The sequence below is a fragment of the Streptomyces colonosanans genome (genome assembly GCF_001866645.1).
In the GTDB taxonomy this organism is placed as follows: Bacteria; Actinomycetota; Actinomycetes; order Streptomycetales; family Streptomycetaceae; genus Streptomyces; species Streptomyces colonosanans.
This window is the reverse complement of record NZ_MLYP01000071.1, coordinates 1-57,002: the sequence shown is the minus strand read 5'-3', so window position 1 is coordinate 57,002 and position 57,002 is coordinate 1. Positions and strand designations below refer to the sequence as shown.

The 57,002-nt window shown below is 69.2% G+C and carries 51 protein-coding genes and 1 riboswitch (1 of these 52 running past the window's edge); of the genes, 27 read left to right on the top strand and 24 right to left on the bottom strand.

All coding sequences use genetic code 11. The annotated features are described in order from the left end of the window. The 4 genes in view from BIV24_RS25780 to BIV24_RS25765 are tightly spaced (at most 34 nt apart) and all read right to left on the bottom strand, a layout consistent with a single transcriptional unit that may run on beyond the window. Positions 1-758 carry the 5' portion of an ABC transporter ATP-binding protein gene (locus BIV24_RS25780; protein ID WP_071368836.1) on the bottom strand. It extends 223 nt beyond the left edge of the window, so the window shows 758 of its 981 coding nt (coding positions 1-758); its start codon is at positions 756-758; its stop codon lies beyond the left edge, outside the window. A gap of 5 nt (positions 759-763) precedes the next feature. After that, the gene (locus BIV24_RS25775; RefSeq protein WP_071368835.1) at positions 764-1,747 is read right to left on the bottom strand and encodes an ABC transporter permease; all 984 of its coding nucleotides are present in this window, start codon (positions 1,745-1,747) and stop codon (positions 764-766) included. Beyond that, a complete protein-coding gene (locus tag BIV24_RS25770) occupies positions 1,740-2,663 on the bottom strand; it encodes an ABC transporter permease (RefSeq protein ID WP_071368834.1) in 924 nt (307 codons plus the stop codon). Before BIV24_RS25770 ends, BIV24_RS25775 begins: the two co-directional genes overlap by 8 nt. A gap of 34 nt (positions 2,664-2,697) precedes the next feature. After that, positions 2,698-4,317, bottom strand: coding sequence for a peptide ABC transporter substrate-binding protein (locus tag BIV24_RS25765; protein WP_071368833.1), 1,620 nt, complete (start codon positions 4,315-4,317; stop codon positions 2,698-2,700). 564 nt (positions 4,318-4,881) lie between these two features. On the opposite strand from BIV24_RS25765, the gene BIV24_RS25760 reads away from it, so the two are divergent. From BIV24_RS25760 to BIV24_RS25740, 5 genes are all read left to right on the top strand, one after another. Continuing rightward, positions 4,882-5,871 carry an ABC transporter permease gene (locus BIV24_RS25760; RefSeq protein WP_071368832.1) on the top strand — a complete coding sequence of 330 codons (990 nt, stop codon included), beginning with the start codon at positions 4,882-4,884 and terminating at the stop codon, positions 5,869-5,871. A 79-nt stretch (positions 5,872-5,950) separates the two neighbouring features. Then, positions 5,951-7,717 carry an ABC transporter substrate-binding protein gene (locus tag BIV24_RS25755; RefSeq protein ID WP_071368831.1) on the top strand — a complete coding sequence of 589 codons (1,767 nt, stop codon included), beginning with the start codon at positions 5,951-5,953 and terminating at the stop codon, positions 7,715-7,717. 119 nt (positions 7,718-7,836) lie between these two features. Beyond that, positions 7,837-8,817 carry an ABC transporter permease gene (locus BIV24_RS25750; protein ID WP_071368830.1) on the top strand — a complete coding sequence of 327 codons (981 nt, stop codon included), beginning with the start codon at positions 7,837-7,839 and terminating at the stop codon, positions 8,815-8,817. Positions 8,818-8,869: 52 nt separating this feature from the next. Further along, positions 8,870-9,907 (top strand): ABC transporter ATP-binding protein, encoded by a 1,038-nt coding sequence (locus BIV24_RS25745; protein ID WP_071368829.1) that lies wholly within the window; start codon positions 8,870-8,872, stop codon positions 9,905-9,907. A gap of 26 nt (positions 9,908-9,933) precedes the next feature. Next, entirely contained in the window at positions 9,934-10,977 is a 1,044-nt protein-coding gene (locus BIV24_RS25740) for an ABC transporter ATP-binding protein (RefSeq protein ID WP_071368828.1), read from the top strand. Positions 10,978-11,222: 245 nt separating this feature from the next. Here BIV24_RS25740 and BIV24_RS25735 read toward each other — a convergent pair whose 3' ends face one another. Beyond that, positions 11,223-11,624, bottom strand: a complete 402-nt coding sequence (locus BIV24_RS25735; RefSeq protein WP_071368827.1) for an ATP-binding protein — start codon at positions 11,622-11,624, stop codon at positions 11,223-11,225. Between the two features lie 201 nt (positions 11,625-11,825). Between BIV24_RS25735 and BIV24_RS25730 the strand changes: the two genes are divergently transcribed. Then, a complete protein-coding gene (locus tag BIV24_RS25730; RefSeq protein WP_071368826.1) occupies positions 11,826-12,677 on the top strand; it encodes a helix-turn-helix domain-containing protein in 852 nt (283 codons plus the stop codon). 8 nt (positions 12,678-12,685) lie between these two features. Beyond that, positions 12,686-12,886 carry a DUF397 domain-containing protein gene (locus tag BIV24_RS25725; RefSeq protein ID WP_071368845.1) on the top strand — a complete coding sequence of 67 codons (201 nt, stop codon included), beginning with the start codon at positions 12,686-12,688 and terminating at the stop codon, positions 12,884-12,886. Between the two features lie 311 nt (positions 12,887-13,197). On the opposite strand, the gene BIV24_RS25715 is transcribed toward BIV24_RS25725, so the two are convergent. From BIV24_RS25715 to BIV24_RS25680, 8 genes are all read right to left on the bottom strand, one after another. Further along, complete coding sequence (locus BIV24_RS25715; protein WP_071368825.1) at positions 13,198-13,701, bottom strand: DinB family protein; 504 nt, start codon at positions 13,699-13,701, stop codon at positions 13,198-13,200. Positions 13,702-13,799: 98 nt separating this feature from the next. Beyond that, positions 13,800-14,936 carry an ABC transporter ATP-binding protein gene (locus tag BIV24_RS25710; RefSeq protein ID WP_071368824.1) on the bottom strand — a complete coding sequence of 379 codons (1,137 nt, stop codon included), beginning with the start codon at positions 14,934-14,936 and terminating at the stop codon, positions 13,800-13,802. 13 nt (positions 14,937-14,949) lie between these two features. Then, the gene (locus BIV24_RS25705; protein ID WP_071368823.1) at positions 14,950-16,011 is read right to left on the bottom strand and encodes an ABC transporter ATP-binding protein; all 1,062 of its coding nucleotides are present in this window, start codon (positions 16,009-16,011) and stop codon (positions 14,950-14,952) included. Between the two features lie 9 nt (positions 16,012-16,020). Then, entirely contained in the window at positions 16,021-17,001 is a 981-nt protein-coding gene (locus BIV24_RS25700; protein WP_071368822.1) for an ABC transporter permease, read from the bottom strand. 91 nt (positions 17,002-17,092) lie between these two features. Then, positions 17,093-18,904: an ABC transporter substrate-binding protein gene (locus tag BIV24_RS25695; RefSeq protein ID WP_071368821.1), complete on the bottom strand. Its 1,812-nt coding sequence runs from the start codon at positions 18,902-18,904 to the stop codon at positions 17,093-17,095. Between the two features lie 135 nt (positions 18,905-19,039). Next, positions 19,040-20,074, bottom strand: a complete 1,035-nt coding sequence (locus tag BIV24_RS25690) for an ABC transporter permease (protein WP_071368820.1) — start codon at positions 20,072-20,074, stop codon at positions 19,040-19,042. Between the two features lie 593 nt (positions 20,075-20,667). After that, on the bottom strand, positions 20,668-22,584 hold the full coding sequence (typA, locus tag BIV24_RS25685; RefSeq protein ID WP_071368819.1) for a translational GTPase TypA: 1,917 nt from the start codon (positions 22,582-22,584) through the stop codon (positions 20,668-20,670). Between the two features lie 193 nt (positions 22,585-22,777). After that, positions 22,778-24,946 (bottom strand): ABC transporter family substrate-binding protein, encoded by a 2,169-nt coding sequence (locus BIV24_RS25680; RefSeq protein WP_071368818.1) that lies wholly within the window; start codon positions 24,944-24,946, stop codon positions 22,778-22,780. Between the two features lie 358 nt (positions 24,947-25,304). Here BIV24_RS25680 and BIV24_RS25675 point away from each other — a divergent pair, with 358 nt between their 5' ends. The 4 genes from BIV24_RS25675 to BIV24_RS25660 all read left to right on the top strand — a co-directional run bounded on the left by BIV24_RS25675 (position 25,305) and on the right by BIV24_RS25660 (position 29,257). Further along, positions 25,305-25,595, top strand: coding sequence for a hypothetical protein (locus tag BIV24_RS25675; RefSeq protein WP_071368817.1), 291 nt, complete (start codon positions 25,305-25,307; stop codon positions 25,593-25,595). Positions 25,596-25,705: 110 nt separating this feature from the next. Beyond that, entirely contained in the window at positions 25,706-26,527 is an 822-nt protein-coding gene (locus BIV24_RS25670) for a hypothetical protein (RefSeq protein WP_071368816.1), read from the top strand. Positions 26,528-26,543: 16 nt separating this feature from the next. After that, positions 26,544-28,484, top strand: a complete 1,941-nt coding sequence (locus BIV24_RS25665; protein ID WP_071368815.1) for a fumarate reductase/succinate dehydrogenase flavoprotein subunit — start codon at positions 26,544-26,546, stop codon at positions 28,482-28,484. Then, positions 28,481-29,257 carry a succinate dehydrogenase/fumarate reductase iron-sulfur subunit gene (locus BIV24_RS25660; protein WP_071368814.1) on the top strand — a complete coding sequence of 259 codons (777 nt, stop codon included), beginning with the start codon at positions 28,481-28,483 and terminating at the stop codon, positions 29,255-29,257. The genes BIV24_RS25665 and BIV24_RS25660 overlap by 4 nt, the downstream gene beginning before the upstream one ends. Here the strand turns inward: BIV24_RS25660 and BIV24_RS32510 are convergent. Beyond that, positions 29,246-29,728 carry a phosphotransferase gene (locus BIV24_RS32510; RefSeq protein WP_425442593.1) on the bottom strand — a complete coding sequence of 161 codons (483 nt, stop codon included), beginning with the start codon at positions 29,726-29,728 and terminating at the stop codon, positions 29,246-29,248. The two genes, BIV24_RS25660 and BIV24_RS32510, sit on opposite strands and share 12 nt — an antisense overlap. A gap of 19 nt (positions 29,729-29,747) precedes the next feature. Here BIV24_RS32510 and BIV24_RS25650 point away from each other — a divergent pair, with 19 nt between their 5' ends. Further along, complete coding sequence (locus tag BIV24_RS25650) at positions 29,748-31,352, top strand: TPM domain-containing protein (protein ID WP_177198817.1); 1,605 nt, start codon at positions 29,748-29,750, stop codon at positions 31,350-31,352. On the opposite strand, the gene BIV24_RS25645 is transcribed toward BIV24_RS25650, so the two are convergent. From BIV24_RS25645 to BIV24_RS25620, 6 genes are all read right to left on the bottom strand, one after another. Continuing rightward, complete coding sequence (locus BIV24_RS25645) at positions 31,315-33,942, bottom strand: SpoIIE family protein phosphatase (RefSeq protein ID WP_071368811.1); 2,628 nt, start codon at positions 33,940-33,942, stop codon at positions 31,315-31,317. The genes BIV24_RS25650 and BIV24_RS25645 overlap by 38 nt on opposite strands. Before the next feature lie 281 nt (positions 33,943-34,223). Beyond that, complete coding sequence (locus BIV24_RS25640; protein WP_071368810.1) at positions 34,224-34,655, bottom strand: ATP-binding protein; 432 nt, start codon at positions 34,653-34,655, stop codon at positions 34,224-34,226. A gap of 188 nt (positions 34,656-34,843) precedes the next feature. Then, positions 34,844-35,269 carry a (deoxy)nucleoside triphosphate pyrophosphohydrolase gene (locus BIV24_RS25635; RefSeq protein WP_071368809.1) on the bottom strand — a complete coding sequence of 142 codons (426 nt, stop codon included), beginning with the start codon at positions 35,267-35,269 and terminating at the stop codon, positions 34,844-34,846. A 53-nt stretch (positions 35,270-35,322) separates the two neighbouring features. Further along, positions 35,323-35,505, bottom strand: coding sequence for a hypothetical protein (locus BIV24_RS25630; RefSeq protein WP_071368808.1), 183 nt, complete (start codon positions 35,503-35,505; stop codon positions 35,323-35,325). A 458-nt stretch (positions 35,506-35,963) separates the two neighbouring features. Then, the gene (locus BIV24_RS25625; RefSeq protein WP_071368807.1) at positions 35,964-36,716 is read right to left on the bottom strand and encodes a GntR family transcriptional regulator; all 753 of its coding nucleotides are present in this window, start codon (positions 36,714-36,716) and stop codon (positions 35,964-35,966) included. A gap of 147 nt (positions 36,717-36,863) precedes the next feature. Further along, positions 36,864-38,039 carry a DUF4190 domain-containing protein gene (locus tag BIV24_RS25620; RefSeq protein ID WP_071368806.1) on the bottom strand — a complete coding sequence of 392 codons (1,176 nt, stop codon included), beginning with the start codon at positions 38,037-38,039 and terminating at the stop codon, positions 36,864-36,866. Between the two features lie 236 nt (positions 38,040-38,275). Here BIV24_RS25620 and BIV24_RS25615 point away from each other — a divergent pair, with 236 nt between their 5' ends. The 12 genes from BIV24_RS25615 to BIV24_RS25560 all read left to right on the top strand — a co-directional run bounded on the left by BIV24_RS25615 (position 38,276) and on the right by BIV24_RS25560 (position 50,125). Further along, on the top strand, positions 38,276-39,433 hold the full coding sequence (locus BIV24_RS25615) for a threonine synthase (RefSeq protein ID WP_071368805.1): 1,158 nt from the start codon (positions 38,276-38,278) through the stop codon (positions 39,431-39,433). Between the two features lie 439 nt (positions 39,434-39,872). After that, positions 39,873-40,163 carry a hypothetical protein gene (locus BIV24_RS25610; protein ID WP_071368804.1) on the top strand — a complete coding sequence of 97 codons (291 nt, stop codon included), beginning with the start codon at positions 39,873-39,875 and terminating at the stop codon, positions 40,161-40,163. 162 nt (positions 40,164-40,325) lie between these two features. After that, entirely contained in the window at positions 40,326-41,615 is a 1,290-nt protein-coding gene (locus BIV24_RS25605; RefSeq protein ID WP_071368844.1) for an esterase/lipase family protein, read from the top strand. Positions 41,616-41,627: 12 nt separating this feature from the next. Next, positions 41,628-42,659: an alpha/beta fold hydrolase gene (locus tag BIV24_RS25600; RefSeq protein WP_071368803.1), complete on the top strand. Its 1,032-nt coding sequence runs from the start codon at positions 41,628-41,630 to the stop codon at positions 42,657-42,659. A 433-nt stretch (positions 42,660-43,092) separates the two neighbouring features. Continuing rightward, positions 43,093-43,704, top strand: coding sequence for a phosphatase PAP2 family protein (locus BIV24_RS25595; protein ID WP_071368802.1), 612 nt, complete (start codon positions 43,093-43,095; stop codon positions 43,702-43,704). Positions 43,705-44,007: 303 nt separating this feature from the next. Further along, positions 44,008-44,193 carry a hypothetical protein gene (locus BIV24_RS25590; protein WP_071368801.1) on the top strand — a complete coding sequence of 62 codons (186 nt, stop codon included), beginning with the start codon at positions 44,008-44,010 and terminating at the stop codon, positions 44,191-44,193. Between the two features lie 32 nt (positions 44,194-44,225). Next, entirely contained in the window at positions 44,226-44,486 is a 261-nt protein-coding gene (locus tag BIV24_RS25585) for a hypothetical protein (RefSeq protein WP_071368800.1), read from the top strand. Between the two features lie 69 nt (positions 44,487-44,555). Next, a riboswitch (M-box (ykoK) riboswitch) is annotated at positions 44,556-44,729 on the top strand. 309 nt (positions 44,730-45,038) lie between these two features. After that, on the top strand, positions 45,039-46,682 hold the full coding sequence (locus BIV24_RS25580) for an NRAMP family divalent metal transporter (RefSeq protein WP_071368799.1): 1,644 nt from the start codon (positions 45,039-45,041) through the stop codon (positions 46,680-46,682). Positions 46,683-46,795: 113 nt separating this feature from the next. Continuing rightward, positions 46,796-47,224, top strand: coding sequence for a GntR family transcriptional regulator (locus tag BIV24_RS25575; RefSeq protein WP_071368843.1), 429 nt, complete (start codon positions 46,796-46,798; stop codon positions 47,222-47,224). Further along, positions 47,221-48,162, top strand: coding sequence for an ABC transporter ATP-binding protein (locus BIV24_RS25570; RefSeq protein WP_071368798.1), 942 nt, complete (start codon positions 47,221-47,223; stop codon positions 48,160-48,162). The genes BIV24_RS25575 and BIV24_RS25570 overlap by 4 nt, the downstream gene beginning before the upstream one ends. Then, positions 48,159-49,112 carry an ABC transporter permease gene (locus tag BIV24_RS25565; protein WP_071368797.1) on the top strand — a complete coding sequence of 318 codons (954 nt, stop codon included), beginning with the start codon at positions 48,159-48,161 and terminating at the stop codon, positions 49,110-49,112. Before BIV24_RS25570 ends, BIV24_RS25565 begins: the two co-directional genes overlap by 4 nt. A gap of 224 nt (positions 49,113-49,336) precedes the next feature. Beyond that, the gene (locus BIV24_RS25560) at positions 49,337-50,125 is read left to right on the top strand and encodes a class I SAM-dependent DNA methyltransferase (RefSeq protein ID WP_071368796.1); all 789 of its coding nucleotides are present in this window, start codon (positions 49,337-49,339) and stop codon (positions 50,123-50,125) included. 276 nt (positions 50,126-50,401) lie between these two features. Here BIV24_RS25560 and BIV24_RS25555 read toward each other — a convergent pair whose 3' ends face one another. Continuing rightward, positions 50,402-50,767, bottom strand: coding sequence for a winged helix-turn-helix transcriptional regulator (locus BIV24_RS25555; protein WP_071368795.1), 366 nt, complete (start codon positions 50,765-50,767; stop codon positions 50,402-50,404). A gap of 73 nt (positions 50,768-50,840) precedes the next feature. On the opposite strand from BIV24_RS25555, the gene BIV24_RS25550 reads away from it, so the two are divergent. Next, the gene (locus BIV24_RS25550) at positions 50,841-51,602 is read left to right on the top strand and encodes a group II truncated hemoglobin (RefSeq protein ID WP_071368794.1); all 762 of its coding nucleotides are present in this window, start codon (positions 50,841-50,843) and stop codon (positions 51,600-51,602) included. Between the two features lie 150 nt (positions 51,603-51,752). Here the strand turns inward: BIV24_RS25550 and ychF are convergent, their stop codons facing one another. Then, the gene (ychF, locus tag BIV24_RS25545) at positions 51,753-52,841 is read right to left on the bottom strand and encodes a redox-regulated ATPase YchF (protein WP_071368793.1); all 1,089 of its coding nucleotides are present in this window, start codon (positions 52,839-52,841) and stop codon (positions 51,753-51,755) included. A gap of 298 nt (positions 52,842-53,139) precedes the next feature. Between ychF and BIV24_RS32500 the strand changes: the two genes are divergently transcribed. Further along, on the top strand, positions 53,140-53,709 hold the full coding sequence (locus tag BIV24_RS32500; protein WP_425442592.1) for a DUF6542 domain-containing protein: 570 nt from the start codon (positions 53,140-53,142) through the stop codon (positions 53,707-53,709). Positions 53,710-53,748: 39 nt separating this feature from the next. On the opposite strand, the gene ppgK is transcribed toward BIV24_RS32500, so the two are convergent. Beyond that, a complete protein-coding gene (ppgK, locus tag BIV24_RS25535; protein ID WP_071368792.1) occupies positions 53,749-54,495 on the bottom strand; it encodes a polyphosphate--glucose phosphotransferase in 747 nt (248 codons plus the stop codon). An 82-nt stretch (positions 54,496-54,577) separates the two neighbouring features. Further along, positions 54,578-55,582 (bottom strand): 4-hydroxy-3-methylbut-2-enyl diphosphate reductase, encoded by a 1,005-nt coding sequence (locus tag BIV24_RS25530; protein ID WP_071368791.1) that lies wholly within the window; start codon positions 55,580-55,582, stop codon positions 54,578-54,580. A 140-nt stretch (positions 55,583-55,722) separates the two neighbouring features. On the opposite strand from BIV24_RS25530, the gene xseA reads away from it, so the two are divergent. Beyond that, entirely contained in the window at positions 55,723-56,931 is a 1,209-nt protein-coding gene (xseA, locus tag BIV24_RS25525) for an exodeoxyribonuclease VII large subunit (protein ID WP_071368790.1), read from the top strand. Positions 56,932-57,002 lie beyond the last annotated feature (71 nt).

Below are 57,002 nucleotides of genomic sequence, written 5' to 3'. Positions count from 1 at the left end.
AGGCCCCTGGTGTAGGGGTGTGCGGGCGCCTTGTAGATGTCGTGCACGGGAGCGGACTCGACGATCCGGCCCGCGTACATGACGGCGATGCGGTCGGCGACGTCCGCGACGACACCGAGGTCGTGGGTGATGAGGACGAGGCCCATGTGGTACTCGCTCTGGAGCTCCGCGAGCAGGTCCATGACCTGGGCCTGGACGGTGACGTCGAGGGCGGTGGTGGGCTCGTCGGCGATGATCAGCGCGGGCTCCAGCGCCAGCGCCATGGCGATCATGATGCGCTGGCGCATGCCGCCGGAGAACTGGTGCGGGTAGTCGCGCACGCGCTGCGCGGCGCCCGGGATCCGTACCCGTTCCATCAGCTCGACCGCCCGGACACGGGCGTCCTTCCTGGACATGCCACGGTGCACGACGAACATCTCTCCGAGCTGGTCGCCCACGGTGAGCACGGGGTTGAGGGCGGACAGGGCGTCCTGGAAGATCATCGCCATCCCGGCGCCGCGGATCCTGCGCCGCTCCTCTTCCCTGAGGCGCAGCAGGTCCCGGCCCTGGAAGAGGACTTCGCCGCCGGTGATCCTCCCGGGTGGTGTGTCGAGGATGCCCATGACGGCCTGCGCGGTGACGGACTTGCCGCAGCCGGACTCGCCGAGCACGGCGAGCGTCTCGCCCGCGTCGACGCCGTAGCTGACGCCGTTGACCGCCTTGGCGATCCCGTCCCGGGTCCGGAACTCCACGTGCAGATCGCGCACTTCGAGCAGCACGGCTCTCACCTCAGCTTCGGGTCGAGGGCGTCGCGCACGGCGTCGCCGAGCATGATGAACGCGAGCACGGTGATCGCGAGGGCGCCGGAGGGCCACAGCAGCGCGTGCGGGGCGTTGCGGATGTACGGGGAGGCGGCGGAGATGTCGATCCCCCAGGACACGCTCGGCGGCTTCAGCCCCACGCCCAGGTAGGACAGGGTCGCCTCCAGCGCGATGTAGGTGCCGAGCGCGATGGTGGCGACGACGATCACGGGCGCGACCGCGTTGGGCGCGATGTGCCGCAGCAGGATGCGGGAGTTGGAGGCGCCGAGGGCGCGGGCGGCCAGGACGTAGTCGTTCTGTTTGGCGGTGATGACCGAGCCGCGGGCGATACGGGAGATCTGCGGCCAGCCGAGCAGCACCATGAACCCGACGACCGGCCAGACGGTGGTGCTGGTCACCACGGAGAGGAGGACCAGACCGCCGAGAAGGACCGGGATCGCGAAGAAGATGTCGGTGGCCCGCGACAGGATCGCGTCCCATCCCCGGCCGAAGAACCCGGCGAGCCCGCCCAGGACCGAGCCGAGGAGCGCGACGCCGAGCGTGGCGCAGACGCCGACCGTGACCGAGGCGCGGGCCCCGTGGACGGTGCGGGTGTAGACATCGCAGCCCTGACCGTCGTAGCCGAACGGATGCCCGGACTGTGAACCGTCCAGGGCCTTGGAGAGGTCGCAGGTGAGGGGGTTGCCGGGGGCGATCAACGAGGGCCGGATCGCGATGGTGACGAGGAAGAGGATGACCAGCCCGGAGGCGATGAAGACCGGGTTGCGGCGCAGGTCGTGCCAGGCGTCGGACCAGAGGCTGCGCGGCTTGCCCTCCGGGCCCGTGCCTTCCGGTCCCCCGGGGGTCTTCTCCAGGGTGGTCGCCTCGCTGGCGGCGAGGTCCATGGTGCCGCCCATCCCGGTCCCGGCCATGGCCCCCTCGGGCTGGTACGGCGGCTGCTCAGGCATAGCGGATCCTCGGGTCGAGTACGGCGTACAGCAGGTCGACGAGCAGGTTGGCGATCAGGAAGACGAGGACGAGGACGGTCACGAAGCCCACGACCGTCTGGATGTTCTGCCGGAGGATCCCCTGGTAGAGCTGGTAGCCGACGCCATGGATGTTGAAGATCCGCTCGGTGACGATCGCGCCGCCCATGAGAGCGCCGATGTCGGTGCCGATGAAGGTGATGACAGGGATGAGCGAGTTGCGCAGCAGGTGACGGGTGATCACCCGGCGGCGCGGCAGCCCCTTGGCGATGGCCGTACGGACGTAGTCGGCGCGCTTGTTCTCGGCGATGGAGGTGCGGGTCAGCCGGGTGACGTAGGCGAGGGAGACCGACGCGAGGACGAGCCCGGGGACGATCAGCTCGCCGAGGGCGGCGTCCGGGGAGACCGACGGCCTCATCCAGCCCCACTGGACTCCGAGCAGCAGTTGGAGCAGCAGACCGGTGACGAAGGTCGGCACCGAGATGACGACGAGGGTGAGCAGCAGGACCGAGGAGTCCACGGGCCGCCCGCGGCGCATTCCGGTGATCACGCCGAGCGCGATCCCGATGGCGATCTCGAAGACGACCGCGACGACGGTGAGCCGGATGGTGACCGGGAAGGCCGTCGCCATCAGCTCGGTGACCCGCTGCCCGTTGAAGGCGGTGCCGAAGTCACCGGTGAAGACATTGCCCATGTAGGCCAGGTACTGGTGCCACACGGGCTTGTCGAGGCCGAACTCCCGGCGCAGCTGGGCGGCCGTGGCGGGGTCGCACCGCCGCTCGCCGCACAGGCCCGCGACGGGGTCGCCCATCACGTGCACCATCAGGAAGATGAGCAGGGTGGCGCCGAAGAAGACCGGGATCATCTGCAGCAGGCGTCTGATGACGTACCGTCCCATGGGGGCTCCGGGGGGGTAGGGGACAGCGTGCGGCTCAGCCGACCTTGATCTCGTCGTAGACGGGGACGCTGAACGGGTTGAGCGCCACATGGGAGAGGCGGCGCGAGTAGCCGGCGTTGCCGTTCTGGTACCAGAGCGGGATGGCGGCCATGTTGTCCCGTACGACGCCCTCGGCCCGCTGGAACAGTCGCACGGCGCTGGCTCTGTCGCTCTCTGCGTTCGCCCGGTCGACGAGCCGGTCGAAGTCCTTGTCGGACCACGTGCCGTCGTTGGAGGAGCCGCCCGTGTAGTAGAGCGGCTGCAGGAAGTTCTGGATGAGCGGATAGTCCATCTGCCAGCCGGCCCGGAAGGGGCCCGGCATGCTGTGCCGGCCGAGTTGGTTGCGGAAGTCGGCGAAGGTGCCGACCGGGTTGCCGACGCAGGCCTCGTTGTCGCCGAGCGCGTTGTTGATGGAGTTGCAGACCGCGTCCACCCACTGCTTGTGCGAGCCCGTGTCCGCGTTGTAGGTGATCCGGACCTGTCCGCCGGGCAGTCCGCCGCCCTCCTGGACCAGCTTCTTGGCCCGGTGCGGGTCGTGTCTGCAGGCGGCGCCGCAGAGACCTGCCTTGAAGCCGCCGGCGGTGCCGAGGACCGGGGAGGTCCAGTCGCTGGCCGGGGTGCGGGTGTTCCGGAAGATCGTGCGGGTGATCAGGTTCCGGTCGATCGCCATGGACAGGCCCGTACGGACCTTCTGCGTCCCGGGTCTTTTCCACCTCGGGTCGTAGAAGGGGAAGGCGAGGGTCTGGAGGATGCCGGCCGGGGTGTTGATGTAGCGGCCGCCGAGATCGTTCTTGACGTACTTGAGCTGTGCGGCGGGCACGTCGTCGACGAGGTCGAGGTTGCCGGCCATGAGGTCGGTGTAGGCGGTGTTGGTGTCGGTGTAGACCTGCAGGTCCACCCCGTTGTTGCGCGCCTTGTCCGGTCCTCGGTATCCGTCCCACTTCCGCAGGGACATCTTGAAGCCCCGGGTGTAGGAGGCGACCCGGTACGGACCGTTGCCGATGGGCTTGCGCAGCCAGTCCTCGTGGTGGTCGAAGAACGCCCTGGGCAGCGGGGAGAAGGCCGCGTAGCCCAGGGTGTCGGGGAACGTGGAGAACTTCTGGGCCAGTCGGACAGTGAAGGTGCGGGTGCCGGTCACCTTGAGTCCGGAGAGGGTGTCGGCGGTCTGGGCGCCGGTTTCCGGGTGCACCTTGTCGTACCCCTCGATGTATCCGAAGAAGTACGCGTTCTTCTGATTGTTCTTCAGGCTCGCACCGTAGTTCCAGGCGTCGACGAAGGACCGCGCGGTAACGGGCTCCCCGTTGCTGAACCGCCAACCGTTCTTGACGGTGATGGTGAAGTTCCGGGAGTCCGGGCTGTCGATCCTGTCGGCGAGCATGTTCTCCGGGGCGGCGGTCCTGGGGTTGTAGCGCTTCAGCCCGCGGAAGACCATGTCGAGGACCTTGCCGCCCTGGACCTCGTTGGTGTTGGCGGGCTCCAGCGGGTTCTGCGGATCACCCCAGGAGGCGCTGAGCACTCCGGGGGCACTGCCGCCGCCGCCCCCGCCGCATGCCGCCGCCGTGAGGGCAGCCGCCGCCGCGCCCGCCGCCCATCGGGCGGGTCTGGCTCCACGCATGGAGTGCCTCCCTGGAGTGCGCCGTACCGCCAGCGCCGAGGCGCTGTCCGTTATCGGTCCATATCAGCGATCAGCGAACATCACACCCATGTACACCATTCGCCGAGGCGACGTCATCCGGATGGCGGGCGCACACCGGCCCGGACAAAGGATCTTGACAAGGGTGACGCGGGATGGTTCACAGCACGCAATGGATCTTGACGAGGCAAAGCAATGAATCTCCGCCTATCAACGTCGAACCATCGATTTGCGAACCCTTGATGTACGCATTTCGACACTCAACCATCCGCATATCGAACTTCTTGTCAGATTTGCCCGGTTGGCCCGATTGAGGACACGGATCGATTACAACGTGCTACCCGCGTAGCTACGGAAAGGTCAAACTTAGGTAAAGAGAGTAAAGAGCCGCCCAAGTCGGCTGAGAATTTATTGACCTTGAATGAATTGCGTTGAAAAAGTCCGGCGTAGCCCGTAGGGGAGCGCCCTGCGGAGTCATCAGACACCTCCCTTGGGCCTGGAGCACCATGACCCCCCCCAACTCCATCCGCGGCTGCACCGCTTGAGGTGACCGACGAGAGCGCCGAGAAGTCGAGCACTTCTCCCGACTCGAAGGGCACCGAGACCAGGTCCCCTGGACAGCTGGCATGGCGCCGCTTCAAGCGGGACCGCACGGGCGTCATTTCGGCGATCATCGTGATCGCCTTCTTCGTGGTCGGCCTCGCTGCGCCGCTCATAGCCAAGCTGTACGGGAAGGACCCGTACACGACGTACGGGCTCAACGACCCCAGCCTGCTGGGCGACAACGGCCTCCCGGCGGCGCCGAACGGCGGCATCAACAGCGAGTTCTGGTTCGGTATCGACCCGCAACTCGGCCGTGACGTCTTCACCTTCCTCTGGTACTCGATCCGCAACTCGCTGCTGATCGCCACCGGCATCACGATCCTCGCCATGATCGTCGGCGTGGCGGTCGGCATCACCGCGGGCTATCTGGGCGGCAAGACGGACTGGTTCCTCGGCCGGGTCATGGACATCCTGCTCGCCTTCCCGCAGCAGCTGTTCTTCGTGGCCTTCACGCCGGTGGTCCTGGCCCTGTTCGTGGGCGACAACGAGAACACGCCCACCTCACTCATCGTGGTCTCCCTGATCCTGCTGCTCGTCGTCTTCGGCTGGGCCTCCGTCGGCCGACTGCTGCGCGGCCAGGTACTGGCCCTGCGCGAGCGGGAGTACGTGGAGGCCGCCAAGGTCACGGGAGCGTCTCCGGCCCGCATCATCTTCAAGGAGCTGCTGCCCAACCTGTGGACGCCGATCCTGATCCAGGGCACTCTCATGCTGCCGGCGATGGTCAGCACGGAAGCGGGTCTCGCCTTCCTCGGTGTCGGTCTGCAGGACCCGACCCCCGACTGGGGCGTCATGATCGGGTACGCCACCCAGTGGTACCAGGACGACATCACCTTGCTGATGTTCCCCGGCCTCGCCATGGTGATCTTCGTCCTGGCGTTCAACCTCCTCGGTGACTCGGTGCGCGACGCACTCGACCCGAAGACCAAGCGCTGACTCCGAACCTCCTCGGGATCACGGCAATGTCGCCGGGGTGCCGGACCACCCTCACCAACCCACTTCAAGGCAGGATGCGATGTCCTTCTCGCGCAGAAACTTCCTGATCGCCACCGGTGTCGCCGCCGCGTCGAGCACCGTGCTGAGCGCGTGCAGCAGCGGTAACTCCAGCAACGGCAGCAGCGGCGGAGGCAAGCAAGAAGCCGCCAAGGCCCAGAAGGCCATGGTCAAGATCGGCACGGCGGAGGACTCCAAGGGCCCGGCTCCGGAGGTCTCCGGCGCCAAGAAGGGCGGCAAGGTCTACCTGCTGAACGACGACGACTTCTCGCACCTCGACCCGCAGCGCATCTACTTCGCGTGGAACTCGCTCGCCATGATGGTCCTCGCCCGTACCCTGACCGGTTACAAGGTCGGCGACGACGGCTCGCAGACCCTGGTCGGCGACCTCGCCACCGACGTCGGCGTCATGAAGGACGGCGGCAAGACCTGGACCTTCACCCTGAAGGACGGCATCAAGTGGGAGGACGGCTCCGACATCACCGTCGATGACGTCCGCCACGGCATCGAGCGCGGCTTCGCCGACTTCACCACCGAGGGCGCCACCTACGTTCAGAGCTGGCTCGTCGGCTCGGACGAGCCCCGCAAGTCCTACAAGGGTCCGTTCAAGGGCAAGCACCTGAAGTCGATCGAGACGAGCGGGAAGTCCATCACCTTCCACCTCGCCGAGGCGCGTCCGGACTTCAACTACGTCCTCGCCATGCACTCGTACGCGCCGGTCCCGGTGAAGCACGACACCAAGCAGGCCTACGACAAGAAGCCGTTCTCCAACGGTCCTTACCGGGTCAAGTCGCACGTCACCGACAAGTCGATGGTGATGGTCCGCAACGACCACTGGGACCCGAACACGGACCCGATCCGCAACGCCTACCCGGACGAGTTCGACTTCACCTTCGGCATCGAGCAGGAGACCGCCGCCGACCGCCTGATCGCCGACACCGGCAACGACCAGTTCGCCGTCTCCTGGCGTACGGTCCCGCAGAGCAAGATCCAGCAGGCCACCCTCAAGGCCAAGGACCGCCTCTTCTCTGCTCTGGGCAGCGGCACCAGCGTCTACTGGATCAACCAGACCCGCGTCACGGACATCAAGGTCCGCGAGGCCATCATCCGCGCCTGGCCGACCGCCGGTATCCGCAAGCTCCAGGGCGGCGAGAACCGCGGTGACTACGCGACCGGCTTCATGAGCCCGCTCGTGGCCGGTTACAAGTCGCAGGACGTCTGGGGCAAGCTGAAGAACCCGGCGGGCGACCCGGCGAAGGCGAAGGAAGTCCTGAAGGCGGCCGGCAAGCTCGGCACCAAGGTCACCTACGCCTACCAGAACGACCCGGTCAACGCCAAGGTCAAGGTCGTCATCGAGAACGCCCTGAAGGCGGCCGGCTTCGAGGTCGTCACCAAGCCGATCGACTCCACCACCTTCTACGACCAGATCGGCATGGTCGACAACCCGTACGACGTCTACTGGGGTGGCTGGTCCGCCGACTGGCCGACCGGTTACTCGGACTTCATGCCGTGCTTCCACAGCTCCAAGGTCGTGGACCAGGGCAACAACTACTCCCACCTGAAGAACCCCGAGGTGGACGCCGCGATCAAGGCCGCCACGGCGGAGGTCGACCAGACCAAGGCCAACGACATGTGGGCCGCTGTGGACAAGCAGGTCACCGAGCTGGGTGCCTTCATCCCCGACGTGTACATGCGACGCATCTACATGCACGGCTCCAAGCTCGCCAACGTGAAGATGGACCCGAACTTCGACGGTTGCATGCTCTACAAGATGTACGTCAAGGCCTGATCCATCCCTGAGAGGTGGGGCGGCTTCGGCCGCCCCACCCTCGGCTCGTCCACCGGGTCTCCGGTCACCCCCGGCCCGGCCCGTTCCGTACGACGGCCCTCCCAGGAAAGCCAACCCCCATGCTTCGCTTCCTCGTCCGCCGGTTCCTCGGCGCCGCGATCACGCTGTTGATCATCAGTGCGGTCACGTTCATGCTCTTCTACGCGGTGCCGCACGATCCGGCCCGGATGGCCTGCGGCAAGGTCTGTACGCCGGACACGCTCGAACTGATTCGGCGCAACATGGGGATCGACGAGTCGCTGCCGTTGCAGTACTGGCACTGGCTGTCAGGCATCTTCGTGGGCCGCGACTACACGGGCATCGGCCGTTGTGACGCCCCGTGCCTGGGCTACTCGTTCGTCAACCACGAGTCGGTCCTCGCGACGGTCCAGGACCGCTTCCCGACGACGGCCTCCCTCGCCCTCGGCTCCTCGGTGGTCTTCCTCATCTTCGGTATCGGTGCCGGCATGCTCGCCGCCGTGAAGCAGGGCAAGGCCGTCGACAAGATCGCCAGCTCCGCCTCGCTGATCGCCTCGTCGATGCAGATCTACTTCGTCGGCCCGGTGGCCCTCTACCTCCTCGTGTACACGACGCACATCCTCGACCAGCCCTCGTACACGCCGTTCACCGAGAACCCGGCCGCCTGGTTCAGCGGTCTGCTCGTGCCCTGGCTGGTCCTGGCGCTGATCTGGACCGCCAACTACACCCGTATGACCCGCTCCCAGCTGGTCGAGACGCTCAGCGAGGACTACGTCCGCACGGCCCGCGCCAAGGGCCTCTCGCGGCGCACCGTCTTCTTCCGCTTCGCCTGGCGCGGCGCGATGGGCCCGATCGTCACCATCTTCGGCATCGACATGGGCGTCCTGCTCGGCGGCGCGATGATCACCGAGAAGACCTTCAGCCTCCAGGGCCTCGGCATGCTCGCCGTGAAGTCGGTGATCAACAACGATCTCCCGATGCTCCTCGGCGTCATGATCGTCACCGCCGCCTTCGTGGTGTTCGCCAACATCATCGTCGACGCCGTCTATGCCCTGATCGACCCGCGGATCCGGCTCGCCTGACCCCGCCCGCCCCCACCAGCTACCCCGCATCACCCCCCTCTGGAGCGTCCCCGTGACGAGCACCGATCAGCAGCCCTTCCTGTCCGTCAAGGACCTGAAGGTGCACTTCTCGACCGAGGACGGCATCGTCAAGGCCGTCGACGGCCTGTCCTTCGACCTCGCCCGCGGCAGGACGCTGGGCATCGTGGGCGAGTCGGGGTCCGGCAAGTCGGTCACCAACCTGACCATCCTGGGCCTGCACAACCCCGACAGCACCAAGGTCGAGGGCTCCATCGAGCTCGACGGCGAGGAGCTGAACGGCGCCCCGGAGAAGACGCTCGAGAAGCTCCGCGGCAACAAGATGGCGATGATCTTCCAGGACGCCCTGGCCTCGCTGTCGCCGTACCACACCATCGGCAAGCAGATCGGCGAGACGTACCGCAAGCACACCGGTGCCTCCAAGCAGGAGGCCCGGGCGCGGGCGATCGAGATGCTGAGGCGCGTGGGGATCCCCCAGCCGGACGTCCGCGTCGACGACTACCCGCACCAGTTCTCCGGCGGTATGCGCCAGCGCGCGATGATCGCCATGGCGCTGGTCTGCGACCCCCAGCTGCTGATCGCCGACGAGCCGACCACCGCGCTCGACGTGACCGTGCAGGCCCAGATCATGGACCTGCTCAAGGACCTCCAGCAGGAGTTCGGCACCTCGATCATCTTCATCACCCACGACCTGGGCGTGATCGCGGACATCGCCGACGACGTGCTGGTGATGTACGGCGGCCGGTGTGTGGAGCGCGGCTCGAAGGAGGAGGTGCTGCGCGCCCCGCAACACCCCTACACCTGGGGTCTGCTGGGCTCCATGCCGAGCCTTGACGGTCCGGTCGACGTGCCGCTCAACCCGATCCCGGGCTCGCCGCCGTCGCTGCTGAACCCGCCGTCCGGCTGCCGCTTCCACCCGCGCTGCGCCTTCGCCGAGAAGGTCGACGGCAACCGCTGTGCGACCGAGTCCCCGGTGCTGGAGATCACGGACGGTCGCGGCAACGCCTGCCATCTGACCGACGAACAGCGCCGTGAGTTCTTCTCCGACCTCGCCGGCAGCCAGGCCCACTGACGTACAAGAGACGGGATTTCACCACCATGAGCAACACCAGTCCCCTCCTGGACGTCTCGGGACTCACCAAGCACTTCCCGATCAAGGGCGGCTTCCCGATCCGCCGCACGGTCGGCGCGGTCCAGGCTGTCGACGGGCTCGACTTCCAGGTCGCCGAGGGCGAGAGCCTGGGCCTGGTCGGCGAGTCCGGCTGCGGCAAGTCGACCACCGGCCGCCTGATCACCCGGCTCCTGGAGCCGACGGCCGGCAAGATCTCCTATCGCGGCCAGGACATCACCCACGCCAGCCGCAAGCAGCTCGCGCCGATCCGGTCCGAGATCCAGATGATCTTCCAGGACCCGTACGCCTCGCTGAACCCGCGGCACACGGTTGGCAAGATCATCTCCGGGCCGATGGAGATCAACGACATCAACCCGGAGGGCGGCCGGGAGAAGCGCGTTCGCGAGCTGCTGGAGATCGTGGGTCTGAACCCGGAGCACTACAACCGCTTCCCGCACGAGTTCTCCGGCGGCCAGCGCCAACGTATCGGCGTGGCAAGGGCGTTGGCCCTGGAGCCGAAGCTGATCGTCGCGGACGAGCCGGTCTCCGCCCTCGACGTCTCCATCCAGGCCCAGGTCGTCAACCTGCTCCAGCAGGTCCAGAAGGACCTGGGTATCGCGTTCGTCTTCATCGCCCACGACCTGGCGATCGTGCGGCACTTCTCGCAGCGTGTGGCGGTCATGTACCTCGGCAAGATCGTGGAGATCGCCGACCGCGAGGACCTGTACGGCAACCCGCGCCACCCGTACACGCGCGCCCTGCTCTCCGCCGTGCCCGAGGCCACGGTGGACGAGACGCCCCGTGAGCGCATCCGTCTGGTTGGCGACGTGCCGTCCCCGATCTCGCCCCCGTCCGGCTGCCGCTTCCGCACCCGCTGCTGGAAGGCCACGGAGAAGTGCGCCTCGGAGGCGCCGCCGCTGGTGCAGGTGGAGGGCAACAAGCCGGGTCACCTGACGGCGTGCCACTACCCCGAGACGCAGGAGACGGTTCCGGCTCCGCGTCTGTCCAAGGACCCCGAGGCAGCGGCCTGACACACCCCTTTCCGTCAGCCGCGGCCGCCGGAGCCCGACCTTCATCGGCCCATTGACCCGAGCCCCGAACGTCCGGTTCCCGGGGACGAAGGCCCGTGCCCTGTGGCACGGGCCTTCGCCATGCCCGCCGGGGCTGTGGGCGGCACGGGAAGGGTGATTGGCAGATGTGTCTCGCCTTCCTGCTCCTGAGCTGCGGCTTTGCTTCCGGCCCCTGGAACAGACCTGCCAATCACTTCCTGACAGGGTCACGCCCCCAGCTCGCACCACACATACTTTCCCCGATCCCCGAACCGGGCTGACGGCTCCCAACCCCACACATCCGCGCAGGCCCCCACCAATCCCAACCCCCGCCCCTCCTCCGACTCCAACGCCTGCTCCAACGGGCATGGCGGCTCGGGCGGCGCCGGGTCGGTGTCCCATGCCCCGATCCACACCACCCCCTGCGGGGTCAGGCGGACCCTGAGCGCGGCTGGCCCCTTCGTATGCCGCACGGCGTTCGACACCAGCTCCGCCGCCAGCAGCTCCGCTGTGTCCACCAGGCCGATCAGACCGTGCAGGGTCAGGATCAGGCGCAGGGTGCGGCGGCAGATGGTCACCGCCCTGAGGTCGTTCGGGATGTAGAGCGTGTAGTCCCAGGTTTCGGGCATGCCTCATCAACTCCGGTGAGGTGAGGGGGGTTTAGCGCGCGGTGGCATTGCCGCAGCCGTCGTGGCATGGCGGAGCGGTGCGCTTCCGCTGCGTGTAAGTTACCTAACCGACAGTAGGGGGCAATATTTAGATCTCGCAAGGCGATCGCGTAAGGTGACCCCGAACGAGTCACGCTTACCCGCGTGTTGAGAGGTCAGTTGATGGCAAAGAGGTTCGAACCGACGGCACGTCAGTTGCGCCTTGCTGTCGAGTTGCGCAGACTCCGCGACGCGGCGGGCCTCTCGTCGCGGGAGGCAGCGGCGCTCCTCGGGGTGAGCGCGCCCCAGATCAGCCAGATCGAGGCCGGTCTCGCTGGTGTGAGTGAGAGCCGGTTGCGTCGCCTCGCCGCCAACTACTCGTGTACTGATGAGGAGTTGATCGACGCGCTGGTAGCCATAGCGAACGACCGCACGCGAGGCTGGTGGGAGGACTACCGGGAGCTGCTGCCCACGCCCTTCCTCGACCTCGCGGAGCTGGACTATCACTCCTCGTACCGGTGTGACGTGGAGTTCCTGTTCATTCCCGGCCTGCTACAGACGGAGGACTACGCTCGCGCCGCTTTCTCGTCCAGGATTCCGGACATTCCGGAGGAAGAGTTGGAGTTGCGTGTGCGGCACCGGATGCAACGCAAAGTCATCCTCGAAGAGCCTGCCCATGTCCCGTACGAGGCGGTCATCCACGAGGCGGCACTGCGCATCAGGGTCGGTGATCGCGCCACCTCACGAGCCCAGCTTGCTCGTGTCCTGGAACTCTCCGAAGCGGACCACATCAGCGTGCGCGTCATCCCCTTCGACCTGGACGGATTCGGCGGAGCCTGGAGCCCCATGATGCTGGCGGGCGGCGCCGTGCCCAGGCTGGACACGGCCGTTCGCGACGCGCCTCATGGCACCGGCTTCATCGACTCAGAAGCCCAACTCGCCGTCTTCCGCACGCTATTCCGTAGGGTAGAAGCCGCGTCACTCGAACCCGCCGGTTCGCGTGACTTCATCCACAGACTGGCCAAGGACCTGTGAGGCTCACCGTGACCACACCCGACACCTGGCGGAAGTCGTCCTACTCCGGCGGCGGCGACGGCAACAATTGCGTCGAGATCGCAACCACTTCCACCCAAGTGGCCATCCGGGACTCCAAGGACCCAGCCCAAGGCACCCTCGCCTTCCCTCCCGCAGATTTCACCCTCTTCATCGAGTCGCTGAAGGTCGCTTCTCAGGGGAGGAGTTGAAACCTTACGCTGAGGGCATGTCAGCGTCAGACTGGGAAGAACTCAACGGTGCCCGCGGACGCCGGCGCTTGAAGATCGCCGTGCGGCACATCATCCGACGCCCCTGCTCTTCGCTGGCCTGGTCGGCGTGCTTGTCCTATTCAACCTTGTGAAGGACAGCTTCCCGCTGGCCTACGGACTCACGATGCCGACCCTAGTCGTCCTGATCACGGCGAGCATGGGCCGTTACCGCGCCCCGACCGACGACCCAGCGCACGAAGAAGCTTCACTTCCCGCCGACCCCGACGGGAAGTGAAGCAAGGCCGTCGGCTTCAGTGCCCCCTGGTGCCGTCGATCATTTCGCGCAGGATGTCCAGGTGCCCGTTGTGGCGGGCCGTCTCCTCGATCAGGTGGTGCAGGATCCAGCGCAGGTCGACCTGCCGGCCGTCGCGTATCGGGCGCTTCGCCTTGCTGTCCAGGTCGTGGGCCGCGACCAACTTCCGGTAGCGGGCGCTCTGTTCGTCGTACTCGTCCAGCAGTTCGGAGAGCGGGCGGTCGACCGCCATCGTCATCTCGCGGTCGGGGTCCTCGTCCGTCCACGGCCCCTCGTCGTCCTCTCCCAGGAACACCACCTGGAACCAGGAGTACTCGACCCAGCGGAGGTGGCTGATCAGACCGCACAGGGTCATCAGCGGGGACTCGGGGAGCGGCGCCTGCACGGCGCCCTCGGCCGAGACGCCCTCACACTTGGCGCGAGCGGTGGCACGGACGTAGTCGAGGAAGGTGGTCAGCTGTGTGCGCTCGTCCCAGGCGGGAGGCGTGTCAGTTCGTGTCATCCAGGGAATGATCCCGAATCCACGGAGCGGAAGTCGAACGAATATCGGTGCGCGGTAAGGGAGTTCGGCCCGCTTTGCTCCGCCGATCCCCCTCGGTGTCACCCCTCCGTTTCCTCCAGCGCTGCCAGTGCCGGATCCAGCACGATGTCCTCGTCCCGCGCCCCGGTGGTCGGCTCCTCCGGGAAGTGGCAGGCCGTCAGGTGGCCTGGGCCGTTCCCGGAGATCCGCACCAGCGGCGGCTCCTCGGTGGCGCACTTCTCCGTGGCCTTCCAGCACCGGGTACGGAAGCGGCAGCCCGACGGAGGCGAGATCGGGGAGGGCACGTCGCCCGCGAGGCGGATCCGCTCGCGCTGGGCCTCCTCGTCGCCGTCCAGATTCACCTCGGGCACGGCGGACAGCAGCGCGTGGGTGTACGGGTGGCGCGGGCGCGCGTAGATGGAGTCACGGTCGCCGACCTCGATGATCTTGCCGAGGTACATCACGGCGACGCGCTGCGAGAAGTGCCGCACGACGGCGAGGTCGTGGGCGATGAACAGGAAGGCGATGCCCAGGTCCTTCTGGACCTGCTGGAGGAGGTTGACCACCTGGGCCTGGATGGAGACGTCCAGGGCGGAGACCGGCTCGTCCGCGACGATCAGCTTCGGCTCCAGGGCCAGGGCCCGGGCCACCCCGATGCGCTGACGCTGACCGCCGGAGAACTCGTGCGGGAAGCGGTTGAAGTGCTCGGGGTTCAGACCCACGATCTCCAGCAGCTCACGGACGCGCTTCTCGCGGCCACCTGCCGGGTTGATGTCGTTGATCTCCATCGGACCGGAGATGATCTTGCCGACGGTCTGGCGCGGGTTCAGCGACGAGTAGGGGTCCTGGAAGATCATCTGGATCTCGGACCGGATCGGCGCCAGTTGCTTGCGGCTGGCGTGCGAGATGTCCTGGCCGCGGTAGGAGATCTTCCCGCTGGTCGGCTCCAGAAGCCGGGTGATCAGGCGCCCCGTGGTCGACTTGCCGCAGCCGGACTCGCCCACCAGGCCGAAGCTCTCGCCCACGTGCACGGTCAGGTCGATGCCGTCCACGGCCTGCACCGCGCCGACCGTGCGGCGGATCGGGAAGCCGCCCTTGACCGGGAAGTGCTTGACCAGCTTGTCCACCACCAGCAGCGGCTCCCCGGACGCCTCTGCGGCCGCGCCCCGCGCGGCGGGCACGGTGGCCTCGTCCTTCGTGACGACCTCTTCCTTCATGTCAGTGCACTCCCTACCGCAGCCGGGGTTTGATCTGCTCGATGAAGATGGTCTGCTTCTGCTCGGCCGTAAGGTGGCAGGCCCCGCCCCGACCGGGTGGCAGCAGCGGCGGCTCGTCCACGCACCGGGCGCCGCCCACCTCGCCCTGGTACGTGCACCGAGGGTGGAACCGGCAGCCGGACGGCGGGTTCAGCAGGGACGGCGGCGTCCCCGGGATCGGCGTGAGCGGGGTGCCGAGGTCCGAGCCGAGGCGCGGCATGGAGTTCAGCAGGCCCCAGGTGTACGGGTGTTGCGGTGCCCTCAGCACCTCATCGACGGTTCCGCGCTCGACCGCTCCCCCGGCGTACATCACCATGATGTCGTCGGCCATGTCGGCGATGACCCCGAGGTCATGGGTGATGAAGACGATCGCCGAGCCGAACTCCTGCTGGAGGTCCTTGAGCAGGTCGAGGATCTGCGCCTGGACGGTCACGTCCAGCGCCGTGGTGGGCTCGTCGGCGATCAGCAGGTCGGGGTTGCAGACCAGCGCCATGGCGATCATCGCGCGCTGGCGCATACCGCCGGAGAACTGGTGCGGATAGTCCTTCGCCCGCTCCTTGGGATGGGGGATGCCGACCTTGCCGAGCATCTCCACCGCCCGCTCCCAGGCCGCCTTCTTGGAGGCCCCGGTGTGTTTCATGAACGGCTCGGCGATCTGCCGGCCCACCGTGTAGTACGGCGACAGCGCGGTCAGCGGGTCCTGGAAGATCATCGCGGCCTTGTTGCCGCGCAGCTTCTCCAGCTCGGACTCGCGGGCCGTGATCAGTTCCTGCCCGTCCAGCAGGATCTCGCCGTCGATCGTGGTGAACATCGGGTTGTGCAGCCCGAGGATGGTCAGGTTGGTCACCGACTTGCCGGAGCCCGACTCCCCCACGATGCCGAGGGTCCTGCCCCGCTGGAGGTCGAAGGAGAGCCCGTTCACGGCGCGGACGATGCCGTCCTCGGTCTTGAAGCTGACATGCAGGTCCCGTACCGAGAGGAAGGCGTCCCCGCCGGCTGCGCCTGAATCGCCGGGTTCCTTGGTCACAGTGGTCACGGAGTGCTCCTAGGCGAGCCGTACACGCGGGTCGATGAACGCGTAGCAGGTATCCACGATGATGTTGAACAGCAGGATCATGGTCGCGGCGAACAGCATCACGCCGAGCAGCAGCGGCAGGTCGCTGAAGGCCACCGACTGCACCGCGAGCTGGCCGAGCCCCGGCAGTCCGAAGGTGTACTCGGTGATCACCGCGCCGCCCAGCAGGGAGCCGAGATCGATGCCGAAGATGGTGACGATGGGGATCAGCGAACCACGCCAGGCGTAGCGGAAGAAGACGTACCGCCGCGACATGCCCTTGGCGCGGGCCGTACGGACGTGTTCCTCCTGGAGCTGCTCGACCATCGACGAGCGCGCCATACGTGTGTACTGCGCGGCGAAGATCGTGGACAGCACCACCCACGGGATGATCAGCCCCGAGAACCAGTTGACCGGGTCGGCGGTGAAGGGGTTGTAGGCGGGCTTGTCGAACAGGTGCGACTGATAGACGAACACGGCGAGCACCAGCGGGCCGAGGAAGTAGATCTGCATCGAGCTGATCACCATCGAGCCGGCCGTGAACGTCTTGTCGATCAACGTGCCGCGTTTCCAGGCCGCCAGCAGACCGGTGCCGAGACCCACCAGCAGGAAGACGCACGCCGCGCCCAGGGTCAGGGAGACGGTGGTCGGCAGACGGTCCATCAGCGTGGGCCAGACCGCCTCGTTGGTGTTGTACGAGTACCCGAAGCATGGGGCCGGGCACGGGCCCTGGGTGAAGGCGTCGCTGCCCAGGACGATGTTGTGCAGGAAGGTCCAGTACTGCTCGGGGATCGACTTGTCGAGGCCGAGCACATGGTGGATGTTCTCGATGTTGGCCGGCGTGCACGCCTTGCCGCACATCATCAACGCAGGGTCCCGTGGCATCCCGAAGAACAACAGGAACGTGACGATGCTCAGTAGGAAGAGGATGACGACGGCGCCGAGTGTCCGGCGAATGAGGAAGCGCAGCATGGCAGAGGCAGCTCTCAGACGTCAGCGAGCCGGTGGTACCCGGTGCGGGCACCCCGTGAGGGGGCCGTACCGGGTACCAGGACGGACGGAGTTACTTGATGTACAGACGGCGCGCGTCGACGCCGCCGATCACGTCGTCGTAGACCAGGCCGCCGACCTTCGAACCGGCGATCGCGACCTGCTTGTAGTAGGCGGTCGGAACCGCGTACACGACCTCGGTGAGCAGGTACTTGTCCAGCTTCGCCCACTCGGTGGCAGCCTTCACCGGGTCGGTGATGGCGTTGATGCGGTCGATCTCGCTGTTCACATGGGGGTCGTTGACCTGCGTGTAGTTGCTCCCGCCGTCGGCGATCAGGCGCCCGTCGACGGTCGGCGGGAACACGGCCTGGCCGGACGGCCAGTCGGCGCCCCACGAGGTGTGGAAGATGTCGTAGTTGTTGTTGATCTTGCCGACCTGGTCGAACCAGTTCGAGGAGGGAACCTCCTGGCGCTGTACGTCGAAGCCGGCCTTCTTCAGGCCCTCGGCCATGGCGGTGGAGTACTGCTGGCCCTCGGAGGTGTTGATGTAGGCGAAGGTCAGCTTCATGCCGACCTTGCCGGCTTCCTCCAGCAGCTTCTTGGCCTTGACCGGGTCACCCGCGGGCTTCTTCTTCTTGCCGAACGGGTCGAACGTGGGGTCGTAGCCGCTGACGGTCGGGCTGATCAGGCCGCCGGCGACCTCCATGGCCGCGTCGCCGCCGAAGGCCCGCACGAACGGCGTGACGGGCAGGGCGTAGGCGATGGCCTCGCGGACCTTCTTGTCCTTCATCTCCGGCTTGCTCATGTTGATGTTGATCCGGCCCACGTAGGGCTGGTAGCCCGAGACCGTACGGGACTTCAACTTGGGGTCGGAGAGGACCTTGGAGAGGTTGCCCGCGTCGACCCCGTTCTGCAGGCTGGCGCCGGTCTGGTCGGCGCCGCTGTCCGCGAGGAGCGCCTTGGTGGACGTCTCGTACTGCTGGTTGAAGGTGATGTTGAACTCGTCGACGTACTGGTTGCGGATCGGGTCCGTCTTCGGGTCCCACTGGTCGTTCTTGACCAGCACCATCGACTTGCCCGACTTGAACGACTGGATCTTGTACGGGCCGGCCGCGGCGGGCGCCCTGTCGTACTTCTCCTTGGTGTCGCCCTTCGCCTCCACCATCGCGTAGCCCGTCATGCCGAGCGCGTACGGCAGGTCGGCGACGGGCTTCTTGAAGTGGAAGATCACGGTTTTGTCGTCCGGTGTCTCCAGGATGCTGTCCGGCAGGTGCTTGCCCTTGTACGGGCCGTCCGGCAGCAGTTTGCGGTAGTCGGTGCCGGCGGTGTCGGCCATCCACTGCTGGACATAGGTCGGGCCCTTGGTGATGAAGGGCGCGAAGAGCCGCTCGAAGGAATGGCGGACGTCCTTGGACGTGATCGGGGACCCGTCCTGGAACTTGATGCCGTCCTTGAGGGTGTACTTCCAGGTCCTGCCGCCGTCCGACACCGTGCCGGAGTCGGTGGCCAGGTCGCCGACGACCTCGTGCTTGCCGCCGTCGTTACTGGTCGCCTTGTAGCCGGTGAGCCCCCGGTGGATCACCTGCGTCAGCGTCATCTCGTCGAAGGTGTAGATCTGGGCCGGGTCCAGGTGGGCAGGGCTGTCGCGCTCCAGGAGCTCCATCGTGCCGCCGCTCTTGGCGCCGGGGACCTCGGCGGCGGGACCGGTGGAGGCCGCTGCGTCACCGAACTTGATCAAGGCCTGCTGACGCTCGGCGTTGGCCTTGTCCTTCTTGTTGTTGTCGCTGCTGCCTTTGCTGCCGCCGCTGCTGCAACCGGTGAGCACGAGAGCTCCGGCCGCGAGCACAGAGACCGCGGCGTATGCGTGTCGTCCGCCCCTACTCATCACTCAGTTTCCCACCCATCTGTGTGTCACGCGTGCGCATGAAGTGCCCTGGCACGGGGTCGAGTTGTACGGAATTGCCTGGACTTGCCGTGGGGTGCGCCGAAGTACGAGGCGAAGTACCCGTGAACTACGCGGTCAACGCGCCGACTTGGGGTCGAAGGCATCCCTGACCGAGTCCCCGAGCAGGTTGAACGCGACGACGAAAATGATCATCGAGACGCCGGGGAAGAACATGTAGGTGAGGTCGTTCTGGAGCACCAGCTCCGTCGACGCCTTGGAGAACATCTGGCCCCAGTCGGGCGTCGGTTCGACGATTCCGACACCGAGGAACGACAGACCCGCTTCGGCCGTCACGAAGTTCGGGAGCAGATACGTGGACTGCACCAGCAGTGGCGTCACCACGTTGGGCAGGATCTCCTTGCCGATGATGCGCCGGGAGGACGCCCCGCTCACCTTGGCCGCCTCGATGAACTCCCGCTCCCGCAGGCTGAGGGTCGTACCCCGCAGGATCCGCCCCAGGCTCATCCAGCCCAGCGCCCACTGGACGGCGATGAGCGCGACCACGCGCACATAGGTCGGCGTCTCGTCCCGCGGGCTGACGAAGAGGGAGACCACGACCGGCATGCTCGCGATGAAGAACAGCTGCGCGGGGATGGCGAGCAGGAAGTCGATCACCCGGCCGATGAAGAAGTCGGCTTTGCCGCCGAGGTATCCCGCCGTGACGCCGAGGAGGATGCCGGTGAGGACCACCGCGACGGTGACCGCGAGAGAGATCATCAACGAGGTGCGGATGCCGTAGATCAGCTTGGTGAAGACGTCGTACCCGTTGCCGGGCTCGAGGCCGAACCAGAAATCACCGCTGATGCCGCCGTTGGGCTGGACCGGCACGCCCGCGCTGTCGAACAACTCGGGGCGCTCGTCCGCGTAGACGGTGTACGGATCCTTGCCGTACAGCTTGGAGATCAGGGGCGCGAGCAGCCCGATCAGGAAGAAGAAGCCCACGACATAAGCGGAGATCACACCGGTGCGGTCCCGCTTGAAGCGGATCCACATCAGCCGGCCGGGAGACCGGCCCTCCACTTGTGCGGTTTGGGACTCCTTCGCCGATTCCTTATCGCCGTCCACGACGACCGATGCCCCGCCGCCCTCGGTCTTGAGAGGACTCGTCATGATGCGTCCAATTCAGGGGTACGCCGAGCCTGCGGCCGCCACAAGGTACGGGGCCGACCACGGCTTGGACCACGCGGATCAGGAAATGACGACTGACTATCGGTCGCGCAGAGCGACAAGTCGCAGGTGAACACGCGTAGTTGGCATTGGCCCCGCCTCCTCGACTCAACCCGTGTACAGACAGGAGGGGTTGACCGTCCGACTCTCCGACACCCCTGACGGAGAGTCACACACCCCACCGTTGCTCGTGAGTCGGTGCACTGCCGCCACAGTGCCTGACCCATTGACCCGAGCTTGCGCCCCACTATCTGCCATGAGCCAGATACCGACCACCGTCTTTAGGTCTCGGTTCGATCACGGCTCACCTGGATGTCATCCAGAATATGGACAAACGTATCCGAGAGAGAAGACCGCGAAACAGACGTATTACACGCCTATCAGTCGGATAGTTTCGTATTCCAGGTAGAGAACCCCGGAGTCCGGAAATCCGTTTACGGGCGTCGATCGGGGCGGCCGTCGCGTACCCGCCCATGCGAAAGCCCGGGTGGCCCCACAAGGGGGCCACCCGGGCTTCGGTGGTAAATAAGTCCGAATCAGCCGTGCTTGGCGCGGCTGGCGGAGCGGGCGCGCTCACGCTGGTCGAGGACGACCTTGCGGATACGGACGGACTCCGGGGTCACCTCGACGCACTCGTCGTCGCGGCAGAACTCCAGGGACTGCTCCAGCGACAGCTTGCGCGGCGGCACGATCGACTCGGCGATGTCGGACGTGGCGGACCGGATGTTGGTGAGCTTCTTCTCCTTGGTGATGTTGACGTCCATGTCGTCGGCGCGGGAGTTCTCGCCGACGATCATGCCCTCGTACACCTCGGTGCCCGGCTCGATGAAGAGCGTGCCGCGCTCCTGGAGATTCGTCATCGCGAACGCCGTGACACTGCCGGAGCGGTCGGCCACCAGCGAGCCGTTGTTACGGGTCTGGAGGTTGCCGAACCAGGGCTCGTGGCCCTCGTGGATGGAGTGGCCGATGCCCGTGCCGCGGGTGTTGGTCAGGAACTCGGTACGGAAGCCGATGAGACCGCGCGAGGGCACCACGAACTCCATGCGGACCCAGCCGGAGCCGTGGTTGGACATGTTGTCCATACGGCCCTTGCGGACGCCCATGAGCTGCGTGACCGCGCCCATGTGCTCCTCGGGCACGTCGACCGTCATGCGCTCGACCGGCTCGTGGACCTTGCCGTCGATCTCCCGGGTGACGACCTGCGGCTTGCCGACGGTCAGCTCGTAGCCCTCGCGGCGCATCTGCTCGACCAGGATGGCCAGCGCCAGCTCACCGCGGCCCTGCACCTCCCAGGCGTCCGGCCGCTCGGTGTCCAGGACCCGCAGCGACACGTTGCCGATCAGCTCGCGGTCGAGGCGGTCCTTGACCTGGCGCGCGGTGACCTTGCGGTCCTTGACCGTGGCCTTGGCGTTGGCGCCCTTGCCGGTGCCACCCCTGCCGACCAGCGGCGAGGTGTTCGTGCCGATCACCATGGAGATCGCGGGCTCGTCGACCGTGATCAGCGGCAGCGCGACCGGGTTCTCCGGGTCGGCCAGGGTCTCGCCGATCATGATCTCGGGGATACCCGCGACGGCGCAGATGTCACCGGGGCCGGCCTTCTCGGCGGGCTTGCGGGTGAGGGCCTCGGTCATCATCAGCTCGCTGATGCGAACGTTGCTGACCGACCCGTCGCGCTTGATCCAGGCGACGGTCTGGCCCTTGCGCAGCTCGCCCTGCTCGACACGGAGCAGCGCGATACGGCCGAGGAAGTTGTCGGCGTCGAGGTTGGTGACGTGCGCCTGGAGCGGCGCGTCCTCGTCGTAGTTCGGGGCCGGGATGTGCTCCAGGATCGTGGAGAAGAACGGCTCCAGGCTGGTGGAGTCGGCCGGGACCGTGCCGTCCTCCGGCTTCGTGAGAGAGGCGATGCCGTCACGGCCGCAGGCGTAGACGATCGGGAACTCGATCTGGTCCTCGTCCGCGTCCAGGTCGAGGAAGAGGTCGTAGGTCTCGTTGACGACCTCGTCGATACGGGAGTCGGGGCGGTCCGTCTTGTTGATGCACAGGATGACGGGCAGCCGCTGCTGGAGCGCCTTGCGCAGCACGAAGCGGGTCTGCGGCAGCGGACCCTCGGATGCGTCGACGAGAAGGACGACACCGTCGACCATCGACAGACCACGCTCGACCTCGCCGCCGAAGTCGGCGTGGCCGGGGGTGTCGATGATGTTGATCGTGATGGGGTCCCCGCCGTCCTTCGGGTGGTACTTCACCGCGGTGTTCTTGGCGAGGATCGTGATGCCCTTCTCACGCTCCAGGTCGTTCGAGTCCATGACGCGGTCGTCGACCTGCTCGAGCTGGTGGGCGGCGAAGGCACCGGCCTGCTTCAGCATGCCGTCGACGATGGTCGTCTTGCCGTGGTCGACGTGGGCGACGATGGCGACGTTGCGGATGTCGTGACGCGTAGCAGTCACTGCCATGTGTGGCGTACTCCCGGAGTGGTGAGGACGGCCCTGCGCGTACGTCCGTGTTACGCGGGACCTGCCGGGCTGGACACGCCACGGCCTCACCCCATGTTACGGGGCCGCCGAGGCATAGGCGCGCCGGGTGGCGTCAGCGCAGCTCAGACCCTGTTCACGGGCCGCCCCGGGGCGCAGACCGCCGCTTCCCCGGTTACGACGAGGGACTCACCGACGGCCGTGCGCCGCGCGCCCCCTTCTTCAGGAAGCCGATGTCCTCGTAGAGCGGCGTCTGGAAGCCGAAGGATCCCACGTTGGCCAGGTTGAGGCGGGTGACCGTGAGCTGGGGACGCTGGAAGAGGGGGATCGAGCCGGCGATGGCCCACAGGCGCGTGTCGGCCTTCCGTACCAGATCCCGCTCCTCGTCCTCGTCCAGGGTGGCGATCGCCTCGTCGAAGAGCTGGTCCACCTGGTCGGTGCCGACCCGCGTGTAGTTCTGCTCGACGCTCAGCGAGCCGTCCGGCCCGGGCACCGGCTTGGCGTAGATCGGCCGGGCGTCGGTGGCGGGGAACGCGGACGCGGGCCATGAGTACAGCGCGAGGTCGTAGTCCCCGGAGGCGATGTGGTCCCGGAAGAAGCTTTCGTCGGGGACCTTGGTGATCTCCGTGCGGATCCCGACCTTCTCCAGCATCCGCGCGATACGGTCGCCGACGGTCCGCAGGGGCTGCGAACCCGGGCCCGACGGCAGCACGAACCGCAGCTGCAGCGGCTTGCCGTCCTTTGCGAGCACCCCGGACGCGGCACCGGCCGGGGCGGCGGTGCCCCTTGGCGCGTACGCCCCCGGCGCCGCGGCGCCGGGGTGCTCCCCCTGGTGCTGCGTGGAAAGGTGCCGGGTGCTCTGTCGGCCGGGCGCCTTGTCGTCCTCACGGACGGTGTGCGTCCCGTCGTCGCCCGAGCCGTCCCCGCTGCTCTCCTTCGTGCCGTCGGCCTTCCCGTCCTCGGCCTTCGTGCCGTCCGCCTTCTTGCCCGGGCTCCCGGCCGACTTCTTCTGCTCCGTGACCGGCCCGCCGGCCACCCAGCCCGCTTCGGTCAGCAACGCCTGCGCCTGAGCAGTGTCCTGGCGGCCGAGAGCGCCGCTGTCGTCCGCGTACGCGGGCTGCCCGGCGAGCGCCAGGTGGCTGCCGAGGGGCGCGAAGGGCAGCCCGAGCGGCTTGAGGACCAGCCCGGCGAGTTCGGTGCGGTCGAGGGCCCGGGCCACGGCCCGGCGTACCCGCTCGTCGGTGAGCGGGCCCTGGGAGCCGTTGAGGGCGAGCTGCGTGTAGGCCGGTTCCAGGGACTTGCGGATCACGAAGCCGTGCAGCGCAGGCTGCCCGGCGCTCTGCGCTGCCGCCCCGCCTCCCGCCCCCGTGCCGCCGGCGGTGGGTTCCTGGGACGGCCCCTCTGACGGCGCCCGAGAGGTTCCCTGGGACGACCCCTGCGTGGGGGTGCTTCCGCCCTTGCCGCGGGTGGCGAACGTGATCCGCTGGGCCTCCTCCGGGTCGACCTCCGCCATGTCGATCTTCCCGTCGGCGAGCGCGCGGGCCCGCTGGTCGCGCGGCACGGCCACGAGCACGATCTCGGAGAGCTTGGCGGGACGGCCCCACCAGCGCGGACTGCGGGTGAGCGTGACCTGGCCGCCCTGGCGGTCGACCTGCTGGACGGCGAAGGGGCCGGCGGTGACCTTCAGGCTCTTCCTCGCCCCGTCGTTGAAGCTGTTCGGGGTGCCCGTGACGTCCTTCGGGTACAGCGGCGAGAACAGCGACTTCCAGTCGGCGTACGGCTTGCCGAAGGTGACCTTGACCTCGAGGTTGCCCGCACCGCGCTCGACCTTCTCGATGCGGTCGTAGCCGGCGTTGCGGGCCGTCCAGTACGCGTGGTCCTTGCCGGAGAGGGCGCGCCACTGGGCGGCGAAGTCGGAGGCGTCGATCTTGCGGCCGTCGCTCCACGCCGCCTGCTGGTTGAGCCGGTAGACGACGACCTGCCTGGGCTCGGTCGAGACGACCTTGGCCGACTCCAGGAAGTCGGGGTTGCGCTGCGGTCGGCCGTTCGCGTCGAGCCGGAACATCGACGGCAGGACGGCGCCGGCGATGCGCGCGGTGGCGGCGTCGGCGTCGGTCTGGAAGGTGTTCAGGGTCTCCGGCACGCTGTCGACGGCCCAGCGGAGCGTGCCGCCGTCCGTGATGAGGGCGCGGGCGGCCGGGGCGATGTCCTGCGCGGCGGCCGGCTTGCTCTCCCTCTCCTCGTCCGCGCTGCAGGCGGCGAGCGCGGTCACCGCGAGGGCTCCCGCGGTGAGGAACGTGGCCGAGCGCAGCACCGCGCCCCGTCCGACACCGTCGTGGGACATCACGTCTACCTCCGGGGAGCCGCTCTGCGAATGAGTGGGCGTTATGCTCAGGTTTGTAACTATTTAGAGCTGATCAGATGTATGGGCCCACTGAAGAGGAAAGGGTTCAGCAGGGAGCAGCGACACGGCGGCGAGGTATACAAAGCCCACTCTCACGGCGCAACCGGGAACGGCGCTACGGGCCGGGGCGCACGCCCGTCAGGGACGTGCACCTCCGTATGCCTGTACCCATCCGTCCCACCACCGGAGGCAAATCCGTGCACATCCCTTCACACTGGGTGGTGTGACGCGCAACACTCGCAGGCGCATGAACGTTGCCGCCTTGGGCCTGAACGACCCCTGGAAGTGAGGTCACGTCGTGTCCGAGTATGACGAACTGACGTCAATTCAACGGTGCCTCGACGACCTGTACCGGTCGGTGGGGCGCCTAGAACAGCAGATGGGCAGCGGTGGGCTGGAGATACGCCGCGTCCGCACCGACGCCGACCACCTGCGCGAGAGCCTGGCGCTGCTGCGCGAGACGGCCGGCACCTCCGCGCCACAGCGGCGGCCTGAACTCGTGACGATTTCCGACACTCCGTACGACACCACCCTGTGGACGGACTCGGACGACGAGGGTCTCGGCGCCCGCGACCGGCACGCCCCCTGACTCACCGCGGAGTAGGCCGCCGGGAAGGCGGCTGAGCCGCCCCGGAGGCGCGAACCGGACCCCACAACAGAAGAGGCGAACCGAGCCCCGAAGAGAAGGTGCGTCCCAAGTTGGCCACTGGTACGGAACCACATCCGAACAGCGGCGGCGTACGGACCGGTACGCGCGCCGCGATCGCCGCCCCGCATCTGCGCACCGACCGCTGGTGGCTGGCCCCGGCCGCCACCGCGGCCGGACTACTGGCCTTCGTCGTGTACTCGACCTGGCGCGCCTTCGCTGACGCGCGCTACTACGCGGCGCCCTACGTCTCGCCGTTCTACTCGCCCTGCCTGGCGGAGCGGTGTCACACCATGCACGCGGGGCCCAACGCCCCCGTCTTCGGCAGCTGGTGGGGCATCTCCCCGGCGATCATCATCCTGATCTTCCCGCTCGGCTTCCGGCTGACCTGCTACTACTACCGCAAGGCGTACTACCGCGGCTTCTGGCTGTCTCCCCCGGCCTGCGCGGTGCCGGAGCCGCACCGGAAGTACACCGGCGAGACCCGTCTCCCGCTGATCCTGCAGAACGTCCACCGGTACTTCTTCTACGCGGCACTCCTGGTGGCGGGCGTCCTCACCTACGACACCGTGCTCGCCTTCCGCGACGAGAACTACCGCTGGGGCCATATGGGGCTCGGCACCGTGGTCTTCCTGGTGAACATCCTGCTGATCTGGGCGTACACCCTCTCCTGCCACTCCTGCCGGCACATCGTCGGCGGCAGGCTCAAGCACTTCTCCAGGCACCCCGTGCGCTACCGGGCATGGGGGGTCGTCAGTCGGCTGAACGACCGCCACATGCAGCTGGCCTGGGCGTCCCTGGTGAGCGTGGCGCTCGCCGACTTCTATGTGTTCCTGCTGGCGTCCGGCGCCTTCACCGATCCGCGCTTCTTCTGATGAGTGAGGCCTTCTGATGTCCATGGTCGACCGGCAGGAGTGGGACGTGGTCGTGGTCGGCGCCGGCGGTGCCGGTCTGCGGGCCGCCATCGAGGCGCGTGAGCGCGGCGCGCGTACGGCCGTGATCTGCAAGTCGCTGTTCGGCAAGGCACACACGGTGATGGCCGAGGGCGGCATCGCCGCGGCGATGGGCAACGCCAACCCGCACGACAACTGGCAGGTGCACTTCCGCGACACCATGCGGGGCGGGAAGTTCCTCAACCAGTGGCGGATGGCGGAGCTGCACGCGCGCGAGGCACCGGACCGGGTCTGGGAGCTGGAGACCTGGGGGGCCCTCTTCGACCGTACGAAGGACGGGCGCATCTCGCAGCGCAACTTCGGCGGTCATGAGTACCCGCGCCTCGCGCACGTCGGCGACCGGACCGGCCTGGAGCTGATCCGCACGCTCCAGCAGAAGATCGTCGCCCTGCAGCAGGAGGACAAGAAGGAGACCGGCGACTACGAGTCCCGGCTGAAGGTCTTCCAGGAGTGCACGGTCACCCGGGTACTGAAGGACGGCGCGAGGGTCTCGGGGGTCTTCGCGTACGAGCGCGAGTCCGGGCGCTTCTTCGTCCTCGAAGCGCCCGCCGTCGTGATCGCGACGGGCGGGATCGGCAAGTCCTTCAAGGTGACGTCGAACTCGTGGGAGTACACGGGTGACGGACACGCGCTGGCCCTGCTCACCGGGGCCGAGCTGCTGAACATGGAGTTCGTGCAGTTCCATCCGACAGGCATGGTCTGGCCGCCGTCGGTGAAGGGCATCCTCGTCACCGAGTCGGTGCGCGGGGACGGCGGGGTGCTGCGCAACTCCGACGGCAAGCGGTTCATGTTCGACTACATCCCCGACGTCTTCAAGGAGAAGTACGCGGAGTCGGAGGAGGAGGGCGACCGCTGGTACGACGACCCCGACCACAACCGGCGCCCGCCCGAACTGCTCCCCCGTGACGAGGTCGCGCGCGCCATCAACGCGGAGGTGAAGGCGGGCCGCGGCTCGCCGCACGGCGGGGTCTTCCTGGATGTGTCGACGCGTATGCCGGCCGAGGTCATCCGGCGCCGGCTGCCGTCGATGTACCACCAGTTCAAGGAGCTGGCGGACGTCGACATCACCGCCGAGGCGATGGAGGTCGGACCGACCTGCCACTACGTGATGGGCGGTATCGCGGTCGACTCCGACACGGCGGCGGCCCGCGGCGTGCCGGGGCTGTACGCCGCGGGAGAGGTCGCCGGCGGTATGCACGGCTCCAACCGGCTGGGCGGCAACTCGTTGTCCGACCTGCTGGTGTTCGGGCGGCGGGCAGGGCTTCACGCGGCCCAGTACGCGACCGGGTCGGCAACGCGCCCGCGGGTGGACGACGCCCAGGTGGACTCGGCGGCGGCGGAGGCCCTGCGTCCGTTCTCGGCCGAGGGCCCGGCGCCCAGCGAGGGGGAGATCCGCCCGCCGGAGAACCCGTACACCCTCCACCAGGAACTCCAGCAGACGATGAACGACCTGGTCGGCATCATCCGCCGGGAGTCGGAGATGGAGCAGGCGCTCAAGAAGCTGGCGGAGCTGCGGGGGCGGGCGCGCAGGGCAGGCGTCGAGGGGCACCGCCAGTTCAATCCGGGCTGGCACCTCGCCCTGGACCTGCGCAACATGCTGCTGGTCAGCGAGTGCGTGGCGCGGGCCGCGCTGGAGCGCACGGAGTCGCGCGGCGGGCACACCCGCGAGGACTTCCCGACGATGGACCGCACATGGCGCCGGATCAACCTGCTGTGCCGGCTCACCGACCCCACGGGCGGGCTGGCGGCGACCGATCCGGTCCGCGGCCAGATCACCCTTTCCCGTGAGACCACCGAACCCATCCGCCCCGACCTGCTCGCCCTCTTCGAGAAGGAGGAGCTGGTCAAGTACCTCGCCGAAGAGGAGCTGTGCGAATGAGCGGCTACGAGGCCCGCTTCAAGGTGTGGCGGGGCGATGCGGGGGGCGGCGGCCTGGAGGACTTCAAGGTCGAGGTCAACGAGGGCGAGGTGGTACTGGACATCATCCACCGCCTCCAGGCCACCCAGGCGCCCGACCTCGCGGTGCGCTGGAACTGCAAGGCGGGCAAGTGCGGTTCGTGCTCCGCGGAGATCAACGGTCGGCCGCGGCTGATGTGCATGACGCGGATGTCGGTGTTCGACCGGGACGAGACGATCACGGTGACACCGCTGCGCGCCTTCCCGGTGATCCGCGACCTGGTGACCGACGTGGGCTTCAACTACCAAAAGGCGCGCGAGATCCCGGCCTTCGTGCCCCCCGCCGGACTGGGCCCCGGCGAGTACCGCATGCAGCAGGAGGACGTGGACCGGCCACAGGAGTTCCGCAAGTGCATCGAGTGCTTCCTGTGCCAGGACACCTGCCATGTCGTCCGTGACCACGAGGACAACAAGCAGGCGTTCGCCGGTCCGCGCTTCCTGATGCGGGTGGCGGAACTGGACATGCACCCCCTGGACGCGGCGTCGGACACGGGCTTGGACCGCAGTCGCACGGCCCAGGACGAACACGGCCTCGGCTACTGCAACATCACCAAGTGCTGCACCGAGGTGTGCCCCGAGGGCATCAAGATCACGGACAACGCGCTGATCCCGCTGAAGGAACGCGCGGTCGACCGCAAGTACGACCCGCTGGTGTGGCTGGGGTCGAAGATCAGGAGGCGTCCGTCAGGAGGCTGAGCGTCCGCCCGGTGTTGCACTCGGCGATCGCGCGCATCGCCCCCGGCTCCGGGAAGTCGCCCTCAGGCGGAGGGGACCCGCCACGAGAGAGAGGTGCATAGCCAGGCGGTACAGACGCAGACGGCCTTCGTCCAGGCCCTCGGTGCGCAGGGCGTCGTAGTGCGGGCCGAAGCGAAGCTGAAGGAATACGTGTTCCCACTCGGCGTCGAAGTACATCAGGCCCTCGATGTCGATCAGCGCCGGTCGGCCGTCCGCGTCCACCAGCACGTGGTCCGGGCCCAGTTCGCCGTGGACAAGGCCGTGGCGGGCGCGGGAACGGACGGCCTCGGCGAGTGCGCGCACCCGCTCGTCGAGCCGCCCCGCACGGCCGCGATTCGGGGCTCTCTCGCCGCGGCCTCCTCGATGTCCCGCAGCGCCCGACGGATGGCCAGTGCCCCGACGGGGGCGCATCCGGTCGCGGGTCTGGGGCATCGGTCATACGCTCCCGAATGTGACGCCGCCCTCTCCTCGACGTGGGCCGCGCCGGGCCGCCGCATGCAGCGCCGCACTGCTGGTGCCGATGGGCGTGGTGGGACCCGCGGGCGGGACGTCCAGCGCCGACCTCGTGCTGCCGCTGGTGGCCGTGGTGACCGCCGTGGCCGTGGCCGCGTACGCGTTGGTGCGGCGCAGGCTGCGCGCGACGATGCGCACGACGCCCGGCGGTCGCATGCCGACCGTCGTACCGCTGGACGAACTCGACCAACGAACCCGGCACTCGCTCGTCGAGACCGACGACTGTGTCCGGACGAGCCGGGAAGAACTCGGGTACGCCACCGCGCAGTGCGGCGAGGAGGCGGTACGGGTGCCTGCGGAGGCAGTGGAGTTCGCCGCGGCGGAGCTGGCCGCCGCGTTCCGGACGCGGCACCGGCTCGACGACGGGGCGGGCCCGGCGCGGGCGCTGCTGGAGGAGATCGTCGCGCGGTGCGGGGTGGCCGGGCGGTGCCTGGACGAGGAGGCGGCCGGCTTCGACCGGGCACGGGCGCTGGAGCGGACCGCGCGGGAGGCACTGGGGTATGCCGAGGCGCGGTTCAGGGGGCTGGCGGGGCGGGTTGCGGAGGCGGACGGCCTGCTCGCCGGGCTGCGCGAGCGGTATGCCCTGTCCGCCTATCTGCCCGTGGCGGGCCATGACGAACGTGCCAAGGACCGGCTGGTGTTCGCCACAGTCTGTCTCAACGGGGCGCACCGGGCCCTGGACCGGGGCGAGACGGAGAACGCGGTCGCCCGTCTGCGGGCGGCCGAGGCCGCCGTCGACCAGGCGGCGGTGCTGGTCGACGGCATCGCTCGGCTCGCGACGGACCTGGCCACCGCGACGGAGAAACTGCCCACCGCTCTGACCGACACGGTCAGAGACCTGGCCGAGGCCCGCGAACTCCTGCGCACGGAAAGCACCCGAGCGGATCTGCGGGGCCGGATCGCGTACGGGGAGTCGACGGTGGAGGCGATCCGAAGGGAGCCGGCCGGCAAGGGGGCAGGTGAGGGCGGGAGCCGGTGCGATCCGGTCGGGGCGCTGCGGCAGATCGAGCAGGTGTCGGCCGGGCTGGACCGGGCCCTGCGGCGCACGCCGGGCGGGTCGCGGGCCCTCGCCCGGCTCGACCGGGCGCTGCTGACCGCACGCAGTACGGTCACCGCTGCGGCGGACCATGTGACGACGCATCGCGGAGCGGTCGGCGCCGAGGCGAGGACGCGGCTCGCGGAGGCGGAGCTACGGCTCGCGGAGGCGGAGAACACGGACCGGCCGCCCGTACCGGCCCCGTCCGCCGCTCTCGCCGACGCCCGCGAGGCCGACACGCTCGGCCGGCAGGCCCGGCAACTGGCGGAGCGGGACGTCCGGGCGTACGGGACGCCGTACGGCGAGGGACTGGAGACGGGCGGCGCCGTACTCGGCGGGATCCTGCTCGGCGCCCGCCCCCGGCAGGGGGCCGGCGGCCCCGCGAGCTACGGCGGACCGGGCACGCGGGGGCGAAGGAACGCCGGTGAGCTGTTCCGGGCGGCCCGGCCCCCGTCCGCTCAGGAACCGCCTAGAACAGGCTCAGCAGCGCCTCCGCCGGATCCATGACGCCGCTGTCGCCGTCCGGGATCGGCAGTTCGAACCACACCGTCTTGCCGCGCGGTGTGCGGCGCGAGCCCCAGGCCGCGGAGAGCAGGCCGACCAGTTGCAGCCCGCGGCCCCCTTCGTCGGTGTCCCGGGCGCGGCGGCGGCGCGGCTGGACCAGGCCCGCGTCCCACACCTCGCACACCAGCGTCCGGTCGAGCAGCAACCGCAGCCGTATCTCGCCCTCCCCGTACCGCAGGGCATTGGTCACCAGCTCGCTGACCAGCAACTCCGCCGTGTCCACCAGCGGCTCCAGGTCCCAGGTGAGCAGCCGGCGGCGTGCGTACTCGCGGGCCCGGCCGACACTGCGCGGCTCGCGCGGCAGCGTCCAGTCGCCGACGGACTCGGCCGGCAGGCCCTGTACGCGTGCCATGAGCAGCGCGATGTCGTCCTCGCCGTGGTGGGTGTCGAGGGTGTTGAGGACGTGGTCGCAGACGTCTTCGAGGGGCCTGCCGGCATCGGTGAGCGCTCCTACGAACGCCTGCAGGCCCTCGTCCAGCGGATGATCGCGGGATTCGACGAGCCCGTCCGTGTAGAGCGCGAGCAGCGCGCCCTCCGGCAGTTCGACCTCCACCTCCTCGAAGGGCTCGCCACCCACGCCCAGCGGCATCCCGGGCGGCACGTCCAGCATCAGCGCGGGCTCGCCCGGCTCGACGAGCACCGGCGGCAGATGGCCCGCGTTGGCGAAGGTGCAGTGGCGCGTCACTGGGTCGTAGACGGCGTACACACAGGTCGCGAGGTACACCTCGGACAGGTCCGCGTCGCGCGGCTGGCGGGCCGTGCGCGTGGCCTGCCGGACGCCTGTGCCGGGGCCGAAAGCCTGGGAGGGTCCTCCGGGCGCGCCGAGGCCGCGCGCGATCTCGTCCAGCGCGGAGAGCACCTCCGCGGGTTCGAGGTCGAGCAGTGCCAAGGTGCGTACGGCTGTGCGGAGTTCACCCATCGCCACGGCGGCGCGCAGGCCGCGTCCCATGACATCACCGACGACCAACGCGGTGCGATGGCCCGGCAGTTCGATGACGTCGAACCAGTCGCCGCCGACCTCGGTCGCCGCGTTGCCCGGCAGATAGCGGCAGGCGATGTCGAGACCGGAGGCCTCCGGGTCGCCCGGCGGCAGCAGGGAGCGTTGCAGGATCAGCGCCCGTTCGTGCTCGCGGCGGTACAGCCGCGCGTTGTCGATGCAGACGGCGGCGCGTGCGGCCAGTTCCACGGCGAGCGCGCGGTCACGTTCGCCGAACGGCTCGCTGCCCTTCGTACGGGAGAACTGGGCGAGGCCGACCACGGTGTCGTGGGCGACCATGGGGACCGCGAGCGTGGACTGGATCAGGCCGCCTTCCTCGGCGGGGATGTGCCGGGGGCGCGCGGTGCGCAGGGCGTCCGCACAGGGCGAGTTGAAAGCGTAGTGGTGGACGGAGCCGACGGCGACGGGCGCGGGACCGCCGGCGAAGGGCGCGCCCGAGACCGCGCTGGAGTACGCGACGCGGCGCAGTTCGGCGCTTCCGTCGGCCCGGCCCGGCGGGGTCTCGTCGCCGGCCAGGAGCCCCTGGTAGAGGTCGACGGTGGCGAGGTCGCAGAAGCCGGGCACGACCACGTCGAGGAGCTCGCGTGCGGTGGTCTCCAGGTCGAGGGAGTTGCCTATGCGGGCGCCGGCCTCGTTGAGGAGGGCGAGGTTGCGGCGTGCGGCGGCGGCCTCGCGGGCGGCGGCGCGGCGGCCGGTGATGTCGGTTCCGAGCCAGGCGACGCCGAGGGTGCGGCCGCTGCCACTGCGGACTCGGTAGAGGTTGACGGACCAGTGCTTGCGCTCGTCGGAGCCGGGGGCGAAGCCCGTGACGTGCATGTCCGTGATCGAGTTGCCGGTCTCCAGGACGCGCCGCAGGGTCGCGGCGACGCGGTCGGCCTCCGGCGACTGCAGGTAGTCGTGGACACGGCGGCCGCGGTGGTCGTCGGGGGTGCCGCCGAAGACGGAGGCGAACCGCTGGTTGGCACGCCGTACCCGCAGCTCGGTGTCGATCAGCAGGAACCCGAAGGGGGATTGGCCGAATATCGCCTGCGAGGCGGCGAGGTCGGTCTCGATGCGGCGGAGCGTGTGGACGTCCACAACGATGCACACGGCGGCCCGGTCGCCGTCCTCCGTGGCGGTGGGCATCACATAGACCTCGGCGAGCCCCTCCGTCCCGTCCGCATCGGGCATCCGGAAGGGGACGATGCCGGTCCACTCCCGGCCGTCGAGGATCTCGGCCATCTTGCGCTGGCCGCGCTCGCGCAGGTCGGGAGCGATGAACGCCTCGATGGGGTCCATACCGACGGCCCGCTCGGCGGGAACGCCGAACAACTGCTGGGCCCGCATGCTCCACTGGTCGACAAGCCCGTCGGGGCCGATGGAGAAGGAGGCGACCTTGATGTAGTCGTACATGGAGCCGGGCGGGCTCACCTGCCAGATCGTGCCGTTCAACGGGTCGCGTGATTCGGCAGCCGCGGTGGATTCGACCGCGGCCTCAGCCCTCGCGCCGCCCGACGGGTCCTCGGACTCCGTGGCCTTCGCTGGTATCTCGCTCACGCGAACCGTCCCCTCCAGCTCACCGCGTCCGGCACCGGTCACCGAGGGCGGCTGCCCGCAGTATCCAGCACTAAGGCGCCACATCACATGGTGTTCACGATCACAGCATGGTCCCGATGGTTTTTGGACCGGACGCGCCATACTTCCAGTCTTCTAACCAGGCGATGCCCCCTCGAATCAAAGTCTGCCGCCACCGCCCCTGGCGTGATCCGTTCGGTCACCGTGCGCCCCGGGTACCGCACCCCGCGCCGGTGCAGCTCCGCCGTGCGTTGCGGGCGTGGTCAGCCGGGGACCGCCAGTTCGAACCAGACCGTCTTGCCGGAGTCCGCGGGCCGGGTGCCCCAGCGGCGCGAGGAGTGGGCGACCAGCTGGAGCCCGCGGCCGTTCTCGTCGTCGACATGGGCGGTGCGCTTGCGGGGCGGGTCGGGAAGAGGGTCGGAGACCTCGACGCGCAGGGTGGCGGCGGAATCGGCGGGGCGTACGAGGCGGACACCGATGGGGCCCGTGGCATGCCGAAGGGCATTGGTCACCAGCTCGCTGACCAGCAGCGCGGTGACATCGCCTAGCGGGTCGAGGCCCCAGGTGCGCAGTTGACCCCGGACTACGGCGCGAGCGGTCCGTACGGCACCCGGGTCAGCGGGGAACGTCCACTCGGCGCTTTCGCCTTCGGTCTCGAGCACGCCGATCACTTCCCAGACCAGAAGCCCACCCATGTCCGGTTTCGTGGGGTTAATAGGCCCATACCCGATATAGGAGGCGCCTTACCGCACACTTGGGCGCACTATGGCACGAACGGCGTACGGCGCACCAGCCCCTGAAACCTCGCATGCCTCCGGAGCCTCAGGCCTCACTTTCCCGGCCGCTCCACACCCCCGGGAACCGACGGGGCAAAGGCGCTCGATCAGGAAGAAGCGCCATCGGGAAGGGGGCGGACGCGCCGCCACTCGGCCAGGACGGCTTCGACTGCCGCCACGTCCTGATCGAGCCAGTCCACGTCCCAGATCTCATCGGGGGTCAGCCAGCGCAGTTCGTCGTGGTCCTCCAGGGGCTCGGGGGCGCCGGCGAGAAGACGCGCGGTCCACACCCGCAGGACGTACCCCGGCTTCAGGGGCCACTCCCCCGGTACGCGCCCGACCGGCTCCGCCGTCACGCCCAGTTCCTCGCGCAGCTCGCGCACAAGCGCGTGTTCGGCGCTCTCACCGGACTCCACCTTGCCGCCGGGCAGTTCCCAGCGCCCGGCGAGCTCGGGGGGCGCGCTGCGGCGGGCGGCCAGGAGGCGGCCCCGGCTCAGCAGGGCGGCTCCCACCACCACGATCGATTGCGTCATGCGCCGGAGCCTACGGGAGCGCGCGGCGGTTCACCTGCCCGGGGCGAAGGCCCTCACTTGCCGCCGTTCCGCCCGATGCGCTCCACCCAGTAGAGCTGTTTGTGACCTCGGTCGTCGAGGCTGTCCACGATCTTCTGGGCCTCGGCGCGGGTCGCGTATCTGCCCACGCGATAGCAGTTGCCGTTGTCGTCCTGCCGTATGACGAGCCAGGGAAGAGTGACCGTGCTGTCGTTCATCGCGCCTCTCCACTTCCCGTCCCCAGCCCCCGTCGCGCCCCGCCCACCAAGGAAACCGCACTGCGCATATGCCCGAGCCTACGCCCAACCTTCACGCAGCGAATACGGCTTTTTACAAAGAGGCACGCAACCAGCCACGATCAAGGGGGCGCACGCAGTCGAACGCGCCACCTGCCGCACTTCCGACGCACCCCCGGCGCACGCCAAGCAGCACGAAGCGCCTCCCGCACACCGCAGGGAGGAACGACCGAATTGCAACTGCGGCCCGGGCGACCGCCTTGGGTCACCCGGAGCCGCTCAACCGCGGCACATAGAAGGCGACTTGAGATCGGAGCCGCTCGCCGCGGCTCTCCTGGGGTCTGGGAGGGGGAGGGCGGCCCGTCGCATCGCGTCACCGGCGGCGAACCGGGCGCGCTCCACCGGCGACCGGCCCACCACCTCGCCGACAGGCGATGCGGCTACTTCACCGGCAGGTGGTACGCCACCCGGAACCGATCCGCCGGCACCACCACGTCCGCCGTCTCCACCGGGCGGCCCGAGGCGTAGTACGTCCGCTGAATGGCCAGCACCACATGGCCGGGGACGCCGCCCAGCGCCATCAGCTCCTCCGCGAGGCCGGGGCGGGCGCCGACCTCCTCCGTGACGTTGTCCACGATCACGTCGATGGCGGCCATGCGCTCGACGACGCCCATGCCACCGAGCGGCCCCTCCTCGGGGAGCATCACGGGGGTGCGGCCGGTCAGGGCGAGCGGCTCCCAGGACGTGGAGAGCATCATCGCCTCGCCCGCGTCCCGGAACACATACTTCGTGCGCATCACGCGGTCGCCCGGCTGGATGGCGAGCCGCTCGGCGATGGCGCCGCTCGCCGCGGTCTGCTCGCTGTGCGACTCCCAGGTGCCGCGCGCGGAGGCCTCCGCCTGCTCCTGACGGAAGGGGGTGGCGCCACCCTCCGGCCGGAACCCGGAGCGGGCGATCCGCCGCGGCACCGGCCGCTCCCGGACATACGTGCCCGATCCCGAGCGGCCCTCGACGAGCCCCTCGGCCATCAGCACCTTGCGGGCCTCCAGGGCCACCGTGTCCGAGACGCCGTACTCCTCGCGGATGCGGGCCTGGGACGGGAGACGGGTGTGCGGTGGCAGCAGTCCGTCGGCGATCTTCTTACGGAGATCACCCGCGACACGCAGATACGCCGGCTGCTCACCGAAAGTCACTGGCCGCTCCCATCAGTCTGTACAGACAGCAACAGACTGGCAACCGTGGGTTGTTCCGCGCAAGTAAAGGCCAGGGAATCACTCGATGTGATGACCTTTGCTTGCCGAGGGCTTTACGCAGGCGGTTTCTCCCCGTTATGGCAGCGGTTACACCCGCTCTCCGGTCTCCGCACCCCCGCCGGAGCCTCCGTTGCCCTCGGCGTCGTGTGACGGCGGGGTCGTGGCCAGGCCCAGAGCCTTGCGGGCGGTGACCGCCGCGCGGCCCTCGAGGAGGGTGGCACCCCGGTCGCAGTGGGTATAGAAGGCATCGATGTCGGTGGCGTCCGCCGCCTTCCGCCACTCGTCGCGCGCCTGCTCCAGTGCCTCGATCTGAGCGGCGACGGGCTGCCCCGCCCCGTCCTGCCATGTGCGGGCGCGCAACTGCCGGGTCTGGTCGGCCAGCGCGGTGGAGACCCGCGCCGCCCACTTCCGGTGACCGGGCAGGTCGTCCTCGACGCTCTCGGTGTCGGGGGCGGTGCTCAGGGCGTCGTAGAGCACGGTGTCCGCTTGCAGGTAGGTGAGCTGGTCCCCGGTGAGGGTGGTGGCGTCGCGGCGCAGCGAGCCGGTGAGGGTGCCCTTCTCGTCGGTGTTGCCGAACATGCAGGTGACCTCGCGGTCGCCGAAGCGCCAGCTGTCGCGGGTGGGCGTGAAGTAGTAGACGTCGACGTCGTCCGGGACCGCCCAGAAGTCCATGGCGTACGCGCTCTGGAGCGCGTAGCACTTCTCGTCGGCGACCTTGCTGATCGCGTCGTCGCCGGGGTAACGGCCGGAGGGCAGCCGGAACTCGGCGAAGACCTCGGCCTGGTGCTTGCCGGAGCAGGACACCTTGTCGACGTCGTACGCCTCGCCCGCCAGCGAGCCGCCGGGCGCGTCGAAGCACTCGCCCTTCTTCAGGGAGAACGCCACGCCGCCGCGCGCGCCGTCCTGGACCCCTTGCCAGAAGTCGTGCGCGCCGCCCGTCGCGAAGAACGCCGCCAGCAACGCGAGCCCGATCGTGGACATCACGATGCCGCCGACCGCGAGCCCCCGGCCGCGCTCGCCGCGCTTTTTGATCTGCGCGAGCGCGATCAGCCCGAGGACCAGCCCGATGGCGGGCAGGAAGCACAGGATTCCGAGGACGAGCGCGGCGATCGCGAGCCCGTTGTACGGCGCCGGGCGGTTGTACGGGGAGTACCCCTGACCCCAGGGTTGGTACGGGAGCCCGTTCCCGTACTGCTGCTGGTAGGGGCCTTGCGGGTACGGGCCTCCGGGCTGCTGGGGCCCGGAGGGCGGGGGTATGGACACGGGTGCCGTGCTCCTCGTCCGGAAAGCGCAGAACTGTTGTACGAATCGCATGGTAGGGGCGGACCAGCCGGAGACGGAATGCGGGGCACGATGAAGGAGGCGGTCGGCGGGCCGACGGTCGGGGTGTCGCGGAAGGCGACCATGGTGCGCGCGGGGATAACGGACCGAACACGGACACCACGCGACGACATGACACATCATCACCAGTAGAAGGCCGGAACACCTACCCTGCTCACATGACACTTTTGCCGGACTGCTTCTGCCCGGTGGACGGTACGCGGGTGTCCTCCAGGTCGCTCGCCTGGTGCTGCCCCGTCTGCGGCGGCCCGCTGGACCTGGACTTCTCACCCACTCCCGCCCCCCTCAAGTCGCTTGCGGGGCGCGTGAATTCGCTGTGGCGTTACGCGGAGACGCTGCCCCTGTCCGGCCCCTCGGTCAGCCTCGGTGAGGGCCGTACACCGCTCGTGGAGCTGGCGGACGGCATCTCGGCCAAGCTGGACTTCCTGATGCCGACGCTCTCCTTCAAGGACCGGGGCGCGGTACTGCTGGCCGAACTGGCGCTGCGGCTGAAGCCACGCCAGGTCGTCGCCGACAGCAGCGGCAACGCGGGCACGTCGATCGCCGCGTACTGCGCGCGGGCCGCACTGCCGTGCACGGTGTACGTCCCGCGGGGCACGTCACCGAAGAAGTTGGAGCAGATCGGAGCGCACGGGGCGCGGCTGCACGTGGTCGACGGCGACCGCGAGGCTGCGGCACGGGCCGCCCGCGAGGCGGCGAACGAGCCGGACGTGTTCTACGCGTCGCATGTCTTCAACCCGTACTTCCTGCACGGCACGAAGACATACGTCCACGAACTGTGGGAGGACCTCGGCGGACGCCTCCCGGAAGTGCTCGTGCTGCCCGTCGGCAACGGGACACTGCTGCTGGGCGCGGCGCTCGCCGTCGCCGAGCTGTACGCGGCGGGTCTGATCGAGCGCCGGCCCGCGCTGTACGCGGTCCAGGCGGCAGCCGTCGCGCCGCTGGCGCACGCCTGGGAGGAGGGTGCGGACGACCTGGCGGACGTCACCCCCATGGCGCCCACCGCCGCCGAGGGCATTGCGATCCCCCGCCCGCCCCGGGCCCGCCAGATCCTGCGCGCGGTACGGGACTCGGGTGGCACCTTCCTGACGGTGACCGAGGACCAGATCCGTCACGCCCAGCTGGACCTGGCCTCCCGGGGCCTGTACGTGGAGTCGACGGGGGTGGCGTGCTGGGCGGCGGTACGGAAAGGGGCGCCGGGGAAACTCCCCCTCTCCCGGCTTCGCTCGAGTGGGGGCACCCCCATCGCGGTGGTGCCGTTGTGCGGGGCGGGCCTGAAGTCGGGGCTGGCCGGCACGGCGCAGTCGGGCGAGTGAGGGCGAGGCGGGGCCAGGACCCCGCCTCGCCGTCCCTTGGGCCCAAGGGACGGCGACGCCCGCAAGGCGGTCGGCGCGAGCGACGGCACGCGACTCGCGTCGGCCCGATCACACCCTCACAATTGCTTACTGGCGCAAGCTTGAAAGTATTCGTGATACCTGTACTCAGTACCGCCGAGCGCAGGGGGACCACACCGTGGAGTGGACGAAGCAGCGGCTCGAAGAGCCGGCGGTGCATGACGTCCCGGCGTCCGACCGGCGCCCCTCGCGACGTCGACTCCCGGTCAGTTCACGACTACGCAAACCAGCATGCGTATGCCGGCCGAGCAGGTGGGTCCGCCACGGACCGGACCGCGCCGCTCGGCCAGGATGGAGGGCCCCGGTGCCGCAGGAGCGATTTCCGTCAACGGGCAGCACGAACCTGCGGATAGGAGCCGCGGTGGCCCGGATCGAGGGCCTCTACGCGGCCCTGCGCGTCACCGGGCCGGGGGCCCGCCGGAATCGGCTCATGACCGAACTCGAGGACGCCGCCCGGCGGTTGGCCGTCGTGACCGGAGCGGCGGCCAAGGGCCGCCGAGCACCCGTGCCGCATTCGCGGCGCGGGCGCCGTCGCGCCCTGGCGGCCCGCGGGGCCGCCTGGATCATCGCGCGCGCCGATCGCGGAGCCGCATCGACCGATCCAGCCGCACGCGGGCATGCAGGACCCGGCCACGGGCCGTCCGCCCGGTAGCGGGACCCCGGTGCCGTACGCATGGCACCCGGGCAGGCTGCCGCCCCATACAAGCCGTCTCCCTTATGGGGTCCGCGCATATGCCTTCTCCTCGCGGGCCTTGCCTAACGTGTGCGCGGCGCGGAACAGCGTCGCGACAGCGTGGACAAGGGGGGACGGGACATGCGGTACAGACGAGGCAGTGCAGGCCGGTGGCGGCTGCCGATCGCCCTCCTGATGGCGGTGGTGGCCGGGCTGCCGGTCGCCGGCGGCACCGCGTCCGCCGCCGAGCCGCCCTCCTACCTCACCCTCGAGGCGAGCTACGGGTCTGCCGCCGTCACCAACGGCTGGGAGAGCGCGGAGCGTTATCTCGACACCACGACCGGTTTCCGCACCGAGGGCTACCCACCGGACGGCCGCGGCGACCAGGACGGCAAGCGCGTGACGTACTTCGGCGGCGTCTCCCGCCCGTACTCCGGCCGCTTCCTGCTCTACTCGGCCCCCGGCTGGAACACCAGCACCCACACCACGCCGGTCCTTCTCGTCCACGGCGCGAACGACAACGCCGACCGCGCCTGGGCCAATCCGGGTGAGACGGGCGGCTACGGCTGCGGCGCGCTGTCCTGCCCGTCCACCGGGCTGATGCAGTATCTGTCCTCGCGCGGCTACCGGGTCTTCGCCGTCGGCTTCGCGCACAAGCAGGGCGACAACCTGATGCAGGCGCAGATCGTCGGTGACGCGATCGCCGCCATCAAGGCAAAGCTGGGCGTCGGCAAGGTCGACCTGGTCGGCTGGAGCAAGGGCGAGATGTCGGCCCGCGCGTATGTCTCGTCACTGAAGCCGAGTTGGGGACGGGCGTACGCCGGTGACGTGCGCAAGCTGATCACCGTCGGCGGCCCGAACGGCGGCTACGACTACCCGTACGCGCACGGCTGGGCGCACGACTTCTCCATCTGGCCCGAGTGCGGAGGAACGGTCAACGCCCCCTCCCCGCACGCGCGCATGACGTGTTACGGCCTGTACACCGCGCACCCCGAGTTCTCGATGACCCCCTCCGGCGGCTACGACAACTACCCCGGCCAGCGCCAGATGCTGGCCCGCTGGGACGGGGTGTACGGAGTCGACGGCGCCGCGCAGGACTGGTACACGACGTACCACGGCGGCCAGGGTTTCTACACCGCGGGCAGCGGCATCCAGGCCGCCATCGACGCCGGATCGCTGATCACGCCGCTGCACAACGCCGGCGTACCCGCCTCGGTCACCGCGTATCTGCTGGCCGGCGGATCCCCGGACGTCGTCGGCATCTTCAACGAGAACCGCGGCCCCAGCGACGGTGTCGTCTTCACCGCGAGCGCGCTCGACACCACCGGGATCCCCACGGTCGGCGGCACCGCCACCATCGCCGGCGCCAACCATCTCGAGCTGGGATGGAACACCTCGTCCGCCGCCCAGATCGCCACCTGGCTCTCGTAAAGGAACCGCACCATGACAGCGAGCAGCATCCGCACCCGCCGCGTGCCCACCGATCGTCTCACCGTCCAGATCTGCGAGGTCCGCGACGAAGGGGAACCGGTCGTCTTCGTCCACGGCAACGTCTCCTCCTCCGCCTTCTGGGACACCGCCCTGTCCCTCCTCCCGGACCGCTACCGCCCCATCGCACCGGACCTGCGCGGCTTCGGCGGCACCGACCCGCTGCCCGTCGACGCGACGCGGGGCCTGCGTGACCATGCCGACGACCTCGCCTCGCTGCTGGCGGCGCTCGGGGTCGACCGGGCTCACCTGGTGGGCTGGTCCATGGGCGGGGGCGTGATCATGCAGTACCTGTGCGACCACCCGGCCGCGGTGCGCTCCCTGACCCTCGTCAACCCGGTCTCCCCGTACGGCTTCGGCGGTACGCATGGGGTGGACGGAACCCTCAACTCGAAGGACGGGGCGGGCTCGGGCGGCGGCACGGTCAACCCGGAGTTCGTCGCGCGGCTCACCAAGGGCGACCGCGGTGAGGACTCCCCGTTCTCACCCCGTTCCGTCCTGGCGAGCACCTACGTCAAGCCCCCGCACCGCCCCGAGCACGAGGACACGTACGTCGAGTCCATGCTCACCACGCGTATCGGCGATGACCACTACCCTGGCGACAGTGTGGCGTCGACGGCCTGGCCGGGCGTCGCCCCCGGCACCCGTGGGGTCCTCAACTCCCTTTCCCCGCTCCATTTCCGCATCGACGAACTGCATCTGATCGACCCCAAGCCGCCGGTGCTGTGGATCCGCGGCGAGGACGACGTGATCGTCTCGGACACCTCGATGTTCGACCTGGCACACCTGGGCTCGATGGGCGCGCTGCCGGGCTGGGACGGTACCCCGGCCCAGCCGATGGTGGCGCAGACACGCCACGTCCTGAACCGTTACGCGGAGGCGGGCGGCCTGGTACGGGAGGTCGCCGTGCCGGGCGCCGGACACGCGGTGCACCTGGAACGCCCCGACGAGTTCGGCGCGGCGCTGCGGGGGATTCTGTCGGCGTGACGGTCTGAACCACTGTGCAGGGCGCCGTCCGCGGCAGTCTGTCCGCGGACGGCGAGGCGCCGTTCCTGCGCATCCCTTACGCCGCACCACCGTTCGGGCCCCGTCCGCCCCAGGCTCTCCCGGACACGATGCACCGGGCGTTGGTCGCACACCGAGAGCACGCTCCCCCACTCTCGGCTTCTCCCCCACTCTCGACTCCGCTCGAGCGGGGGGACCCCCAGAGCGGGAGGTGCCCCCACGACGCCGCTCCTCAACGGGCAAACGCTGCCTGACGCGGCACTAGTGACTCAACCCGATCTCCGCCTGATAGCGTCTACTTGCCTGTAGATGTTCACGCCTCGGACGCCTCCCCTTCACCAAGGTGTCCGCCTTGTGCCGCTGCGCGTTTCCCGGGGCGTGCCCGCACTTGAACCACGGCTCGGAGTTCCACTTGATGACTTCCTCCTCGACCGCGCTCGACGGCGCGTCCATAGACGGCGGTCTGTACACCGACGTCACCGACCTGGCCCGCCACACCCACTGGCTCAACGAGCCGGTGTCGGCCTACACCACTTACGGCATGGGCCTGTTCGCGGTCCTGCTGCTGGTCGCATGGTGGCGCGCCCGCCGTCAGGGGGGCACGGTCATGGCCGCCGTCCTGTCCATACCGTTCGCCGTCGTGCTCGCATATGTCGTCAACAGCGGGATCAAGAACGTCTTCGAGGAGCCCCGCCCCTGCCGCGCCCTCCCCCATGCCTTCCTCGTCGAGGCCTGCCCTCCGGTGGACGACTACGCCTTCCCCAGCAACCACACCACCGTGGCCTTCGCGTTCACCGCGGCGCTCTTCCTGGTCGACCGGCGGCTGGGGGCGGTCTCGCTGCTGGCGGCCGTGGCGATGGGAGCCTCGCGCGTCTACGTCGGCGCCCACTACCCCCACGATGTCGCGGTCGGCGCCCTGGTGGGAACCGTCGTCGCCCTTGTGGTCGTTCTGGTGGGGCGCCGTCTGTGCGCACCCCTGGTGGAGCGGCTGCGCGGCGGGGCGCTGCGTCCGCTGCTCGCCGCCTAGTCGGCCTCGCCACCCGTTCGGCGCCCACCGGACACCGTCCGTGACCGGGCTGTCGTGGCGAGATCCGAGGCGTAACCTGGGCCAGGGTGCATCGCATCCTGGCCCGATGTGACCGCTGAGAGCGCGAGGAGGTGAGCGGGATGGATCCCTGCAGTAGTAGTCCCAGCTCCCATTCCGTAGCACCCGAGGCGCCCGGCGGCGGGCACCACTCCGTCTGACGGCCTGCCTCGGCTGGATACGCCGGGCGGCGATCGCACGCGCGCCGCCGACTCGCCCCGGGTGCCGATCAGGCGGAGGTCCGCCATGACGATCAACATCACGCTGCCCCGCATCCCTGTTCTCACGGTGGCCGAGCACGGTCTGCGTCTGCTGCTGCCGGTCGCCCTGCCGGCGATCCTCGTGGCCGTGGCCGACGCCTACGGTGTCGGGCTGCTGGTGCGCATCCTGGAGATCGGCTTCAAGATCGCCCGGTCGACCGCGCACGACTGACCGACCGACGGCACGACCCCCTGGAGGCGGAAATGTACGACCGACGGCGGGAGGAAGCGCGCCTCGCGGTGCGCCAGGCGGTACAACGGCTGACCGAGGACGCGGCCGCCCTGACGGCGGCGTCCGCGGAGGCCCGCGAGATCGGGTTGACGACGCGCGCGGAGGATCTGCGGCGCGCCGTCCTCACCGCCTGGTGTGCCGGCGTGGCGCGCGGCGACCTTGCCCAGGACGCCCGTGTGGAGATCGGTGTGATCGACGACTGGGTGGTCCGGACATCCCCCCTCGGCTCATGACCGTGTAAAGAGTCCTCCAATAAGTTGCGTGATCACGCAAGCGTAGGGCTACACTTTGTGGGATTTGAAGAGGCACCTCGTTCGGTGAGGCGTCTTCACGGACACAGGCCACTGACCCCACGACGTCGAGAGACGCCCAGGGTCAGGACAGGTCTCCCCGACCTAAGGGGTGACCCCAAGTGGCTTCCCTCGCAAGGGGATTACGCCGTGGAGTGCCAAAGCTCTGACGAGTTGGGGTGAGCCGGTCGCTCGTGCGGGCCGGTCCGCTCCTTGCCGAGCCGTTGACGACGCGCGCGTGTCGCGTCCCGGCCGGAAGGAGGCGAGAGACATGGACTGCAGTAGTAGTCCGGGCCACAGTCGGCCCCATCCCCGCTTGTCCTCGCATTCTTCCGGCACGCGGTAACCACCTTCCCCGCGCGGCTTTCCCGCCGCGTCTCGCGCATCCGTGCGGCCTCTCGGCCGCCACGGGCCGCCGTCCTGCGCACTCCGCGCGGGGAATGGCTTCCACGCGCCCCTGACCTCCCCCTTTTGGGGGGATTCGGGAGGTACGACATGACACGTTCGACCGCGCACGCAACCGCCGAGGCACACCGCACGGCGGTGCTCGACGAAGCGCACACCGGAGACATCCACGGTGCGCTGGGCACCATCCGGCTGGACGACACCGCACCGCGCACGGGCCCGACCGCCAAGCTGCGGACACTCTTGGCGATCATCGGCCCCGGTCTGATCGTGATGGTCGGCGACAACGACGCCGGCGCCTTCGCCACCTACGGCCAGGCCGGCCAGGACTACGGCACCCACCTGCTGTGGACTCTGCTCCTGCTCATCCCCGTGCTGTACGTCAACCAGGAGATGGTGCTGCGACTGGGGGTCGTGACCGGTGTCGGGCACGCCCGCCTGATCCTGGAGCGTTTCGGGAAGTTCTGGGGCGCGTTCAGCGTGATCGACCTGTTCCTGCTCAACGCCCTCACCCTGGTGACGGAGTTCATCGGAATCACACTGGCGGCCGGTTACCTGGGCCTGCCCAGGACGGCCGCGGTCGTGCTCGCCGCGGGGGTCATCATCGCGTCGGCATTCACCGGCTCGTTCCGCCGCTTCGAACGGGTGGCCATCACCCTGTGCGCGGCCTCGCTGCTGCTGGTGCCGATCTACTTCATGGTCCACCCGGCCACCTCGCAGATGGCTCGCGACTTCGTCGTCCCCACCATGCCGGGCGGCACCGGTCAGCTGTCGACCGTGATGCTGCTGATCATCGGGATCGTCGGGACCACGGTGGCGCCGTGGCAGCTGTTCTTCCAGCAGTCGTACGTGATCGACAAGCGGATCACCCCGCGATTCATGCGGTACGAGAAGGCCGACCTGTGGATCGGTATCGCCGTCGTGGTCGTCGGCGCCGCCGCGATGATGGGTTTCACCGCCGCCGCGTTCGCCGGGACGCACGGCTCCGGGAACTTCACGGACGCCTCCGGTATCGCCCACGGACTGGCCGTACGCGCCGGCCATCTGCCCGGTGTGCTGTTCGCGATCGCGCTGCTGGACGCCTCGATCATCGGCGCCTTCGCGGTCTCGCTGTCGACGGCCTACGCGATCGGTGACACGCTCGGCCTGAAGCACTCCCTGCACCGCCAAGTGGGCGGCGCGAAGGGCTTCTACGCCGTCTACGCCGGGCTCGTCGCCGCCGCCGCGGCCATCGTGCTGATCCCGGGCTCGCCGCTGGGCCTGCTCACCGAGGGCGTACAGACCCTCGCCGGGGTCCTGCTGCCCTCCGCGTCGGTCTTCCTGCTGCTGCTCTGCAACGACAAAGCGGTCCTGGGCCCGTGGGTCAACGGCCCGAAGACCAACGCCTTCACCTCGGCCGTGGTCGCGGTCCTGGTCATGCTGTCGGTCATCCTGACCGCGGCGGTGCTCTTCCCGGACATCACGGCGAGCACGATCCTCGACATCATGGCCGCCTGCGGCATCATCGGCGTCCTGGCCGCCGGGTACGCCCTCACCCGCCGCCGTACGGGTTCCAAGGAGGACCCGGTGGACCGCACCGGCCGGGACACCTGGCGTATGCCTCCGCTGGAGACGTTGACCCGGCCGGCCATGTCCACCGGCTACAAGATCGGCATGGGTGCGCTGCGCACCTACCTGCTGATCGCCATGATCCTGGCCGTCGTCAAGATCGTCGAAGTGGCCCTCGGCCACTGAATCCACCTGCCGAGCACAGGGGGCGGCGCACCCTCCCCGCCCCCTGTGTTTGACACGGGGAAGATCGACTTCCTATCTTTCACTAACACATTAGTTAAAGGGTGGTGGTGACAGTGATCGAGTACCGCATCGAACGACGCAGCGGGGTCCCCACCTACCAGCAGATCGTCAGGCAGACCGAACAGGCGCTACGGCTCGGTCTGTTGCGGCCCGGGGACAAGCTCCCCACCGCCCGCGAGGTGGTGGAGGCCACCGCCGTCAACCCGAACACCGTGCTCAAGGCCTATCGGGAGCTGGAACGTTCGGGTCTGGTCGAACCGCGTCCGGGGCTCGGCACATTCGTGCTGCGCACACTCGGCGTGGGCGAGACGGACAGCGAGCTGCGGGACGAGTTGCAGCGGTGGACCGCCCGGGCGCGCCGCGCCGGGCTGGAGAAGGAGGACGTCATCGCTTTGGTGACGTCCGTGGTGGAACGGGAGTTCACCGGCGGTGCCGCGGACGGCGGAGCCGGCGCGCGGACACGGAAGGCGAGGACGTCATGAGCGACCGGGCCGAAGGGGCGGCGGCCGTACGGGCCGACGGCCTGGACGTGCGGCGGGGTGGGAAGACCGTACTGCGAGGGGTCTGCCTGGAGCTGCCCGCGGGCCGGGTCTGCGCGCTGGTCGGCCCCAACGGCGGTGGCAAGACCACCTTCCTGGAAACGGCCGCGGGACTGCTGCGACCGCACAAGGGGACGGTGCGACTGCTGGGCGCGGACCCGGACAGCGACTCGGGGCGGGCCCGGCTCGCGTTCGTCGGACAGGACAAGCCGCTCTACCCGCGGCTCACCGTCGCCGACACCCTGCGGATGGGCCGCGACCTCAATCCCGGCTGGCGGCCCGACCTCGCCGCGCGGATGCTCGGTGAACGGATACCCGAACAGGCCCGTATCGGATCCCTGTCCGGCGGACAGCGCACCCGCGTCGCCCTCGCGCTGGCCATGGGCAAGGCGGCGGACGTGCTGCTGCTGGACGAACCCCTGGCCGATCTGGACCCGCTCTCCCGCCACCATGTCACCTCCGTACTCATGTCGGATGCCGCCGAGCGCGGCACCAGCATCGTGATGTCCTCGCACGTCCTGGCCGAACTGGAGGGGGTGGCCGACGAGTTGCTCCTTCTCGACAACGGCGGCGTCCGGATGTCCGGCCCCGTCGACGAGGCCCTGGCCGACCACCGGCTGCTCACCGGCTCGACCGCCGAGACCGCACCCCAGGACGTACCGGCCCTGCCCGGCGTAGTGGAGGCCCGCACCCGGGGACGTCGGACGACGCTCCTGGTGCGCGGCGACGGAACCTTGCCGGGCGGCCCCTGGCAGAGCGAAGAACCCTCTCTGGAGACGTTGTTGATGTCCTACCTGCGCTCCCCCGAGTCCCCGCCGTGGATCGCCTGCCACCCGGGCGAGACCGTCCCGGAGGCGACGCACACGGGAGCGGCGGCATGAGCACGCAGACCCTTGCCCCGTCCGCCCCCGTCGCCTCGCGCTCGGGACTGCTGCGCACGGTGACCCGGCGCCGACGGACCCTGTTCCCGGCCGCCGCCCTCGTCCTCTTCGCGGTCTTCGCCTGGGCCGCCGCCAACCGTGCGGCACTGTTCGGGGCCAGGGAGCGGAGCGACGCCTGCACCCCCCTGCGACCGGCCTGCGACGCGGCGTTCGTCGACCTGATGGACGCCGACGCGGCCGTGCAGTACTTCCAGTACGCCCTCATGCTGCTGCCGCTGCTGGTGGGTGCGTTTGTCGGCGCGCCGCTGATCGCGCAGGAACTGGAGCGGGGCACGCACCGGCTGATGCTGACCCAGTCGCTCTCCCCCACCCGGTGGCTCACCGCCCAATTCGCCCTCCCCGCCGCCGTCGTCACGACGACCGCCGCGGGCTGCTCGCTGGCCGCGGCCTGGGTGCGCGCGGCCGCCCGGCAGACCACCGCGCAGAACGCGTGGGGGCGCTGGGAGCCCTCCGTCTACTCCACCTTCGGCATCGTGCCCGTCGCCTCGGCCCTGCTGGCCCTCGCCATCGGGATCCTTGTGGGCACCCTGGTGCGGCGCACCCTGCCCGCGATGGGCATCACGCTCGTCGTCTGCGCGGGCCTCGGCGCCCTCGTCACCTGGGTACGCCCCCACCTGCTGCCGCTGCGCACCTGGGTCGGGCACGGCGGCTACCAGTTGAAGGGCGAGGTGTGGATGCTGCGTGACGGCGTCGTCCGCAAGGACGGTACGTGGCTGCCCTACGACCAGTGCCATGCCCCGGGCGGCTGCCGTACGGGCACCGTCTTCGAGGAGTACCACTCGGCGGACCAGTTCTGGCCGATGCAGGGCGTCGAGTCGGCCCTCCTGCTCGCCTGCGCCGCCGCGGCCGTCGCCGCCACCTACGCGGTGCTGCGTCGCAGGGCCTTCTGACAGGAATCGTCGACCGCCCGTCAGAACCCTTCTGACGGGCCTCGTCGGCCGCCTCTTCGGGGAGTGCCCCCCGGCACTCGCCTCCCACCCCCTCCTCCTCACCCCTTCTGCTCCCTCGCCCGGGGCTCTCCACGCCCTACTTCCACTAAGACACTAGTTATTTGGTTGAAGCGGACCCGGCGCATGCCACCCGCACACACCCACGGACAGGAGCTTCACGCCCCATGCCTCCCGCACAGAAGAACCTCACTGCCGACCGCAGTTCACTCCTGCACCGCGCCGGCTACGCGTTGCGGCACCCTCAGCGCGTGCCCCGGCATCTGCTGCGCGCGGGGCGGGACGCGTGGCTGCGCATGCGTCACCGTGACCACGTCTCCTACTACCGGGCGGTGATGCGCAGCGACACCGCACGCAACCCGCAGGCGGCCGTGGGCAGTCGCAGCCATGAGAGCTGGCTGCGGCTGGGGAAGATGCAGTTCGACTACCTGGTGCAGCACGGCCTCGCCCCCGGCGACCGGCTCCTGGAGATCGGCTGCGGCAATCTGCGGGCCGGCTGGCGCTTCATCGACCATCTGGAGCCCGGCGCCTACCACGGCATCGACATCTCGCCGGACATCCTCGCCGCCGCCCGCCGCACCCTGATCGAACGGGACCTGCGCGACAAGGTGCCGCACCTTTCACTGGTGCAGAACCTCACCTTCGATTTCCTGCCCGACGCGCACTTCCGGGTGGTGCATGCCCACAGCGTCTTCTCCCACTCTCCGCTGGACGTCGTCGACGAGTGCCTGGCCCACGTCGGGCGCATCCTCGCCCCCGACGGCTGGTTCGACTTCACCTTCGACCGCACCACGGGCCCCGAACACCAGGTGCTGCGCGAGGACTTCTACTACCGCACCGAGACACTCGTCGACCTCGCGGCCCGCCACGGTCTGGCGGCCCGCCTCATGGACGACTGGGAGAAGCTCCCCCACGGCCAGTCCAAGATCCGCGTCACCCATGGCACCGGCCACTGAAGACCCCGGGACACCACCCCGGACGCCCGCGCGCCCGGGGTGGGCGCAGGGGCACCGAACTGCCCCACCCGGTAGCGGCATACGGCCTCCATGCAGCTCCGGCGATACACGGCCGAGCTCACTCCGATCTTCGCCCGACTGCTGCAGAAGATTCACGAGATGCCGAAGCAATGGGAGAGCATCAACGGGTGAATCACCGTGCCCGTCCGAGCGAACCCGTGGGCGACGCCTGAGACTTCTGACGCCACTGCCTGATCCGGGCGAGGGCGGACGTGGTCAATCCGGGAGCTCGATCCGGACACCGGTGCGTGCCGCGTACTGCTCGCCCCAGACGTACAGCGCCTCCAGTACGGGCACCAGGCTCAACCCCTCCTCGGTCAGCCGGTACTCGACCTCCGGCGGCCTTCCGCCGTCGGAGCGCCGCTCGATCAGCCCCCGGGCCTCCAACCCGCGCAGCCGCTGGACCAGCACCTTCTCGCTGACCCCGGGTATCCGTCGCCGGAGCGCACCGTACCGGTGCGCGCCTTCCTTCAGGTGGGCCAGCACGACCGTGGCCCACTTGCCGCCGATCACCTCCAGGGTCAACTCGACGGCGCAGGAGAAGCGTTGACCGCTCTCGGGTACGGGTTTCGGCGTCGGCATCGCTGTCCTGTTCCGGGTGCTTACCACCGGGTCAGCCCTTGTCGCGGACCCGGTATTGCTGTTGAGTCCACGCATGATTGTCGAGTACATCCGGTACCGGATCGCCGACGAACGACGGGCGGAATTCGAGAAGGCGTACCTCCGGGCCGCCGAGGCGCTCGGCGAGGCCGAGCAGTGCGTGGACTACGAACTGGCCCGCTGCACCGAGGATCCGGGCGCCTACATTCTGCGTATCCGCTGGACCTCGACCAAGGACCACCTCGAAGGTTTCCGCAGAGGTGAGCACTTCGCGGCCTTCTTCGCCGAGATCAAGCCGTACGTCGAGTCGATCGAGGAGATGCGCCACTACGAGGTCACCGATGTCGTGGGCCGGGGCGGCGCGGCTCCGACCCTGTACGAGTGGGCCGGCGGGGCGGAGGCCTTCGGGCGGCTCTTCACCCGGTTCTACGAGCGGGTCGCCGAGGACGAACTCCTCGCCCCGGTCTTCGCCGGAATGGACCCGCACCACCCCCAGCACGTCGCGGCCTGGCTCGGTGAGGTCTTCGGTGGTCCGGCCCGGTACAGCACCGAGCACGGCGGCCACCGCCACATGGCATCCCGGCACGTGGGCCGCGCGCTCACCGAGGAGCACCGCCGCCGGTGGGTGGCCCTGCTGACGGACACCGCCGACGAGGTCGGCCTGCCGGACGACCCTGAGTTCCGCGCGGTCTTCGCGTACTACCTGGAGTGGGGCACGCGGATGGCCCTGATCTACTCGGGCCCGAACCCGCCCCCGCTGCCCGACACCCCGATGCCCCGCTGGGACTGGGGCATCACGCCGCCGTACCGGGGCTGAACAGAGCTGGGGACGCACACGCCGCCCCGACGCACCTGAAAGTCGGCACCGACTCGGCACGGGAACGCGGAGGGGGCCGGACTCCCGCCGGCCCGGCCCCTTCTGATCTGCATGTCCGCCTGGTCAGCGACGTGGCGTCATGTCACCCGCTCACACGTTGAAGCGGAACTCCACCACGTCCCCGTCCTGCATGACGTAGTCCTTGCCCTCCATGCGCGCCTTGCCCTTGGCGCGGGCCTCCGCGACCGAGCCCGCGTCGACCAGGGCGCCGAAGGAGATGACCTCCGCCTTGATGAAGCCCTTCTGGAAGTCGGTGTGGATGACACCGGCAGCCTCGGGGGCGGTGGCGCCCTTCTTGATCGTCCAGGCGCGGGCCTCCTTCGGACCCGCCGTCAGGTAGGTCTGCAGGCCCAGGGTGACGAAGCCGACGCGGGCCAGGGTCGCGAGGCCCGGCTCGTCCTGGCCGACCGACTGGAGGAGCTCGAGGGCCTCGTCCTCCTCCAGCTCGGCAAGGTCCGCCTCCAGCTTGGCGTTGAGGAAGATCGCCTCGGCGGGGGCGACCAGCGCGCGCTGCTCCTCCTTGAAGCCGTCGTCCATCAGCTCGTCCTCGTCGACGTTGAAGACGTAGAGGAAGGGCTTCGTGGTCAGCAGGTGCAGATCGTGGAGCAGCTCCGCGCGCTCGCTGCCCTGGACGACACCCTGCGAGAAGAGCGTGTCGCCCTTCTCCAGGATCTCCTTCGCCTCCTCGACTGCCTTCACCTTCGGGGCGACGTCCTTCTTGATCCGCGACTCCTTCTGGAGGCGCGGCAGGACCTTCTCGATCGTCTGCAGGTCCGCGAGGATCAGCTCGGTGTTGATCGTCTCGATGTCGCTCTTGGGCGAGACCTTGCCGTCCACGTGGACGACGTTCTCGTCCTTGAAGGCGCGGATGACCTGGCAGATCGCGTCCGACTCGCGGATGTTCGCCAGGAACTTGTTGCCCAGGCCCTCGCCCTCGCTCGCGCCGCGCACGATGCCCGCGATGTCGACGAAGTCCACGGTCGCCGGGAGGATCCGCTCCGAGGTGAAGATCTCGGCCAGCTTGGTGAGACGGGTGTCGGGGACACCCACGACACCGACGTTCGGCTCGATCGTGGCGAACGGGTAGTTGGCCGCCAGCACGTCGTTCTTGGTCAGGGCGTTGAACAGGGTCGACTTGCCGACATTGGGCAGACCGACGATTCCGATCGTGAGCGACACGTTGCGACTTCCCGTACGTGAGGTTGGAGAACAGGACTGGGGCTGTGTGGGCCCGGGTCCGTCAGGATGGCTGTGCGGGCCGATCCCCCAGTCTACGGCGTGCCGGACACCGCACCGGCGATGTATCGAACGCTTGGCCAAGGTCTCGCCAGCGGCGTGTCTGATGGGTCATTCCGCACATAAACAGACCTAAGTTGGTCCAGTGGAGCAACACAGGACGCGACCCCGGCAACACGAAGCGCGACGCGGTGCGCCGCCCCTTCCCCCGCAAGGCCGGCGGGGCCCGGCCGCCGCGACGGTGCGGCCCGGCACGGCAGCCCGGTCCGCCCTCGGGCCGGCCGGTCCCGGCCGGCCCGAGGTACGGGGCGGTGCCGTCGAGACACGGCCCGCAGCCCGTGGGAAGGTCGGCGTCCAGCGGCGCCCGGCGCCGACCGGGCGGACCACCCCACCGCTGGCCCAGGCGGTCAGGCACCTGCCCAACCCCCGGCTCACCGGTCTCGGCAGCGGGCTGTTCTGCGTGGCCACGATGGTCGCGCTCGCATGTCTCGACCACCTGCTGTTCGAGGCGTCCGTGACCGTGTACGGCGTGCTGTTCCTGCCGGTGGCCGCGCTGACCGCGCTGTGGGTGCGGCGCGGGGACCTGGTGACCGCGCCCGTGGTGGTGCCGATCGCCTACGCCGTCGGCCTGCTGATCGTGGCCGACGGCGACGACGGGCTCACCGGGCATCTGGTGGGACTGGTCACCGCGCTCGCCACCCAGGCGGGCTGGCTGTACGGCGGCACGCTCGTCGCGGGCGTCATCGCGACCGTACGCAGGGTACGGATGATGCGCCGCCGGATCGCTGCACAGCGCCGCCGCCCGGCCTGACGGCCACGACGGTGTCGGCGGCCGGCCGGCACCGCTGCCCTACCGGCTCTGCTCCGCCCTCATCGCCGCGCCCACGATCCCCGCGTTGTTCTGCAGTTGCGCGGGGATGATCTCCGCGGTGACGCCCTCGATCAGCGGCAGGAACTTGTGGGCCTTGCGGCTGACGCCGCCGCCGATGATGAACAGCTCCGGAGAGAACAGCATCTCCACATGGGCGAGGTACTTCTGCACACGGCGGGCCCACTGCTCCCACGTCATGTCGTGGTCTTCCTTGGCCTTCGTCGAGGCCCGCTTCTCCGCCTCGTGGCCGTCCAGCTCCAGATGGCCCAGTTCCGTGTTCGGGACCAGGGCGCCGTCGATGAACAGGGCGCTGCCGATGCCGGTGCCGAGCGTGAGCATGATGACCGTGCCCTTGCGGTCGCGGCCGGCACCGTACTTCATCTCGGCCACGCCCGCCGCGTCCGCGTCGTTCAGCAGCGTCACCGGGAGGCCGTCCAGGCGCTCGCCGAACAGGGCGCGTGCATCCGTGCCGATCCAGCTCGTGTCGACGTTCGCCGCCGTGCGGATCGTGCTGCCGCCGGCGACCACCCCGGGGAACGTGATGCCGACCGGGCCCGTCCAGCCGAAGTGGCCGACGACCTCCTTCACTCCGTCGGCCACGCTCTCGGGCGTCGCGGGATGCGGGGTGAGCACCTTGAAGCGCTCCTGCGTCAGATCGCCCCGCTCGAGGTCCACGGGAGCGCCCTTGATGCCGGATCCGCCGATGTCCACGCCGAAGATCTGCATGGGCACCACGGTACGTCGTACGACCGGCAGGCACTTCTCGGTGCCGTAAGGCCGTTGGAGCCTTCACCGCGGGGGCGCGGCGTCACTTCTCGCCGGTGCGCTCCGCGATGAGTGCCGCCGCCTCTGCGCGCAGGTCCCGGCGGAGTTCCTTGGGGAGGGAGAAGATGATGGACTCCTCGGCCGCCTTGACGATCTCGACGTCCTCGAAGCCGCGCTGCCCGAGCCACTCCAGGACCTGCTCGACCAGGACGTCCGGGACGGAGGCGCCCGAGGTCAGGCCGACCGTCGACACGCCTTCCAGCCAGGCCTCGTCGATCTCGTCGGCGAAGTCCACGAGGTACGCGGCGCGCGCGCCCGCGAGCTTGGCGACCTCGACCAGCCGCTTGGAGTTCGAGGAGTTGCGGGAACCGACCACGATCACCAGGTCCGCCTCGGCGCCCATCTGCTTCACCGCGAGCTGGCGGTTCTGCGTGGCGTAGCAGATGTCGTCGCTGGGCGGGGAGATCAGCTGCGGGAACTTCTCCTTGATCGCGTCGACCGTCTCCATGGTCTCGTCGACCGAGAGGGTGGTCTGGGAGAGCCAGACGACCCTCGACGGGTCGCGCACCTCGACGTTCGCGACGTCCTCGGGGCCGTCGACGAGCTGGATGTGGTCCGGGGCCTCCCCGGAGGTTCCGATGACCTCTTCGTGGCCCTCGTGCCCGATCAGGAGGATGTCGAAGTCCTCCTTGGCGAAGCGGACGGCTTCCTTGTGCACCTTGGTGACCAGCGGGCAGGTCGCGTCGATGGTGGCGAGCCGGCCCTCTCTGGCCTCGTCATGGACCGTGGGCGCGACGCCGTGCGCGGAGAACATGACGATGTTCCCCTCGGGGACCTCCTCCGTCTGTTCGACGAAGATCGCGCCCTTCCTCTCCAGGGTCTGCACGACGTACTTGTTGTGGACGATCTCGTGACGGACATAGATCGGGGCCCCGTACTGCTCCAGGGCCTTCTCGACGGCGATCACGGCACGGTCGACACCCGCGCAGTAGCCCCTGGGGGCGGCGAGCAGGACACGGCGGCCAGACGAAGCGGTCATGCGCACCATCGTAAGGCCGTGCCCCGGCGGGCCGGAGCCCCTGCTGTCGCAGGGGTTTCCGCCACCGCTCCCGCCCGCGTGAACGGCCGCACCCCCACCGGTCGGCGCACTGGCTGTCGTTGTCAGCTCCGGCCGTTACGCTCGGGCGCATGGCTGTGAAGACGTCCGCGGAAGCTCCCCTGCCCGTCGGTGAGGTGTCGCGGCTCATCGGAGCGTGGATCGACCGGCTCGGGGCCGTGTGGGTCGAGGGGCAGATCACCCAGCTGTCACGGCGGCCCGGCGCCGGTGTCGTCTTTCTGACGCTGCGCGATCCCTCGCGCGACATCTCCATCAACGTCACCTGCTACCGCCAGGTGTTCGACGCGGTCGCCGACGTCGTGAGCGAGGGCGCCCGGGTCGTCGTCCACGCCAAGCCCGAGTGGTACGCCCCCAGGGGGCAGCTGTCGCTGCGTGCCGCCGAGATACGGCCCGTTGGAGTCGGTGAACTGCTCGCGCGGCTGGAGCAGTTGAAGAAGACGCTCGCCGCCGAGGGGCTGTTCGCGCCCGAGCGCAAGAAGCCGCTGCCGTTCCTGCCGCAGCTGATCGGGCTCGTCTGCGGCCGGGCCTCCGCCGCGGAGCGGGACGTGCTGGAGAACGCGCGGCACCGCTGGCCCGCCGTCCGCTTCGAGGTGCGCAACGTCCCCGTACAGGGCGTGCACGCGGTACCCCAGGTCGTCCAGGCCGTGAAGGAGCTGGACGCGCTCGACGACGTCGACGTGATCATCGTGGCGCGAGGCGGCGGCAGCGTGGAGGACCTGCTGCCGTTCTCCGACGAGCAACTGGTGAGGGCGGTGGCCGCCTGCCGTACGCCCGTCGTCTCGGCCATCGGGCACGAGCCGGACAATCCGCTGCTCGACCACGTCGCCGACCTGCGCGCCTCCACTCCGACCGACGCGGCGAAGAAGGTCGTGCCGGACGTCGGTGAGGAGCTGCAGCGCGTACAGGCGCTGCAGGACCGGGCACGCCGGTGTGTGCTGGCGTTCGTCGAGCGCGAGGAGCGCGGGCTCGCACATGCGCTGGCGCGGCCCTCGATGGAGGATCCGCACCGCATGATCGACGAGCGCGCCGACCAGATCGCCGCGCTGGCCGACCGCGGCCGGCGCACGCTCGGGCACCTGCTCGACCGCGCCGAGTCGGAGCTCATGCACACGCACGCGCGCGTGGTGGCCCTGTCGCCGGCCGCGACGCTCCAGCGGGGGTACGCGGTGCTGCAGAAGTCCGACGGGCACGTCGTACGCGCGCCGGACGAGGTGTCGGCGAGCGAGTCGCTGCGGGCACGGGTCGCCGAGGGCGAGTTCACGGTACGAGTCGAGATCTAGTGCCGTGGCAGGCAACGTTTGCCCGTTAAGGAGCGGCGTTCGGTGCGTGCTCTCGGCGTGCCGGACGGAAG

Bases quoted from the DNA above. Each gene is read 5' to 3' on its own strand.
- BIV24_RS25775 (WP_071368835.1), bottom strand. From the start codon at position 1,747: ATGCCTGAGCAGCCGCCGTACCAGCCCGAGGGGGCCATGGCCGGGACC.
- BIV24_RS25770 (WP_071368834.1), bottom strand. From the start codon at position 2,663: ATGGGACGGTACGTCATCAGACGCCTGCTGCAGATGATCCCGGTCTTC.
- BIV24_RS25765 (WP_071368833.1), bottom strand. From the start codon at position 4,317: ATGCGTGGAGCCAGACCCGCCCGATGGGCGGCGGGCGCGGCGGCGGCT.
- BIV24_RS25755 (WP_071368831.1), top strand. From the start codon at position 5,951: ATGTCCTTCTCGCGCAGAAACTTCCTGATCGCCACCGGTGTCGCCGCC.
- BIV24_RS25750 (WP_071368830.1), top strand. From the start codon at position 7,837: ATGCTTCGCTTCCTCGTCCGCCGGTTCCTCGGCGCCGCGATCACGCTG.
- BIV24_RS25740 (WP_071368828.1), top strand. From the start codon at position 9,934: ATGAGCAACACCAGTCCCCTCCTGGACGTCTCGGGACTCACCAAGCAC.
- BIV24_RS25735 (WP_071368827.1), bottom strand. From the start codon at position 11,624: ATGCCCGAAACCTGGGACTACACGCTCTACATCCCGAACGACCTCAGG.
- BIV24_RS25730 (WP_071368826.1), top strand. From the start codon at position 11,826: ATGGCAAAGAGGTTCGAACCGACGGCACGTCAGTTGCGCCTTGCTGTC.
- BIV24_RS25715 (WP_071368825.1), bottom strand. From the start codon at position 13,701: ATGACACGAACTGACACGCCTCCCGCCTGGGACGAGCGCACACAGCTG.
- BIV24_RS25710 (WP_071368824.1), bottom strand. From the start codon at position 14,936: ATGAAGGAAGAGGTCGTCACGAAGGACGAGGCCACCGTGCCCGCCGCG.
- BIV24_RS25700 (WP_071368822.1), bottom strand. From the start codon at position 17,001: ATGCTGCGCTTCCTCATTCGCCGGACACTCGGCGCCGTCGTCATCCTC.
- BIV24_RS25695 (WP_071368821.1), bottom strand. From the start codon at position 18,904: ATGAGTAGGGGCGGACGACACGCATACGCCGCGGTCTCTGTGCTCGCG.
- BIV24_RS25690 (WP_071368820.1), bottom strand. From the start codon at position 20,074: ATGACGAGTCCTCTCAAGACCGAGGGCGGCGGGGCATCGGTCGTCGTG.
- typA (WP_071368819.1), bottom strand. From the start codon at position 22,584: ATGGCAGTGACTGCTACGCGTCACGACATCCGCAACGTCGCCATCGTC.
- BIV24_RS25680 (WP_071368818.1), bottom strand. From the start codon at position 24,946: ATGTCCCACGACGGTGTCGGACGGGGCGCGGTGCTGCGCTCGGCCACG.
- BIV24_RS25665 (WP_071368815.1), top strand. From the start codon at position 26,544: ATGTCCATGGTCGACCGGCAGGAGTGGGACGTGGTCGTGGTCGGCGCC.
- BIV24_RS25660 (WP_071368814.1), top strand. From the start codon at position 28,481: ATGAGCGGCTACGAGGCCCGCTTCAAGGTGTGGCGGGGCGATGCGGGG.
- BIV24_RS32510 (WP_425442593.1), bottom strand. From the start codon at position 29,728: ATGCCCCAGACCCGCGACCGGATGCGCCCCCGTCGGGGCACTGGCCAT.
- BIV24_RS25640 (WP_071368810.1), bottom strand. From the start codon at position 34,655: ATGGGTGGGCTTCTGGTCTGGGAAGTGATCGGCGTGCTCGAGACCGAA.
- BIV24_RS25635 (WP_071368809.1), bottom strand. From the start codon at position 35,269: ATGACGCAATCGATCGTGGTGGTGGGAGCCGCCCTGCTGAGCCGGGGC.
- BIV24_RS25630 (WP_071368808.1), bottom strand. From the start codon at position 35,505: ATGAACGACAGCACGGTCACTCTTCCCTGGCTCGTCATACGGCAGGAC.
- BIV24_RS25615 (WP_071368805.1), top strand. From the start codon at position 38,276: ATGACACTTTTGCCGGACTGCTTCTGCCCGGTGGACGGTACGCGGGTG.
- BIV24_RS25605 (WP_071368844.1), top strand. From the start codon at position 40,326: ATGCGGTACAGACGAGGCAGTGCAGGCCGGTGGCGGCTGCCGATCGCC.
- BIV24_RS25600 (WP_071368803.1), top strand. From the start codon at position 41,628: ATGACAGCGAGCAGCATCCGCACCCGCCGCGTGCCCACCGATCGTCTC.
- BIV24_RS25595 (WP_071368802.1), top strand. From the start codon at position 43,093: ATGACTTCCTCCTCGACCGCGCTCGACGGCGCGTCCATAGACGGCGGT.
- BIV24_RS25590 (WP_071368801.1), top strand. From the start codon at position 44,008: ATGACGATCAACATCACGCTGCCCCGCATCCCTGTTCTCACGGTGGCC.
- BIV24_RS25585 (WP_071368800.1), top strand. From the start codon at position 44,226: ATGTACGACCGACGGCGGGAGGAAGCGCGCCTCGCGGTGCGCCAGGCG.
- BIV24_RS25580 (WP_071368799.1), top strand. From the start codon at position 45,039: ATGACACGTTCGACCGCGCACGCAACCGCCGAGGCACACCGCACGGCG.
- BIV24_RS25570 (WP_071368798.1), top strand. From the start codon at position 47,221: ATGAGCGACCGGGCCGAAGGGGCGGCGGCCGTACGGGCCGACGGCCTG.
- BIV24_RS25565 (WP_071368797.1), top strand. From the start codon at position 48,159: ATGAGCACGCAGACCCTTGCCCCGTCCGCCCCCGTCGCCTCGCGCTCG.
- BIV24_RS25560 (WP_071368796.1), top strand. From the start codon at position 49,337: ATGCCTCCCGCACAGAAGAACCTCACTGCCGACCGCAGTTCACTCCTG.
- BIV24_RS25555 (WP_071368795.1), bottom strand. From the start codon at position 50,767: ATGCCGACGCCGAAACCCGTACCCGAGAGCGGTCAACGCTTCTCCTGC.
- BIV24_RS25550 (WP_071368794.1), top strand. From the start codon at position 50,841: ATGATTGTCGAGTACATCCGGTACCGGATCGCCGACGAACGACGGGCG.
- ppgK (WP_071368792.1), bottom strand. From the start codon at position 54,495: ATGCAGATCTTCGGCGTGGACATCGGCGGATCCGGCATCAAGGGCGCT.
- BIV24_RS25530 (WP_071368791.1), bottom strand. From the start codon at position 55,582: ATGGTGCGCATGACCGCTTCGTCTGGCCGCCGTGTCCTGCTCGCCGCC.
- xseA (WP_071368790.1), top strand. From the start codon at position 55,723: ATGGCTGTGAAGACGTCCGCGGAAGCTCCCCTGCCCGTCGGTGAGGTG.